This window comes from Enterococcus sp. S86.2 (assembly GCF_059834485.2).
Genome location: NZ_CM206813.1, coordinates 2,126,029 through 2,183,699 on the forward strand (window position 1 = coordinate 2,126,029; position 57,671 = coordinate 2,183,699).

The window sequence follows — 57,671 nt, forward strand, 5'->3', positions numbered from 1 at the left end:
ACCCCTACTGCTGGTAGTGCCGGGGTTGTAGCTGGGGTTTTACTGGCGGTACGTGAGCGTTTAAATTTAAGTCACAAAGAACAAGTGGACTTTCTTTTTACTGCTGGCGCATTTGGTTTAGTGATTGCCAATAACGCTTCGATTTCTGGAGCTGAAGGTGGTTGCCAGGCAGAAATCGGGTCTGCTAGTGCAATGGCCGCAGCGGCTTTAGTTTGTGCTAACGGAGGCAGTGCCCATCAAGCAGCCCAAGCAGTGGCGATTACTTTAAAAAATATGATGGGTTTAATTTGTGATCCAGTTGCTGGTTTAGTCGAGGTGCCTTGTGTGAAGCGTAATGCATTAGGTTCTTCTCAAGCTTTTATTTCCGCTGATATGGCCTTAGCCGGAATTGAAAGTGTCATCCCACCAGATGAAGTGGTAGTTGCAATGTATCAAGTCGGACGTCAAATGCCTTCTATCTTTAAAGAAACAGCAGAAGGCGGTTTAGCGATGACCCCTACGGCCCAACGATTGCAAAAAGAAATTTTTGCCAAACAAGAATAAATGAGTAACGGTTCTTCTTATAGTTAGACTAAAAAAAGCATTATGAAAGCAGACGCCTTCATAATGCTTTTTGTTAAGCCGATTCTTGTAAGTCGCGACGATTATAACCAATAAATCCAACTATAAATAAACCACAACTAATTAAGCTAATCACAACAAAACGGGTAAAATCAAAATCTGCTACAGGCAGCTGTGGCAACCATTTTAAAGCAGAAGTATTACTAAACCAATCTGGTAAATCTAAAATACCACCAAAATAACTTAGCGCAAAGGAATAACCCAGATACGCGTAAATCACTTTGCTAATTTTTGGTGCAAAGCCCAAACATAATGCCGCTAAACTAGCAAAGAACAAGACGACTGGTAATAAATTAAAACCAGCTTCAAAAAATTCTTGTATCGGCATTGTTGCATTTTCTTTCATAACGCTAACTGCTGTTGCTCCTAGACAAGCTGAACTAATGAAAATGCCAGCCACACCACTGATTATAGCTAATAAAACACTATTACCATAAAGTTTTAAACGAGAAACTTTAGTCGAAAACAACTGACTCATACGCCCACTGCTTTCTTCGGTGAATAATTTGTTTAAAATCGCAACAGGTAAAATCACCACTAACGCTACCATTACCATCATGATCGTGCCAGTAAAGGATTCAGCTAAACTTCCACCCGTATGCACAAACATTTGTTTTATTAATTCATTACCTTCCATGAAGCTTTGCATATCCTGATAAACAGAACCATAGGCTGCTCCCATCACTGCAAAACCAACAAGCCAACTGATGATCATGCCAGCATTAATACGCCAATACCAACCTGGTATAGACAAAAGTGCCCTGCTAGCATTTTTGCGCCCTTCTTTTTCTGGTAAAAAGCCTGCATTATAATCTCGTTTTCCTTCTAAATAGAAGCTAAATAATATAATGATCAGACTAAAAATCAAGCCAATTATCAGATAAGACCAATTATTCTTCGTAAATGGGTACGTAAGATACGTCCAGGAAAGAGGATTTAATTTTGATAAATCACCATTACTGATATCCGTTACAGCCCGCACCATGTACAACAGACCAATAAATCCGAGGCTGGCGCCTGTTGCACCTGCTGATGAAGGCATAATTTGTGCGAATAACAATCCAATCACAGCACCCAATATACCGGCTAATGCTACTGATGCCCCAAACAATAAGCTTCCTTTTAGATCGATACTGGTAGCATGAAATGATGCCATTAAAATACCGATAAATAATCCCAAGACAACATTAATTAGAAATGTTTCAAGTAAAACAGCTAGCGAATTGGCTTGTCGTCCGACACGAAATGAACGAATTAATTCTGTTAAACCTTGTTCTTCTTCTTTTCTAGTATGACTAATAACATGTAAAGCGGCCACTACCATAGCAAATAAACCGCAAAACAGCAGCATTTCATTGGCATACATTGCACCAATCGTATATGCTTTTGCATCAGAGACGGGTGTTGTGCCAATCATCGCAATCATGGCTGGATTTTGCATCGTGTGATACATTCCCACTAACCCTTGTCCTTTTGAAAGTTCTTCAAAGGCGGAGACAAAGCCCCCGCTAAATAACCCTAAACCCAGTAACCAAACAACAATTTTCTTCCAATCGCGTTTTAGAAATTGAAAAAATAATAAATTCCATTGTGAAAATTTCTCTGCCATTGCTGCCATCACCCTTCATAATGTCTGATAAACAAATCTTCCAGTGTCGGCGGTACAACTTCAAATTTTTCAACTTCAAATTTTGCTACCGCGGCTAAAATAGTATTTAACGCTTTATTATCGATCGCAAATTTTACTTCTGTTCCTTTTTGACTGAAATCGTAAACACCAGTAACATCAGCTAAACTTGCCACATCGCCTTTTGCAACGAGTGAAACCGTAGAACGCGTCAAATGTCGCAATTCTTGGAGTGTGCCGGTTTCTACTATTTTGCCTTCACGAATAATAACAACTTTATCTGCTAAGCGCTCTACTTCACTTAAAATATGAGAAGATAATAAAATAGATTTACCAGCATTTTTTATTTTTTCTACCTCATCTTGGAAAACAGCCTCCATTAGGGGGTCTAAACCAGATGTTGGTTCATCTAAAATATAAAGATCGGAATCAACCGACAACGCAGCAATCAACCCGACTTTTTGCCTGTTCCCTTTTGAATAGCTTTTGGCCTTCTTTCGTGGATCTAATTCAAATTTTTGAATTAATTCATCTCGCTTTTGTAAATTACCGCCTCCATGCAACTTCATAAATAAGTCGATAATTTCCCCACCGGTTAAATTTCCCCACAAGGCGACATCCCCTGGAACGTAGGATAGTCGTTTATGAATTTCGATACTATCTTGCCAAGCATCTTTGCCAAATACTTGAACATGGCCCGCATCTTTTTTTAAGATGCCCAAAATCGTTCGAATCGTTGTCGATTTCCCAGCACCATTGGGGCCAATGAATCCCACTACTTCTCCTGGAGCAACCGCAAAACTTACATCTTTTAATGCTTGAAATTTCCCAAAACTTTTTTGCAAGTTATTGATTTCAATTAACTGCGTCATTTTTAAGTCTCCCTTTTTCAAAAAAATATTTTTGAACTATTTACTTAATACGAGTTCAATATTATGCATCTCAGTTGAAAATGTCAATCAAAAACCACCTACTTTTGAACTTATTTTTAATTTGCAGTTTAAAATTATTTTACTATAATATAAGTAGTAATGGATTAAAAAGGAGGCACAAAATTGAACGGTTTTGAAAAAAGAAGTGCCCAAAAAAAGCACGCCATCTTAAAGGCAGCATCGGAAATAATGAATGGACCTGAAGGAAGCAAAGCTCTAACCATTGACAAAGTAACTGCTGCAACCAATATTTCAAAAGCTACGATTTTTAAATATTTTCAATCCAAGGATAATTTAATTAAAATGGTGTTTAAAAACTTTATGGCCGAAATGGCTTATGACGCAGAAAAAACTTTGCAAGAAAAAAGATCTTTTCCAGATACTTTTACCGCCTTAACACAGCTAAAAATCAACCGCTTAGACCATGTTAGTCAACAATTTTATCTTGATCTTATGGCTTATTATTCGCAAACAGAAGATAAAGAATTAGCTGAATTCATGAACGGCTATGCAAAAAAAAGCAATGAAACACTCCTCACCTTATTTCAACAAGGACGAAAAGAAGGATTTATTGATCCGAAGTATACCGATGAATTTCTCTTTATTTACACTGAATCAATGATCGCAGGCATTGCCGAACCAGCAATTTATACTCGTGCATTGCCTTACATTGCAGAGTGGAGCGAAGTTTTACTAAAAGGCTTAGCACCAGAAAAATAAACGAGCCAATCACGCCTTGTACGCCGTGATTGGCTCATTTATTTCCTTCACTATCTTCACTATAAAGAAGAGATAAATTTTTCAAAAGATAAATAGTGATTTGACCGCTTAGCACTGTCTGGCTCTTTCAACTAACCTGCTGTGATCATAAGGCGAAATTTCAAGAAATTTGAGCAGCAATTTCTGGCAATTCCACGCTTATTTTTCGAGCGCTGACCAAGTCCGAAAAGCTTTTCTGGTTGTCTGGCTTTGCGCACTAGCTCTCTAAGAAATAAGGCGAAATTTCAAGAAATTTGAGGAGCAATTTCTGGCAATTCCACGCTTATTTTTCGAGCGCTGACCAAGTCCGAAAAGCTTTTCTGGTTGTCTGGCTTTGAAAGTCAGCTCTTTGGCCATAAGAAGTCTGAAACTTTTTTATCGACTTCCTTATTTTCGTGCAGTTGACTATGCTGTGCGTTGGGACCATAAAAAATTTGGGTTGTCACGCTGTTGGTTTGTTTTAGTAAGGCGTTCACTGCTAGAGCACTCGTAGTTGGGACCATTTCATCATTAAACGTATTTTCATCTAACTGTCCAGCTAAAAGTAAAATTTTCGTATTTTTAGCTAAATTGGCTGCTAATTTTTGGTAATCTTGGTAACGACTAGAAACTTCAGTAGGCCCATTTTTTAATAAGTCGGCCATATCTTGATTGCTACTAGTGTCTAAAAAATCATTGAAAGGTGCACCAATCGCCACAAATTTTAAAATTTCAGGCTGTGACGGATCGTTAGGATAACTCATCATATACCGCAATCCCGAAACGCCACCCATCGAATGTCCTACCAAGTTGACCGCTTCAACCCCCATTTTTTTTAAATCAGCCAAACAATTATACAACCATTCAGATTGTGACCATTCCGTATTTTTATTATCTTGAAAGATGACTTGAATCATCGGATTATCTTTTTTACCACTCAGTGTCCCTGTTGTTGTGATTGAACCTTCTTTAGAGACGGTCATAATCAACTCTTTTTTGGCTAAGTTACTTGTTTCTAGACGTTGCAACATACCGCCAAAAGAATTTTTAGTACCGCTATAACCGTGGATAAATAGCGTGGGTACCGCACTTTTTTTAAGGATTACACTCGTCTTTGGTTTTATTTGCGCTTTAGCAGTAGGATTGACTTTTTTTTCATTTCCACCACAGCCAGCTAAAGCCAACAATAAAATAAGCACTGTGAGTATCTTCTTCATGTCTTCACTTCCTTTCGCCTAATTATACGCTACAATAACCTGCTGACGAAAATTATAGCTATTTTTAAAGAATTCTTTGCCTATCCCATTGTGCTTCTCGTCTAAAAAAAGACCCCCGTAAAAAACACGGGAGTCAGACTTTGTATTCAACTTATGCTTCAAAAGGGTGAATCGTTACTCCTTTAACAACCCGGTTAACCGTGCCAGTAGGAGACGGTGTATCTGGTGTATTCCCAACTTTAATAGAGGCTAACAGCGAAACTGTTTGGGCTACAATTAAAAATGGCAACGCTGCGTATCCGTCTGGTAATTTCACATCACTTGTTTCAAAAACAAAGTTATCACCACTAAAGTTTGATTCTGCTGCCTTTTGAGTAATTCCTAAAACAGATGGCGCAATTTTATCTGCATGCACCTCTTCTAAAATATCAACATCGTATTGACGCGTATATTCATCGTTGTTCACAAAAACAAACATAATTGTTTTATCGTTGATAAATGATTTTGGACCATGACGAAATCCCATTGAAGAATCAAAGATCGTAGCCATTTTCCCAGCAGTTAATTCCAATACTTTCAAGGAAGCTTCCCGGGTTAAACCAGATAGACTGCCAGAACCAAGATAGACGATACGTTCAAAGTCTAAATCAATAATTTTTTGTACCTCAGCTTCTCTAGCGATTGCTTCATTGCCTAAGGTCGTCATTGCATTGACGTAATCTTCTTTTTGAGTGAAGTCGTTAGTTTCATCAAAGACTAATAATGCGCTTAGCGCCATACAAGAAAAACTTCCAGTCATAGCAAAACCTTGGTCATTGGCACGAGCGGGCATCATTAATAATAAATTGTGGGCATCATCGGTAGCCGCTTTTGCCAATTGTCCTTCTGGAGCACAAGTAATGGTAATATGACGTAAATTTTTCACGAATTTATTGGCCACATCCACAGCGGCCACACTTTCTGGTGAATTTCCACTGCGGGCAAATGATACTAAAATAGTCCAATCATCTGGATGTAAATATTCAGCCGGAGAAGCCACGATATCAGTTGTCCCAATACTTTCAAAGATAAATTTACGGTTATCTCCTACTTTACTTAAATAAGGTTTTACTGTATCGCCTACATATTGAGAAGTCCCCGCACCAGTGAAAACAACGCGGATTTTACCATGTGCGGCATCTTTTACTTCTGATAAAAAATTGTTAATTCTTTTTTGATTTTCTTTATAATAAGAAAATGCTTCTTGCCATAATTTCGGTTGTTGCTTAATTTCACGGGTGGTAATTTCTGCTCCCATTTTAGTTAATTCTGCTGCTGTCAGTTGAAACATTGTAATCCTCCTTTAATTTACAAACGTGATCTTATTTGCTCTTTAATTGCCATTGTGATGTACGATTTTATAGCGAAAGTGATCCGCACGGGCAACACTATAGGTGAACTCGATTATTTCATTGGCTTGATTATAAGTTTTGCGCATTAAAGTCAACACCGGCGCCCCTTCTCTAATATCTAAAAAAGGCGCATCTTTTGGCCGTGCAATATTGGCAAATAGCTCTTCTTCGGCTACTTTGACAATCTCATTATAATCTTCGCGAAAAATATCGTATAAGGCTTTTTGATCTAAATCTTCTTTGGTTAAAGATAAAAATTTATTTAGCGGCAAATAGGTGCGTTCTAGCATTAATGGTTCGCCATCAGCACTTCTGAGACGCTTCATTTTTATTAATTTCGTTCCTAATTTGACATTAAATTTCGTAGCTAAAAATTTGTTGGCTTCGATTGTTTCAAAATCCAAAACTCTCGTTTCTGGATGTCGCCCCAAAGATTTCATTTGCTCGGTAAAACTATACATACTCTGCAAATTGAAACTGGACTCTTTTAAATCAGATACAAAGGTTCCTTTGCCGTGTTGCCGATAAATATAGCCAATTTTTTCTAACTCTTGTAATGCCAAGCGAACCGTTGTGCGACTTAAACCATACACATCTGATAATTCCCGTTCAGAAGGTAGCATCATATTGGCTTCGTATTCATTTTCAATTTTTTCTTTTAATAATTCGACTAATTGATCGTACAAAGGTTGTTTTTTTGCTCGGGTCATATGACACCTCCTCTAACTGGTTACTACCACAGTATGAGTTTATCTTCTAAGGCCTATAAAGTCAATAGCAATAGTAAATAAAACGCTTTATTTTAAAACTTGATCTAGACCACTACCTAAAAAAATACCACTTATCAACTACGGATAAGTGGTATAATCTGTCAAAGTTTTTTTAAGGCCAAATATTAGGCCAAATACCAAAGCCTGAGCCTACTAAACCAATTACCAATAGTAACAAGATACATTTCAATGGTGTCCAGCCACGTTTTGATAATAAGAAGTATAAAAGTAAAGTCATAGCTAATGGAATCATTTGTGGTAAAATACCGTCTAAGATTTTTTGAATATCAATCGTAACCGGAGTTGTTTCATTACGGTTGAAGGTTACTTCAAAATCCCCTGAAGGCAATTTAACTACGCCTAAGGCTTTTTCACCTTCAGCTGCCGCTTGCACTTCTTCTGTCAATTTACCACTGTCATCTTTTTTGAAGATATATTCATCATATTTGTGTTCTTCCCCAGCAGGGACAACTGTTGTTACAGAATGAACAGCATTTGTTTCACCGTTTGGAATTTGAACGTTTACTTTTGTAGCACCGTAAACACAGGTTAGTGAACCTACGACGAAGATACCTAAAATACTTGCTGCCCGCGTAAATTCTTTGGCATTTTCGGTTAAGACACCAATAGCATCTGTTCCTAGTTTATAAGACCAGTTCATCAAGAAGAAACGTAACGCAAATTGGGCAATATTGAAAACAAGTAAGAAAATAAATGGTGCGGCAATATTACCACTGATAGCCATGTTTGAAGTAATACCAGCAGTAATCGGTACTAAGGTAAACCAGAATAAGGCATCCCCAATCCCACCTAAAGGTCCCATCGCAGCGACACGAACGGCACGAATTGTTGGAATATCTGCTTTATTTTGTTCTAGTGATAAAACAATCCCCATAACAAAAGTTACTAAAAATGGATGGGTGTTGAAAAATTCAAGGTTGTGACTCATGGAAGCTGCCAAGTCATCTTTGTTTTTATGAATTTTTTTCAAGCCTGGTAAAATACCATATAACCAGCCACCTGCTTGCATCCGTTCATAGTTAAAAGATGCTTGTAAGAACAATGAACGCCAAACCATTTTATTTAACGTTTTCTTATCCAGTGTTTCGCCGACTGATTGATCTTGATACGTATCTGGAATATTATATGCCATCTTCGTCACCTCCGAAGTCATTTGCATTGGCTGTTGCTGTTTTGAATTTAGATTGGATTTGGTAATCCCAGAATGCTAACGCAAAACCGATAAATGCCAAGATAATCAAGGCTGGACCTGATAGACTTGGAGCTGCCATTACGATTGTTGCTAGACCAAAGCCCATAAAGTAAAAGCCCCACATATCGCGCGAAACCATAACTTTTAATAAAATTGCAAAACCGACATAACGCATCATACCGCCGGCAGCTGATAAACCTTTCATTAACCATTCAGGAATGGCACTAACGACTTGTTCACCAAAAGTTGCACCACCGATAAAGAATAAGACAACGATTAAACCAAAGATAGCACCAATTGCAGCCATCGCTAAATAGTTAATGCGGTCAATTCCTTTTGTGTTGGCTTCGTGAGCGTAGTTATCTGCAACAGACATCACTGGTGACATTGCAGAGAAAATTAAAGTAACTGCATATTGACCTAATAAAGAAAATGGAATTGCTGTTGCAACAGCTGCAGTTGGTTCTAATTTCAATGTAATCGATAAAATAGCGGCCATAATCCCACCGATAACGGCGTTAGGCGGCTGTGCTCCCCCAACGGGCATATTGCCGATGGTCATTAATTGATACGTACCACCAACGATTAAACCTGTTTGTAAATCCCCTAAAATAAGACCAATTACCATACCCGTAACAATTGGTTGATATAATGATTCCAAGAAACTGAATTGGTCAATTGCAGCGACAAACGTCACGATAAAGACCAATAAAATCTGAATGAAATTATAATCCATTCTTAAACTCCCTCCTTAAGCACACGCTTAGTTGAATAGTTTGCTACTGTCTTCTACTGCTGTAGTTGGTACGCGGCGTATTTCAAGTTCCACCCCTAAATCTTGCAATTTTTTAAAGGCTGCAACGTCTGCATCATCCACGGCTACCGTTGTCGCAACTTGGCGTTTTCCTTCTGCCATATGCATGTTTCCAATATTCAATTTTTTAATTGGCACTCCTCCTTCAACTAATTTCAAAACGTCTTCAGGATTTTCCGCAATAATGAAGATCTTTTGTTTTGGTGATGCTTTGTGGATGATATCGATCGTCTTTTGGATCGAGAAATACCGTGTTTGAACTCCAGTTGGCGCAGCCATATCCATTAATCCTTGGCGCACTTTGTCTCCTGCTACTTTATCGTTGGCTACTAAAATCAAATTAGCTCCTAAAGTACCATTCCATTGTGTTGCTACTTGTCCGTGAATTAAACGATTATCAATACGTGTTAATAAAATATTTGGTTCTGACATGAGAATTCCCCCTAAATTAAATGTTTTTTATTTAACGATTTCTGAAATTGCGTACCGAGAAACTTCAATAATAGTTCCTGACTTGACTTCAATATCCACTGTTTCTTTCTTTTGGTTAATAACTTTCACAGTGCCATAAAGCCCATTTGCAAACTTCACTTGTTGTCCTGGCGCAAGAGATTGATGTAATTTTTTGAAATGCTCTTTTTGTGACTTCATGCCACGGGCGCCAACAAAATAATAAATAATAGCAAAAGCGATTACAAAAATTAATACCACAATCGAAGCACCCAGAATACTGTTCCAAATGCTCATAATTAAATTCCTTCTTCCCCGAATTCCTCGTCTTCTTTAATAACCAGCTTGGGATGAACGACGCCGGTTTGTCCGGCTGTTATTGCTTGTTGTGTTAATTGTTCTAAGTCTGTATTGGCATAACGCAAACCAATTGTTTCAATAAGCATGGGTAAATTGGCACCTGCAATAACTTCTACTGCATCAAAATCTTGTGCTGCAATCATTGCAGTTTTAAAAGGTGAACCTCCCAATAAATCGCTAAAGATTAAAACACCTTCACAGGTTTGATCTAATTGTTTTACCGCTTGTTTCATTTTTTCTTCAAAATCATCGACATTTTGACCATCCTCAAAGGCAATTACATCAAAAAAATCTTGTTCTCCGGCAATCATTGTTAATGCCCCGTAAACACCCGGAGCAAACGAACCGTGACCAGTTAATATACAACCAATCATCTTATCCCCTCCTTGAATCTTTTGTTACTCTATCTGGTAGTAACCACAGACCAATTATAAAAGCGCTAACATTATCTGTCAAGAAAAAGTTTAACAAATAAAATAGCACGCTTAATCAGAAAAATCCTGTTTTTTTAAAGTAATTTCAACTAAAAAAGAACTAACAGCTTCACTTATTTAGAAAAGTAAAGGAAATACACAACTGGTTGTAACCTGATAATTTTTTTAATAATTAGCACAATATATCTAAAAAATTATACTTGTCTTATAAGCTTGTATTTTTCAAGATCAACAAAAAAATACCTAAGTCCAAAATGTATACTGCCAATTTACACTTTGCAGTAAGCCAGGCAAGTAGCCTGAACATTTCTTTCTTAGGTATTTTTATAAAAATGTAAGACAAGTTTATTACAACCTATTTTATAGGCTATCTACTTGTTCAAAATCTAATTCCGTACTTGTTTCGCGGCCGAACATATCAATGTTGACTTTTAGTTTTTGTTTTTCTTCATCAATTTCAGCAACTTGCCCTTCCAAACCAGCAAATGCACCTTCAATGATTTTAACTGTATCACCAACGTTGACTTCTAAATCACTAGTTCTTGTACTCATACCGATGGAGCGTAAGATATGATTGATTTCTTCTTGTAATAAAGGCGCAGGTTTACTACCAGCACCGTGTGAGCCGACAAAACCGGTAACACCAGGCGTATTCCGCACTACATACCACGATTCATCTGTCATGACCATTTCCACTAAAACATAACCTGGAAAAGTTTTATGAACGACTTCTTTTTCTTTACCGTTCTTTAGCTCTTTTTCAGTTTCTTCTGGGACGACAACGCGAAAAATAAAATCTCCCATACCCATACTTTGCGCCCGTGATTCAATGTTTGCTTTAACTTTGTTTTCATAACCAGAATACGTGTGCAGCACATACCAGTTTCTTTCAAATGATTCCATTTGTTTGGCTCCTTTTGTCTAAAATAAAAAAACCTCAGTTACCCGAAGTTTTTTCTTCTTGGCTATTATAGCATTTTTTGTATTATTCAGCTAGTTAATTTATTTTAAAATCCAGCCGAAGACACTCTTAATCACCGTGTCCATCACAAAAAACATTGCAGCAAAAATCAAAGATGTTTCAATGACAACCAATGTATCTTTGCGTAACTGAGCTTTGGTGGGCCATGTTACATTTTTCATTTCGTCTATTACACTACGTAAAAATTTCATGCCTGCTGCCTCCTATTTGGTTTCTCGATGCAATGTATATTGATTGCAATATTTACAAAATTTATTAATCTCCAAACGTTCGCCTTTTTTCCCTTCACTCACTGATTTAGTGTAGTTACGAGATCCGCAAACGGAGCAGGCTAAAGCGGCTTTTTTCGCACCCATCTTTATGGCCTCCTTCAAATTTATCACACTTTTAAAATTACCCGAGTTTCGGTTAATTTCTTCACAAAAGTACACTTTAACTTAGCATGTTTTTTTCGGACTGTCAATGAAGGTAGTCGGTTATGTCTTTTTATAGAGAATATGATATGATTAATTTGTTAAATTGGAGACAATGGAGGGTTTGTTATGTTACTTAAAACCATGGTGTATAAAAAAAGAGATTTGACTACGGTCAAAGAAACAGCAACACTGGCTGAAGCATTGGAAATTCTAGAAGATTCTGGTTTCCGCTGTGTACCGATTCTAGATGAAAGTGAAAAAATTTTCCGCGGCAACATTTATAAAATGCACATTTACCGCCACAAAGCTAACGGCGGTGATATGAATTTACCTGTTACCCATTTATTGAAAAATGCAACAAAATTTATTTATGTAAATTCTTCTTTCTTTAAAGTATTCTTTACGATTAAAGAACTTCCTTATATTGCGGTTTTAAACGAAAATAATAAATTTTATGGTATTTTGACTCATAGTTCCTTATTAAATATGTTATCCCAATCGTGGAGTATTGATCAGGGAAGTTACGTTTTAACAATTGCCTCAACAGGTAAACAAGGTGATTTAGCTGCTATTAGTAAAATCATCGCAAAATACAGTAGCATCGCCAGCTGTATTACCTTAGATATCGGTAAAGATGAATTTATTCGTCGCACATTAATTACATTACCAGCCAAAACTGACAAAGCGTTGTGCGATAAAATTATTAGTCATTTAGAAAGTAAGAATTTCAAAGTTGTTGAAGTTGAAGATCTAACTCTTTCAGAATAAAAAAATCATAGCTGATTTTTGAAAATATGCGCTAATGCCTTGGCTATTTACTGATTAAAATTAAAACAGAAGCTAAAAAAATGGACTTGGCAGAAAATTGCTAAGTCCATTTATGCTATACGTTTAAAATTGTTTATCAAAATTCACGCTATTATTTAACCAGTACATCAGTGGTGCGGAAATACTCATAATAATCAGTTCACTTAAAGCTGTAGTGAAGTACGTTGGCCAAAATGGTAAATTAGCCGTAATCATTAGCATGATAGCAATTAAGAACATACTAAAAGTGAAAAAGGCAATATTTAGACCTAATAATACTTTTTTGTCTTTGACTTTATTTTGTAAAAAGCTCGTGAGACTTAAAGCCAATAGCGTCTGCGCGCCACCAAAGAGCACATCTAAAATACCATAACCAAATAAGGCATTATAAATGACGACGCCTAAAAAGACTCCCCACAAATATTTACGATTAAAAACAACTAAATGATTCAAACTTTCTGAGACCCGAAATTGAATAGGTCCCGCAGAAAAGGGCGTAATAAGCGAAAGGGCGACATATAAAGCCGCAACAATTGCATTTACCGCCAAAACTTTAACATTACTGCTACGTTTACTCATTTGCACAAATTATTCCTTCTTTCTCCGAGTTTTGATGACGCGGGATGGTTGATGAACCGCGGGAGGTTAACTGGCTTTTTTAAGTTTTTTGATATCTTGATCCATTTTAACTACAGCAGCTATCTTTTTACTAGTTCTTTGTTTTTTACTGGCAATGAAATAAACACAAAAAAATAGACTATAAATGCTTAACGCCATAATCTGACAGCTGACAAAAAATAAATTGGCCTCTTTGGTGTAAGTTAAACCTAACAAATTTTCACAACCCCATTGTAGTAAAAATAAGACTGCTGAAAATCCAACTAAATGATAATATTTCATCGTTTTCCTCCCCTGTGGAGTATAGCAAAATTAACGCTAAAAGAAAACACGAGTTATCAGATAAAAGCGAAAAAAATTGTAACCTCTGTTGTAAACGCTTGCAAAAAGTGCTCGTATATGGTATAAAATAAGTGTAAGGGGTCATAGGAATTCCCAGTAACGTAGACGATGTAGGTTCTACAAAACGAAGAATTGTTATGAGACTTAAAAAAATTGTTAAAGGATGTGGGAATTTGAGTTACTCCTTACTAATTGAATAGGTCTAGTGAGTTTATCATTTATTAAGTGGACATCAGAACCTTAATAAAAAGGACAAAAAGGCAACAAGAAGAGTAACACGTTACAAAAAAACTCACTAGATCTTTTTTTGTGTGCTTTTTTCTTTTCCCTCCTCTATTTTTTCTGTTAAAATATGGAGCATTAAGTGTAAAAGAGGAGCAAACATTGTGAAATTCCATTACATACTCTTGATTAATCAGGTTTCAGGCAACGGCAATGGAAAGAAAACCGGTGCGATTATTCAAAATTTATTAGATGAACAAAAAATGAGTTACGAAAGTTATTATACCGAATATGCAGGTCATGAAGCTGAATTAGCCAAAGAACTTGCTAATTCTAAACTAATTGGTTGGAATGCGGAAATAAAAGCAGATTATGCAGATAAACTTTATCCTTTGCTGGTCGTAATTGGTGGTGATGGCACTTTACACCAAGTTTTAAATCAATTTTACCGGATGGACAAAGAAATTCCCGTCAGCTATATCCCGGGTGGCTCTGGCAATGACTTTGCGCGGGGAATAAACTTACCAAAAGATCCCCAAAAAGCCTTTTGGGCAATTCAGCGGGCAAAAGAGCCACAAATTATTAACACGTTGACTTATGAAGAAAAAATTCAAACGGAAACAGGGCTGGCAATTAACAATATCGGTATTGGTTTGGATGCAGCAATTGTGGCGGCTACGAATGATTCCATGACTAAAAAAACGTTAAACAAATATAATCTTGGTTCCTTTGCTTATATCGCCTCTATTGTCAAAGTTTTATTTACACAAAAGGGCTTCCCTATTTTACTTGAGGTCAACGGTGAAGAGTTTACGTTTAAAAAAGCATTTTTATGTACTACGACCAATCATCCCTATTTTGGTGGCGGCGTGGCGATTGCGCCCATGGCAAAAGCTACTGTCTCAGATATTGACTTGGTTGTAGTAGAAAGAATTTCGATGATTAAAATTTTCGGGTTGATTATTCGTCTGATTACCAACAAACTAACAACATCAAAACATTACCACCATTTTACCGGACATAAACTTAGAATTGTCTCCACTGTTCCAGAATACGGTCAAGCAGATGGTGAAGTAATGGGCTTGCGCCCTTTTGATATCACCTTTTCCACCCGGCCACAATTAATTTGGTATTATCCAGAATAAATAAAGAAGACTTCGTCAATTCCCATAGCTTTTGCAAATAAGAGCAACATATTGCTAAATTGCTACTCAAATTTAAAAATTTCTACTTATTACCACTGCACGTAGCGTATTAGTTATAACATTTTACCTGTATATTTTGACTGCAACGTATATTTCGGTGAAATTTTTACTGATAATTTACAAAAAGACTTAAATGATTTTTAGCCTTCCGAAACTAAAAATCATTTAAGTCTTTTTTTGCCTACATAAAGTCCAACGGGGTCAGTCCGTTCATACCAATTAAAGGATCTATGGCATTTTCTCGAACCAATTTTCCCGTTAATATAACGTGAACAGGGCTCACTTCTGCCGATTCATTCACTTCATTATTATTTGGTAAATGCCCAGCCTCTTTTTGGTGACTATCTTCTGTTAGTTGCACTTCTTCATAGGTAACAGCTTGCTGTTGTTTTTGTAGCTCGTTAGCCTCAGGTGTCTTTTTTTGATCCGCTTTGATTAATTCTTCGTCTGTCAAACCGACAAATGCGCTTATGCGCTCTTTTAGCGTCGTTAAACGATTGGCGGATTGATTCGTAACACACGTTTCAAAAGCCTGTGTCTCTCCAAGCAAAATTAATTTATCTTTACTTCTGGTTACGGCTGTATAAAGCAGGTTTCTTTGCAACATACGTTGATATTGGTAAACCATCGGCAAAATTACCATCTCAAACTCGCTACCTTGTGCTTTATGAATCGAACAACAATAAGATAAGGTAATTTTTTGCCAGTCATTGCGCTTATAGGTTACTTCATTGGTGTCAAATTGAATAACCAACTCGTCGACTTTATCTTCACTGTCTTTGGCGTAAATAATTCCCACGATTTGACCCATATCACCATTAAATACATTTTCTTCTGGTGAATTAACTAGCTGTAGAACTTTATCCCCAATGCGATAAACGTGCTCGTGAAAGGTTACTTCTTTTTTTGTCCCATCATTGGGGTTAAAAATTTCTTGCATCATCTTGTTTAACGCATCAATTCCAGCAGGACCACGATACATAGGGGCTAACAATTGAATATCTTGGGCGCTAAACCCTTTGGCTTTTGCCTTTTTAACAATTTGTGCAATTAAAGGTTCAATTTGTTGCGCATGACAAGGAAAAAAAGAGCGATCCGCTTGGTTTTTAGTGAAATCGGCTGGTAAGCGGCCGTTTTTAATCTCATGGGCCAATGAAATAATCGTCGAACCGTCCCCTTGGCGATAAATGTCAGTTAACTCGCGCTGGGGAATTGCTTTTATCTGCAGTAGATCATGTAATACTTGACCTGGACCGACAGAAGGTAATTGATCTTTATCACCAACAAAAATAACTTGCATATTACTCGGAATTGCTTTTAGCAAAGAATTAGCTAACCATGTGTCTAACATCGACATTTCATCAACAATTAACAACCCTCCTGCTAATTCATTGATTTCTGTCTCACCGACTTTTTCTCTACCCGTTAAACCCAGTAAGCGGTGAATCGTACCGCTAGGCAATCCTGTTGTCTCGTTCATACGCTTTGCCGCACGGCCAGTTGGTGCGGCTAAAAGAATTGGAAAAACCTCTTGTGTATAATCCAATGGCTCCAAACTTAAATCATTTAATTCAGCAAATAATTGTACGATTCCGTTAATAACCGTCGTCTTACCGGTACCAGGACCGCCAGTCAAAATAAATAATGGTGAAGCCAACGCTGCTTTAATCGCTTCAGCTTGTGATGTCCCATATTTAATCTTGAGTCGTTTTTCCAAACTGGCTAATTTTTTTTCAATCGTTTTTTCTGGGTACTTAATTTCTTTTTTGCGCTGCAACATTCGCTGAATCGACCCAGCAATTCCAATCTCGGCAAAATATAGACTGTTTTCGTAAATACGCGTAGCTTCTTGCTGAATTTTATCTTCCTCAGTTAACGCGATAATCACATCGGCTAATTGTTCGGGGTTAATTTCTACCGGACGACTTTTTTCCAGTAGGGTTAAGGTATCATCTAATAAGGTATCCGCTTTGACATACGTATCCCCACTTTGCAGCGCACTTTGAAAAACTTGATGCAAGACCGCTGCCCGCAACCGTTTGTCGCTAGTGGCCGCAATCCCTAACTGTTCGGCTAATTGATCGGCTTTTTTAAACCCGATACCTTCAATATCTTCTACCAATTGATAAGGATTTTCTGCAATAATACTTAATGCCTGTCCTCGGTACATTTGATAAATGGCAAAAGATAACTGGCTGCCAAAACCATATTGAGACAAGCCGACAACAATTTCGTCCATACCTTGGTTGGCTCGCACAATTTCTGCTATCTGCTGTCGTTTTTTTTCGTTTAACCCTTCAACTGCTTCTAACACTGAATTATCTTCAACGATTTTTTTAATTGCATCAACCCCTAGTGTATCTACAATCTTTTCTGCCGTCTTGGGTCCAATACCAGGAAATTTTTCACTAGCAAAATAGTTAATCAAACCATTTTCAGAAGTTGGTTGATCTTGGGCATAACTTTCTACTTGAAACTGTAGCCCGTATCGTGCGTGTTCAATTAGCTCACCATAAAATTGATATAAAGTATCATCGTTGATATCTCCAAAAGAACCCGTCACGACAATTTGCGGTTCACGATAAGCGGTATTGGTTTCTGCAATATCAATCAACATCACCTTATAAAAATTGCCGGGGTTTTCAAAAAAGATTGCCGCGACTGTACCGCTGACAAATTTTCGTTCTTCCATCAAAAACCGGCTCCTTTCTACAATAAGGCGTCTAAACTACTTTGATCACCTAAAAAACTGGCATCATTCCATTTTGTTAATTTGAATGGTGTTAAATTTTCCGGTTCACTGGTAGTCATAATACTTAAGCTGTTGTTCACTAAGCCACCCATTTCCCGTAATTGCCCCAACTCTTTGCCCGCTAACCACTGGATAGCAGCAGTTAGGGAAGCGCCGTGCCCCACAAATAAAAGTGGCCCTTTATTTTGCATAACAGCGTCACTTACAACTGTTTCAATCCGTGCCAGTGCTGCTTCAATTTTTTCACCGTTAAAAACACTTGGATCATACTGATCTAAAGCATAGCGTAAATTGTGTAGTTCAGTTGGATAGCGGTCTGTCATTTCATCGATTAGTTGGCCTTCTAGTTTCCCCAAACCCAGTTCTCTTAAACCAGCATTGTAAATAATTTCTGGTTGATAGTTTAGTTCAGCTAAAATTCCTTGTGCCGTTTTCATGGCACGAGGCGCTGTACTGGCATAAATTTTTTCAAAGGGGATATCTTTTAGGTGCTGACCCAATAATTTGATTTCAGCTAAACTTTCTGCAAGAAGTGGTGAATCGCCTTTGGCTCCTTGAAAGCGGCGTTCATTGTTCCACTGGGTCTTACCATGGCGGGTAAAATATAACTCCATTACAAATGCTCCTTTAGTTTAGTAGATAAAAACTAGTCTAATTTATCATTTTCATAGTGATGACGTAGTTCCAAATTAGGAAATCCTTGTTGGCGCAACGCCTCATATATTACTAATGCCGCCGTATTGGATAAATTTAACGAACGAACGTGTTCATCATTCATAGGAATACGCAAACACTTTTCTGGATTTTCCCGCATGAATGTTTCTGGTAATCCGGTCGTTTCTTTTCCAAACATTAAAAATACTTCTTCGTCGGCGGTATAATCTACTTCACTGTAAGTTTGGTTGGCAAACTTTGTAATCAAATAAAGGCGTCGCTGACCCAAGTATGCTAAAAAGGCTGCCAAATCTTTATGATATGTGATATTCACATCATGCCAATAATCTAGGCCTGCTCTTTTTAAATGTTTGTCATCGGTTGAAAATCCCAATGGTTCAATTAAATGAAGCGGTGTGTTCGTCGCCGCACAAGTACGGGCAATGTTACCTGTATTGGCTGGGATTTGTGGTTCAAATAGAACAATATGATTCAACTTCATTACTCCTTTTGATAAAAAATTCTGTGATTTTTATGAATTGTATTTAAAAGTAAATATTCTCTCCTACTATATCACTTCATAGCTACTTTTTTAAAAAAAGTGCAAAAAAAGAACGTATCGGCTCGGTGTTAATCACTGCGAGTCGCTACGTTAGTGAAGTTCTTTTCACTAACTTTTATCAGAACAGGAACCTGATAAAAACCAATGAAAAATGACTTGTTTGTAATATATCACTCTTACTTAAATAATGCAACAGTTTTAACCGAAAAAAGTCACAAAAATTTCATTTCTCTTTTCCAATTAAAACATCCAGATCGATTGTAATTTTATTTAACGGACTCTTTGCTACAATTTCTTTTTGCTCAGAAGAAACGCCCCACTCTAAGGGAGACATCTCCAATAAAGCAGCTTGATTTTCATTGGAAACATCAAATGTATACGTTATTTCATGATGATTTACTAATTTAAATTGTTCTTTAAAATGTTGAATTACTTCATGATTTTCATAATGCTGTTTCTTTTTATCCGCGGGATAAAAAGCTTGCCGTAATTCTTGTAAATAACCGCTTCTTGGGACAACTTTCACTAATGTTCCCGTCGGCTTTAAAACGCGTTTAAACTCTCTATAATTAGATGGTGTGAATAAATTTAATACACTATCAAAAACTTGTGGGGCAAAAGGCAGTCGTGTCAAATCTGCGACACACCAAAATAAGGGTTCACTTTGCTGCGTTGCCATGTAGACACCATCTTTTGCGATATCAAAGCCAATTCCCGTAATGTTTTTGCCTGCTGCTATTTTATTAAAAAAACTACCTTCGCCACAGCCTACATCTAAGACTGTCGACCTTTCCGGTATATATTCTCGAATTTTTTCCAGTAGCCCGTTATACATTCCGGCTTGAATCAGCTGACGTCTTGCGGTAAACAACCGGCGATCATAGCCGCTGCTAATATTTTTTTGTAAAAAATATAGCGTTCCTTTTTTTGAGACATCAAAGTGATGTCCCTTTTGGCAGACAAGCCCCGCTTTAACTGCCCCCATTTCACTTTGACACAAAGGACATAAAAACAATGGGTGATTTGCAGTCACAAATTGTTTGCCCCAATCAATTTTTTTTAACATTTTATTTCCTCACTTCCCCTTAAATACGGCGAAATCAGCGGTACTTTTTAGTTACTCTACTTTAACACAAGGCTGTGATAAAATACTACATGAAAGTAAGCTGTCTAACAGTTTTAATGAGATACTAAAGGAGACTATTATGATTAAAGAATTTTGTGCCGAAAATTTCACTGATATTCCACGAGCCATTCACGCAGGAGCAAAACGCATTGAACTGTGTGATAACTTAGCTGTAGGCGGAACGACACCTAGTACAGGTGTCATTGAAGAAACATTAAATTATGCCGGTGAAAAAGGTATTCCCGTTATGACCATGATCCGCCCTCGCGGTGGTGATTTTATCTACAATGATACAGAACTAAAAATCATGCATACCGACTTAATCGAAGCTAAAAAAATAGGAACAGACGGTGTGGTTTTTGGTTGTCTAACACCTAGTGGTTGGTTAGATGAAGAAGCTTTGGAACTTTTAATTGAAACCGCAGAAGGGCTACAAATTACGTTTCATATGGCCTTTGATGCCATCTTACCAAGTCGTCAGTTTGAGGCTATTGATTGGTTAGCAGACCACGGCGTTACACGCATTTTAACCCATGGCGGCCCGAGTGGTACGCCAATTTCAGCAAACATCGCTCGACTAAAAGAATTGATCGCTTATGCCAAGAACCGCTTGATTATTTTACCTGGAGCTGGAATTAACGCTGAAAATGTGGCTGAAATTGTAACTGCCTTAGGGGTCAATGAAGCTCACGGAACTAAAATTGTAAAAATAACCGATTAAAAGGAGATGCCATGAAAAAAGCAGATGCCATGTATGCTTATGCCCGTAACCATAAATTAGGCCAAAATATCACACCAATTTTCGGCGGCTGGCTCCAACGAAAACACTTTGGTTTAATTGAGGCTGCTTTAGGTAAAGATGAAGAGGTCATTGCAAGTTTCATCGGACGCCATCATCCCGAAGATAATGAAAATTTCACACCATTTGAAGGTGAAGACCGCGCAGACTTTGAAGAACGAATGCGCGCAACACAAACCGGCAAAGTGCGTTACTTTGACTGTAAAGGATTCCACGCCTATGCTATTACTGACGCTGGGCGCCTGATTTTTGCCCGCTGGGTTCCTTTTAACCACGATTATAAAAGTATTCCGTTGCATAATATCAACACCATTAATCCCAATACGCGAATTTTTTGGGGTTTTTTACGAATTGAAAGTTTTCGCGAAGTCTTTAGTATTTTTTGGACGAAAAAAACGGTCTTTGCTATTGCCAAATTGCTAGAAGATAGTAAAAGCGATATGCAAGACGGCATTATGGATGGCATCACTTCTGCCAAACGTGCCCAACAAATACAGGAAAAAGCGAAGTTGTCTAAATCCCAACTTACGACAGAAACAAATTTTGAAAAGTTGAAAGAACGTAAAAAAGCACTAGATGCTGGTTTAATTACCCCAGCAGAATATGAAGAATATAAGCAACGCTTTTTACAATAAAAACTACCGATCAAAATAATGTTGGAACAAAATATTCAGCCGCAAGAGTTAATCAGGTACTGCAAGACACAGCTCTACTGCAACAATCGCTGTGTCTTGCAGCAGTAAGAAATAATTTTTTTAAGACCAGAAACACCTTACTTGTAGCATTTTTATCACATGTCCCTACTGAATGGCTGTTACTCAAATTTTTTGTGAAGTTTCAGCTTATCACAAAAGAAGCTATTTTCAGACCACCGTTTATCGATAAAAAGGCTGTGACAAAAATCTGTCACAGCCTTTTTTATGGATTACTCATTTTATTTTTTTAATTAAGAAATGAAGTACTGCATGAAAAGACTCGCAATATTAAAATAAATTAACACACTGGTCAAATCACTCAAGGTGGTAATAAACGGGCCACTGGCCACAGCAGGATCAAAACCAAGTTTGTCCATTAACATTGGAATAAAGCTCCCCGCCAAATTAGCCACCGTAATAGCACACATCATAGCCATTCCAATTACAAAACCTAAAATTGGATTGTGTTTCCAAACCGCAACAATAATGAAAATGGTTAGACCGGTAATGAACCCGGTCACTAAACCGGTCAAAACTTCACTAATAACTGTTTTAACAAAACTACTTTCTTTGTCATCATTGATTGCGAGTCGCCGTACTGCCACAGCCAAAGATTGTGTCCCAGCATTACCAGCCGTCCCTGTAATCAAGGAGATGAAAACAGCTAAAATACTCGCTTCACTTACAAGTTTCTCATAATGAGAAATTAAAGTCGCCGTCGCCATCCCTAAAAATAGCAACGTAATCAACCAAGGGAGTCGTCTACTAGCAGCTTTGACAGGATTTTCTGAAACTTCTTCAACGTTGACACCGGCTAAACCAGAGTAGTCACTTGCAGCCTCATCGTCGATAACGTCAATAATATCATCGACTGTGACAATCCCTAATAAATGATCATCATAATCTGTAACTGGTAATGCCAAAAAGTCATAATCCCGGAAAGTTTGAGCGACATCTTCTTGATCATCTCCCACATGAACTGAGATGACCCGTTCGCTCATAATATCTTGAATCATTGTATCATCTTCATTGACGATTAAATCTCTTAAAGAAATAACCCCCACCAAATGATTCTCTTGATCTACTACGTAAATATAATAAATTGTTTCGGCTACGTCGGCTTCGTTTTTTAAAACATACATCGCCGAACGAACCGTTTGATTAGCCACAATTGAGACAAACTCTGTGGTCATAATTGAACCGGCAGTATCATCTTCGTAATGCAGCAGTTCTTTAATTTCACTTGCGTCTTCTTTGTCCATCAAGCTTAAATATTTGTTGACAGCTTTTTTATCCAAAGTATTTAATAAGTCAACGGCATTATCTGTATACATTTCAGCTAACATGGCCGCAGCATAGCCCGGACGCATTTCAGAAAGATAATCTGTCATATGTTCATCGTCTTCTTCGATTACGTCAAACATGTCTGCTAATTCTTTAGGTGACAGATAACCGTACATCCGATGGCGCTCTTGGCTGGTGAGGGACTGGTAGAACTGCCCCTGTTCGTATATGTGCATTTCTAAGAAAGGTTCTCTAAACCCTTGCATATCGTCTTCAAGCAACGCTTGTTTCAATTCAGCAAAACGTTCTTCCAGTTCTAAATTTTCATCCACTCACACTCACCACGCGTTCTTATATATTTTGGGCAACCTGTGCCATATCTTCTGGTAAAGCCAATGTAAAAGTCAATTTTTCACCACTAAAAGGATGATTAAAAGAAAGTTTGTAACAATGAAGGGCCTGCCGCATAATTCCAGCTGTCATAAGCCCACCATAGAGATCATCACCTAGTAGCGGACAAGAAATCCCACTAAAATGGACTCTGATTTGATGCGTCCGACCCGTATGAAGTTTAATATTCACTAATGCGATTTGGTCGTTTTCTTTTTGGACCCAATATTCTGTTTGTGCTTTTTGTCCTGTATCATCTACTTTACGTTTTAACAACGAGCTTAAATCTCTAGCAATCGGTAAATCAATTACTGCATGGGGTGCTAACGTTTGAATAGCGCCAGCCACCAAAGCTTGATATCTTTTTTCCACTTGCTTTTCACGTAATTGACGATCGAGTTGCGCATGGGCAAAACCATGTTTGGCAAATAACATCAGGCCAGTTGTATCACGATCCAACCGCGTAACCACGTGAATTACCTGATCTTTATAATTTTGCATTTTATAATAATTTTTCACACGATTGGCCATTGTACCATTAGGATGATATTGCGCCGGAATCGAAGCAACTCCTGCTGGTTTATTGACAATCAATAAATGTTCATCTTCATAAACAATCGCAATTGGCGTCTCATCCAAAAGCATTGTTTCGTGCTCCTTTTCATCGGGCACGACAATAGTAACCCTATCATTAGGGCGCAAAGAATACAAGACATTTTCACGTTTATCATTGACTAAAATCAAGCCCCCTTGGAATTTAATTTTCGCCAGCAAACCTTTGGAAATGCCTTGTTCTTTTAAGAAGTATTTTAACTGCTGCTCTGAGTTTTTCTGATAATGATACGTAAACTTCATAATTGCCTAATCTTCTCCAATAAAAGCGTCTTTAACCCGATGCCAAAAATCCATATGCCGAAATGAAGCAAAATGAATCCGTTCTGTGGCAATTTTATAATAGACGGCTGCAATGTGATCTTTTTGAATATCTAATTGATCGACGGTAATCATGTAATCATTACTATCTTGCAAGCGAATTTCCATCCACTCATCTGCAGCAATAACTAACGGAGATCCCAACGTTCGGAAGACGCGATTATTCAACGAAGCAATTTCTGCTAGTTGAATCGCATTAATACTGGGATGTAACACCGCTCCACCAACACTTTTATTATAAGCAGTTGAACCAGTTGGCGTTGAAATAGATAAACCATCCCCACGAAATCGTTCAAAAAGTTCCCCCTTTAAATAAACGTCTGCTACCATCGTTCGATTCCCGCGTTTGATGGTCGACTCATTTAAAGCTAAAAAGTGTTTGGCAGCTTTACCGTTTTGATATTCAATGCGGATATCTAACAGCGGATAACTAATACTTTCACCACGATTTTTTTTCAAGCTCGTAACCAACTCTGGTATTTCATAGTCACGCCAGTCCGTATAAAACCCTAAATGGCCAGTGTGAACACCAAGAAAACTGACTTTATCTAAAATATGGCTGTAACGATGAAATGCTGAAAGCAAAGTACCATCACCACCAACAGAAATGACAATCTCTGGTCGTTGTTGATCAATGACAATTTCATTTTCTGCTAAAAGTTTTCGTAATTGCCGCTCTGTTTTTTCCGATTGCAGACCATGATTTGAAACGATGGCCACTTTTAAGGTCATTATGTCTCCTCCCGATCAATTGAAGCCTGATAATAACTATCGTCTGACTTGCCTCTGCCGTGGGAAAATAGACGCTGCGCTTCTTGAATTTCTTCCCGAATCGTCGACATCTCTTCATCTAATTGATAGGCTGCTTCGGCCGCTCTTTGCAGGCGAATTTTCATCTCTTCTGGAAATGCCCCTTGATATTTATAATTCAAAGAATGCTCAATCGTCGCCCAAAAATTCATCGCCAATGTCCGGATTTGAATTTCTGCCAAAATAATTTTTTCGCCATTTACTAACTGGACAGGATATTCAATGACCAAATGGTAAGAACGATACCCGCTAGCCTTTTTATTGGTGATATAATCTCTTTCAATAATAACTTTCATATCTTTGCGGTTGCGTAGTAATTGGACAACTTGGTGAATATCTTCCACAAACTGACACATAATTCTAAGCCCCGCGATATCTGACATCTCTTCTTCCAGACGTTCCATGGGAATATGGCGAATCTGGCTTTTTGTGATGATGCTTTCCACTGGTTTAACTCGTCCAGTGACAAATTCAATCGGCACATGTTGATTTTGTTCGCGAAATTGTTTGCGAATCCCCCGCAACTTTACTTTCAATTCTGATACGGTTTGTTCATATGGTGCTAAAAATTTATCCCAATCTCGATCCATAATTATCCCTCAATTTTCTTTAATACATACAAGTTATATTTTACCACAAACCGCCTTAAATCTTTATCCCCTCAAATTGAAAAAATATTCACACAATTCAATCGTATCAATTGCGTATCTTGTCATTTTATGTCAGAATATAAATTCAATGAATTGATAGATGTGAACAAAGCTAGCACATTCGAAACAAAAAGTTCGGAATGGTTCCCCTTTAAAAGAAAATTTGTATCTTCTAAATCTTATTTTCAGAATTTTTACAATCCACTTACTGCTTTTTTATTTTCTACTTTCTTAGAGGATTGTCATTTTTTCAATGCTTTAGCTTGCAGTTTCACACCTGAACACGTAAACTAGTGAGGGATTATTATGAGCCAATCGACTGAGATCGAATTTAAAACAATGTTAAGCGCAACTGACTTCAAGCGCATTATGACGTACTATCACGTTACAGATGAGATGGTCGTAGAACAGACAAATTGTTACTTTGATACCTTTGACAATAAGTTAAAAAATGCCAATGCCGGTTTAAGAATTCGTTTACTCCCTTCTTTTGCTGAAGTGACTTTAAAAACACCACAAAAAGAAGGTCTACTAGAAACCACGGAAAAGTTGACGCTAGCAGAGGCGCAAAAATACTTAACATTACAACAAGTTCCAGCAAATGGACCGGTTGAAGAAAAATTAAAAACGTTACATGTTACATTAAAGGAATTACATATCATCAGTCAGCTAACTACTAAACGAGCTGAATTTGAAATTGACGCTGGTTTGTTGGCATTAGATGAAAGTTTCTATCTACCAGCAGGCCATGACTTTGAATTAGAGTTAGAAGTAAAAGATGCTAAATTAGGACAAGAAGCTTTCACGCAATTATTAAAGACATTGGCAGTTTCTTATATTCCAGCGGAAAATAAAATTAGTCGGAGTCTTAAAAAAAAGCAAAGCTAAAAACTATTTATTTTCATTTTTTCTACGTTTCTGCTAAGTTGAAATAGCCAGAAACGACTCAATTTGTTGGAGGAGATTTAAGTGATTGAAATTTATTTGTTTGTCAATCCATTGGGTGCTATCTGTTTAGGATCAGAAAAGCATCTTTGGAACTTTGTACAAACATCGGAGCAAAAAATCCAATTCAGGCTGATGCCTTTAGTGAATATGCAGACAATTGATGCTGTTTTAACACGTCGCGGTACACCAAAACACGACATTCATGCTAGAAATCAACTTTTTGAAAATACTTATTCAGCTGCTTTAGATGCCAAAGCACTCCAACTGCAAGGCAAAAAGAAAGCACGAGAATTTTTGATGCAAATGCAAGAAGAAGTAGCTTGTAATGGCAAAGAATATAATCATGAACTGGTCATTTCATTGGTTGAAGCTGTTGGTGGCGACGTAGAAATGTTTACAGAAGATCGACAGAGCGACTTAGTCAAAACATTATTCCAAGAAGATCAAAATACCGCTCGTGAGATGGGAATTACCACGCATCCGTCTGCAGTTGTTTACAATTATGCTTGCGAACGCGATTATGGTGTTTTATTAGAAGGCGAAGACGCCTTAGCTGATATCCCGCGCCTGTGCCAAGTCGATCAAGAAAATTATCAAATTTTTCACATTGATGGTTACTTACAGCGTAAAAATGAACGTCGCGTTACCCACGATACCAAGCATTTAAAATTAATGTAACAAAAAAAGTTGCGACAAACGTTAGGTTGACGTTTGTCCCAGCTTTTTTTATTGCTAAAAATAAACAGAGCAGACAATTGCGCAACTGTCTGCTCTGTTTTTATTTTATAATTGAGCTACTAATGTTTCCAATTCACTCAAACGTTCTTCAAACATCTTCATGGCATCTTCAATATAATCAGCTTTTGTCATATCCACACCGGCTTTTTTCATTACTTCAATTGGATAATCACTATTACCAGCCTTCAAATAATTCAAATAATGTTCCAACGCGCCCTCTTCTTTGGTTAAAATTTTCTTCGCCAAGGCAGAAGCGGCAGAAAAGCCCGTCGCATATTGATAAACATAATAGTTGTAGTAAAAATGTGGAATTCGCGCCCATTCCAATTTAATCTCTTCATCTTTTGTTACATCAGGTCCATAATATTTCGCATTTAAATCCCCGTAATAATCATTTAAATACTCACTTGTTAAAGGCGTACCTTTTGCATCCTCAGTATGGATAAAGTGCTCAAATTCAGCAAATTGCGTTTGGCGGAAAATAGTTCCCTTAAAGCCATCTAAATAGTGATTTAAAATATATGCCCGTACTTTCGGGTCTTTTTCAGTCTCTAACAAATATTCTGTCAAAATATTTTCATTGGTTGTAGAGGCGATTTCCGCTAAGAAAATAGAGTAATCTCCGTAAACAAAAGGTTGATTATTACGAGTAAAATAGCTGTGGACACTATGACCCATTTCGTGTACTAAAGTAAATAGTTGGTCTAAGGTATCATGCCAATTCATTAAAATATAAGGAGCTGTATCATAAGCACCAGAAGAATAAGCACCACTACGTTTGCCTTTATTTTCAACCACGTCAATCCAACGACTTGAAAAAGCTTGTTCTACGATTTTATTGTATTCTGGTCCCATCACATGTAAAGCTTCTTTAGCCTTTTCAACCGCTTCTTCATAAGTATAGCGAATTGGCGCTTCTCCTAAAACAGGTGTGTACATATCATACATGTGCAATTCATCAGTTGCGAGTAATTTTTTTCGCAATGCTACATAACGATGTAGTAGTGGTAAATGTTTATTCACAACTTCAACTAAGGTATCATAAACACTTTCTGGAATATGATTATTGCTTAAAGAAGCTTCTCTAGCTGACGTGTATTTTCGTGCTTTTGCTTTAAAATTATGTCCTTTGACATGAGAGCTTAACGTTTGGGCAAACGTATTACGAAATTGGCCATACACACTGTACAATCCTTTAAAAGCAGCTTCTCGCACGCTGCGATCCGTTGCTTCCATTAATTGGCCGTACACACCGTGGGACAATTGAATTTTTTCTCCATCACTGCCTTCAATCGTAGGAAACACGAGATCTGCATTATTTAACACAGAGAAAATATCATCTGCTGCATTAAAAATTTCACTTGCCCCAGCCAATAATTCTTCTTGGTCCGCCGGCAAAACATGGGCACGATTGTCGACCATTTGCGCTACATAATGGCGATAAACTGCCAATTTTGGTTCTTCTTCAAAATAAGACCAAATCTGATCATCTGACAGTGTCAAAACTTCTGGCTCAAACCAAGAAATAGCCGCACTTGCCTCTGCTAATAAACTGCTAGCTCGCGCATATAATCCTTGATAAGTGGTGTTTGCGGTATCTTGATCATTTTTTAAGTGACTGTACACATATAACGTTTCTAATTTGCGATAAATAGCCAAGCAAAACTCCAAAGCCGCTAAGAAAGCCGTAGCATTCGTTGCTAGTGTTCCTTTGTATTTATCCGCTTGTTTTAATTCTTCTTTCAAATCAGCAAAGGCTGTGTCAAAAGCTTGGTCGTCAGCAAAAATTGGAGTTAAATCCCAGGTCAGTTCTGTCGGTAAGCTTTCTCTTGTTGGTAATTGTTTTGTCGCCATAATTGAAACCTCCTGATAGTTACTTAAACGAAAAGTTATCCTCTTCGATTACTTTCTATACTATCACAACTGCCTTTTTTTGGTGGCAAAAAACTTTCTTTTTCCCGACCGGATAAGCGCTGGCATTCCAAATAGATTTCTTTTAAAATTATTTTTTGCGAAACTAAGGGAAAATCCCATTGCCATTTGAGTTGGCTTAGGTCTTTTATCCATTGTTGGCAATTGTTGTTACGCAAATATAAAAAACGCAATAACAACAGCTCATGTTCAAAGAAAAAATGATAACGACTGCTACTATAACACCAAAAAGGTAAATCCAATATATGGCTATAGCGTTGATAAAAAAAATGTTGCAAACGCAAAAAGCGCGGCTGGCGTTGGAATAAGCGTTGGCGCAAAAAACGTTTATACGCGGCATTACGCCAATAGAACTTATTACTTGTTAAAGATGAAACATGGGATGTATAGGAAGTCAAGTTCGTATTTTCTGCAACATTTTGACATTGCCACTGATACCCGCGGTTAAAATCCCAGTTGGCCAAATAATAAAGCCGAAGTTGATTTGCTGCTGTATCCAAATGCCATAAATAGGCTGTCTGTTGCCAATAACAGAAAGCTTTTTGCAACTGACTCAACTGTTGTTGCGGAATAAACCGTTGTCCTACAATCCACCAGGGTTGATAGTGAAAAGACTGATAATTTTTTGTACGGGCTTTTAAACGACTTAAGTCTAAAACAGAGCACTGAAATTCTACGGTTGTTTTATTAACTAACAGGTCTGGTCGCTGTTTTAATTGTGGCAAATAAACTTCTAATTGACTATTTTCTAGTCGTTGATGCAACCAATTTTTGCCGGCAATATGCTCATTTGTCTCACCTTCTGTCACTATTTTGCAGCAGTGTTCTCTCTGATGCGCAAAGTGTGTGCGCTGTTTTTGTCCTTGTTTTAAACAGACGGGCTTTTGACACACGGGACAATGATATTCTTCTTGTTTTTTTGCTTTTAAAGCGGCAACAAGCTCGCCTGCTTTATTTCTGGCAATTAGCATTTATCTCCCCCATAAGAACTTACGCACTATTTAGCTAGGGGCAACAAAAAAAGACCTGGAAAAATCCAGATCTTTTTTATCAAAAGTAACGACGGGTAATTCCTAAAGCATCAAGTTCCATCAAAAGCTTACCGTGTTCGGCTAGCACTTCTGGCGTTACTTGACTCAAACGAGCAAATTCACTTAAGTACGCTAAGTAATCGTCAATTTGATTTTTTAATAAGTATTCATCTGTGAAACGAATTTCCAAGAAATAAAAATGATTCAACTCATAAAGATTACTTACAATTCCTTCGCCCTCAAATTCATGGGCCAATTGAATCATTTGCTCAAAATCTATCATTTCAAAGACGTAATCGCGTTTGATATCCGTTGTTTCTTCTTCTGTCTCTTCGACTTCTTGTAATTGTTCTGCAATATGCTTTTTCAAGAAATCACTCACCTCTTCAGCACTGCCGTCAGCAATTTGTTCCAAATTATTAAATTCTTCATTCGGAATATTCTTACTGATAAATAATTCCAAACCATCACCTTTTGGCAAAACTTGGAAAGTAACAGCTTCACTGCCTTTGAATTCTTCGTTGACATCAACTTCTTCTAAAATACTATAAAAGAAGTTCTCAATTTCATTGTGGTTACCTAATAAATCTAAAAAGGTAATTCCCCGGGCAGCTAAATCTTCGCTTTTAATGAGAACACGAATTGTATTTTCGTTAATATGTTCCATTTCCATCTTAGCTACACCTCGCTTTTCTAACATTATAGCTACATTGTAACGGAACCTTATCAAATGTAAAGAAAAACCTCGTGATTTAGTAAATCTTAAAATAGTTCAAAAAAACGCTGTCTTCAAAATTTTTTTTAGAACCGCTAAAATCCACTAACGGCTTAAAATAGCGTAAAAAAAGACTGCCACAAAATATGTAGCAGTCAAAACTTTTATAATCCAGCCATTAATTGTGCATGCCGTAATTCTAATTGGCGTACTTCGCGTGGTAAGAAACGTCTGATTTCATCTTCATTAAAACCAACTTGTAGACGTTTTTCGTCGATCATAATTGGACGACGTAATAAACCAGGATTGTTTTGTACCAAATCTAGCAATTCTTTTAATGGTAATTCATCTAAATCAATATTCAATTTTTGGAAGACTTTTGACCGAGTAGAAATAATTTCTTCGGTACCATCTTCAGTCATTTGTAAAATCGCTTTTAATTCAGTGATATTCAAAGGTTCTGAAAAAATGTTGCGTTCTACAAAGGGAATTTCGTGCTCTTGCAACCACGCGCGAGCTTTTCTGCACGATGTACAGCTAGGGGAAGTATAAAGTGTCAACAACGTGTATCACTCCTTTTTTATTATATAAGTAATCTCTTTGTGACATCACTTATAATTTCATCTGAGTTTATTATACCTAATTGAAAAAAAAAATACTACCCTTTTCTCAAAAAAAGTTTTAAAAAATTAAAGTTATCTTAATGACACATTCCTAACTTACACACGTTTTCATCGATTTTCACGTTAGAAAGATTAGAATTATCAAATTTAAATGCCATTTACTTGCTTATATATAGCACAGTTTAAAAATGAAAAAAACACTGTAACACAAACAGAAAATTTGTTATATAATTTCTGTAATTTCGTTTTTTAAATTTTGTTGCATTCACAACAATAAAATTGTCTAGACAAATTTATCGGCATTTATCGCCCTTTTTATCCCTGTTTTTTGCAAATACCTAAAAAAAAGATAGTCTCAAATAGAAATCGCGTTATTTTCTTTCTTTTTTTTAGCGGTAATCTGTAATAAATTACTAACAAAAAATCAGTAGTGAGATTGTGAAAATATCATTTGAAAAAAAAGTTTTTTTAATTATTCTTTGAAAAAATCTCTTTTTCAGAAAATTCAGAAACAAAATGATATTGCCCTTTAAATAATTTTTTTTGTCTTATTTCTTTTAAATTAACTTAATTTTTGAGTATTTAGCATTAACTAAAATGACCTTCGTTTTTTTATAATTCCTTCCTTTGTGATTATCACAATTGTTTTTTAAGTAAAAAGAACTGTAATATAATTTTGCCTATTATCAAAAGGTTTGTTCTTAATTAGGTAAAGAAAACCTTTATAAATCAACTTTTTACTCTTTAAAACTGCTATCCTTTTCGTTAGAATGAATCAGGATATTATGAAATTTGCAGAAAATTTGAAGGGAATGGCCTTTTTTGATTAACGCAATTGTTTTTGACGTCGATGACACAATTTATGACCAACAGCAACCTTTTCGCAACGCTGTCCACCGTATTATTCCTTTAGTAACAGATAACGACATGCACGACCTTTACATTCGTTTTCGTTTTCATAGCGACGAAACATTTTGCAAAGTTGCCAAAGGGGAATGGACATTAACGTATATGCGTAACTTACGCATCATGGAGTCTTTAAAGGATTTGGACTATCCACAAATCACAGAGGCCACAGCTTTAGAATTTCAAAAAATTTATGAAGAAGAGTTGGACAATATCGTCATGCACGATGCTGTTTTTGAAACATTAAACTTTTTAAAGGCCCAAAATATTCCAATCAGTATTATCACAAACGGCCCGACTGACCACCAATACAAAAAAGTTATCCAACTAAATCTTTTAAACTGGGTTAAAGAAGATAACGTCATTATTTCACAGGCAACAGGTTTTCAAAAACCTGATCGCGAAATTTTCCAGCTCGCTGAAAAAGAGTTTAATCTTACTGCAGAAAATACATTATATGTCGGAGATAGTTTTGAAAATGATGTTGTTGGCGCTAAAAGCGCTGGCTGGAAATCTTTATGGTTTAATCACCGTAACCGTCAAATTCCAGCTGGAGAGCAAGCAGTTCAAGATATTGAACTGACTTCATTTGCGCAACTAACCCCAACAATTAAGGCAATTTTCGCTGAGTAATCAGCGCTATAAAAAGCAGTTCAAACTCCTTTTACTTTCACATATTAAGCTAAGATTTCAAGAAAGTTCACCTACCTATCATGATGCTTAGTTTGAAAAACTAGTCATGGATAAACTTATCATAAAGCGATTCAGCTTGGTAAAAAATTGATCCTTTTCCCTATTATAAAAAAGGCAGTAAGACTACTTTTTAGTGGTCCTACTGCCTTTTTATTTTACCTGTCGTTCATTTATTCTCCCGCACTTAAAATCATGCGAATATCTGCTTCTGTCAGTTGTTGGAGTTGTGTTTCATTGCCCTGGATAACTTTTTGGAACAATTCCCGTTTGTCTTGTTGCAAGGCATTCATCCGCTCTTCAATAGTTCCTTCTGCAATCATGCGCCACACTTCAACTACTTTTTCTTGACCAATCCGATGAGCGCGCCCGGCCGCTTGTTCTTCTACAGCCGGATTCCACCATAAGTCGTAAAGGATCACCGTATCTGCTCCGGTCAAGTTCAAGCCAGTTCCACCAGCCTTTAGAGAAATCAAAAAGACATCCTTCTCCCCTTTGTTAAAAGCATCTACCATTTCAATCCGATTTTTTGGTGGTGTACTACCCCGCAAATAAAAACTATCATAACCTAATTTAGCTAACTCTTCTTCAATAATTGTCAGCATACCGGTAAATTGCGAGAACAATAAAACCCGCCGGCCATTTTCTTGAGCCGCTTGAATTAGATCTTTTACTTGCTCCAATTTACCCGACGTTCCGGTATAATCGTCAATGAATAATTTCGGATCACAACAAATTTGCCGCAAGCGCGTTAGGCCGGCCAAAATACTGATTCGATTTTTCTTAAAGGCAGCCGCATCCATTTGACTGATTTCTTCGCGCATTTGCCGTAAATATGCCAAATAAATTTTCTTTTGATCTTCGGTTAAGGCACTGTAATAATTGGTTTCCAATTTTTCTGGTAAGTCTTTTAAGACGGTGGCTTTATCCCGTCGTAAAACAAAAGGCTTAATCATTTGGGCAATTTGTTCGGCTGATAATTGGCGATAACGTTGCTGACTTGGGAAAAAGCCTGGCATAATCATTTCAAATAACGACCACAATTCTTCTAAATTATTTTCAATTGGGGTCCCACTCAAAGCAAACCGATTCGGAATAACTAAAGAGCGTAAGGCTTTTGCTGTTTTTGTAGCCGCGTTTTTCACCATTTGAGCTTCATCTAGGATTAATTGGTCTAAAGTTAATTCTTGATAAAGGGCAATATCTTGACGCAAACTAGCGTAAGAGGTGATGTAAATATCCACCGGTTGACTTAAACACTGCATCCGCTCATGCTTATTGCCACCCACCACCACTGCTTTCAAACTTGGGGCAAATTTCTTTAACTCCGCTAACCAGTTGAAAGTTAAACTAGCCGGTGCCACAATCAACGTTGTCCTACTAGCTTTTTCTTGCTTTTCTGATAAAAGATAAGCAATGGTCTGTAATGTTTTCCCTAAACCCATTTCATCGGCCAAAATTCCGCCAAATTGGTAATGAGACAACATTTTTAACCAACGAAAACCCGTTACTTGATAAGGGCGTAAGTCCGCATTTAAACCTTCAGGCAAAGCCACAGGATAGTTTTCAGGATGCGTTAAATCTTTGGCCATTTGGGTAAAGTTATCACTAAACGCGACATTCGCTGTTTTTAGCTGCTCTTGTAAAACCAAACCTTGGTTTAACGGCATTTTTATGACGCCGTCTTGACTATTTGTTTGTCGCAATTTTTGTAAAATCGCGCTGGTTTCTTGAAATTCTGGTGTTTCCAGTGACAATATCTGCCCATTAGTTAGCGTGTAAAAAGCATCTTGATTTAATAAGCTTTGCAAAATATTATCAATTTCTTTTTCACCAATACCTGAGATATCAAAGTGAACATCTAACCAAGAACCATCACTGTCCACTTTAACTTCTGGTTCAATCTTATGGGCATCCAAATACAATTCTCGCAATTTTTTACCCAGCTTAACTGTACCTAGTTGTTGTAAAGTTGGCAGTTCCCGCGTGAAAAAATAATACAGTCCACTGCCAGTCGGCAAATCTTTACTAAAGCCGGTATCATTTTCCACGTAGCCTTGTTGTTGCAACAAATGACGTGCACGATCTTCTTTTTGGTAATCCCTTAGTACCTCGGGCTGATTTTCTTCAACAACATTATGCGTAGCATCGCTGGAGAAGATCGCATTGCCATATGCAAATTGCAATTCAACTGCAACCTGACCTTTTTTCTTGCGCAAGATAAAACTGATTGCTAAATCTTCATCGCTAATATAGCGATAAACTTCTTTTGCAATTGTAACATTCCCGATTTGACGCAATAATGGTAAGACTTGCTTAAATAAAACCGATAATTCCTTTTTGGCATAAGGAATTTCTTTTTTTTCTATTCTTTTTAATAACTGATCCAACGTTAAATAAATTTCTTGTTGGCAACTAGACAATGGGTGAATTTGTTCATCGATTACGCCCCAATGATAATAGTTAAATACTTGATCGTAGTCTTTTTCAATTTCTAAAATGAATTGGTCTTCAACTTTTTTGACGGTAAATTCTAGTGGTAATGTAACGTCAGAAAAGACAATTGGATTTAGTTTCTTTTCATCGTAGGAAAATGTTCCGCCTAAATTTCCTAGCATCGTTAATAATTTTTGGCCCCAACCAATTGGAACCAATAAGTATTTTTTGTCTAATTTGCCATTGACTAAAATTCCAGTTTGCCCCATTAATTGTTGTGTCTGTGCCATTCCCCACAAAACATCTAATGCTTCATTAACGTCTGGGCTAAAAGCAGCTGGTTCAATTAGAAAACTATGCTGTTTATTAATGAGGATTTTTTTATGCTCTGAATAGGCTTGGAGAAATTTATAAATATTTTTTACAATATAATTGCGGGCAACACCCCGCTGGCCAACCTTTAAACTAATCCCAAAAACTGCCAATTCTTTATGATAAGGATTCGTCTCAATTGCTTCTATATTAAACTGTAAACGTAACGGTACTGCCGGCCCTTCTGCTACTGGTAATTTTAATTTGGCAAAACCGTTGGTAAACATTTCTGCTGTTGAAAATTTACTTTTGACTGGAACTTCCATACTGCTCATAAAACGCGTCTTGCCTTGTTGACGCAAAAATAATTCGACTGCCACTGTATGTTTACAATAATGGTGTTCTTCCCAGTAAGGGCACTGACAATAATCTTCTTCTTTGGCAGTAGCATCTAAATCCACCAAATATTCTTCACTACCTAATACAACAGCATGCCAAACTTTATTGGCCGGATCCGGCGTTACTGATAGTACTCTTCCTTCATTGAGGTATGTACGCCCTCGTTCAATCACTTTTTCAGGAATACTCCACTTCACCCAAATCTCTCCCATCTAATATTTGCAAACAGCATAAGCTGTTATTTGTTAAGCTAATTTCACTGCAATCTTACTTTGACCGGCACCATTGGTTTTAACATTTATCTGCCTTACAATCTTTTCTTTTAAGGCTGGTACGTGACTAATAATCCCAATTAACCTTCCTTGTGTTTCGAGTGTACTTAAAGCTTCTAACGCCATTTCCAACGCTTCTTCATCTAGCGAACCAAAACCTTCATCAATAAACAAAGCATCAAGAGCAATGCCACCGGTCTTATTTTGAATGACATCGGCTAAAGATAATGCCAAAGCTAAAGCCGCAATAAAGCTTTCACCACCTGATAATGTTTGAACGCGTCTCACTTGCCCTGCATTGTCATCATATATATCGATATCTAGTCCCTTTTGACCACGACCACCATCGGATTTTTCCGCTAAACTAAATTGATAACGACCATTAGTCAGCTGCTCTAAGCGAACATTGGCTAATGTTAAAATTTCAGCTAAATAAGCTTGTAAAACATAGCGTTCTAAACTAGTTTTATACGTATTTTTCCCGCTCAATACTTGACTTAACTGTTCTATTTCTGCCAATTTAGCCAAAGATTTTTCGTGGGAAGCAAGCAATGTTTTTAACTTTGCCACTAATTGCTCGTTATCTTTTTGCTGTTCTTTTAAAAGTAAAAGCCGTTGTTGGCTTTCACGCAATTGTACTTGCGCGTTTTCATAAGAAACCGCCATTTGGGCAATTTGCGGCATTTCTTGTTCTTTCAAATGTTCTTGTAGCTTTTGTTTTTGCTCTTTTATTAACAATAGCTTATTTTCGTACGTTTTTATTGCTTCTGATACCTCATGTAGTTTTTTTTCGTCTACAAATTGCTCTAGCAGCTGCTTTTTAGAAAGTTCTCGTGGAGAAGACGCTAAGCTTGTTGTAAGTTGTGCGTCTAATTTTTCCACTTCTAGTTGCGCCTCGTGATGATAATCTGATAACTCTTTAATTTGTGCGTAATAGCTTTTGGCCGCGGCTTTTAAATTTTCACCTGTGGTTTGATCTTTTTGCAATTGTGCATTTAGTTTTTTGATTTCGGTTGTGAAAATTTCAATCTGATGACGTAAAACAGGTGCGTCACTTTTACCAACTTGACCTTGTAAACTTTCAACTTCTCCTTTAAGTCGTTCTAGTTGATTAACTTCTTTTTGGTAGCGACTTGTCAAAGTTTGGCGTTCTTCATTTTTCTCGGCCAATTTCACTGCTATTTCAGCTTGTGTTTCACTTGCCTTTTGAATCTCATTGCCTAGTTGTTCTTGTTGCGCAAAAAAACGCGTGATTGCTGTAAATACATCCTCTTTTTCTCCTATTGTCTGTAACAGGGTAAAATCACGAGTAATCTGCTCTTTTAAGTCGGTCATTTCTGCTTGGGTTTTGAGGATTAGCTTTTGAAATTTATCTGCTTCTTGTGTCAATTGTTCTTGTTTTGTATAGTTGCGGGCAAGCGTCTCAGCTAAATCTGCTCTTTTTTCTTCAGCTGCATTTAATAAAGCTTCACTTTCTGTAACCGTCTTTAAAGTCAAATCATGCTGGGCTACCATAGGATGCTCAGTTGCCCCACAAACTGGACAGGCCTCCCCAGAAACTAGATCTAAACTTAATCGGGCAATCATGGCTTTTGCGTAATTGCTTTTTTGCAAACGGTAGTTTTCTTCTGCGTCCTTTAGCTCTGCTTGCAAGTTACGAATCGTAACTTGCAACTTTGTCATTGCATTTTTGGTCAACTGTAACTCTTTGTTTTGAGAAGTTTTTGTTTCAATTAATTTTTCATAATCACGGACTGTTTGCTGTATTTTTGTTAAGGCAGTCATTGTTTTTTGCCACTGGCTGCTTTTTTTTGTGAGCTGTTCTTGCTGACTAAGACTTAGCTGTAAAGTAGCAATAGCTTGATTCAGTATTGTCAGCTCAGCTTGCGTTTTTTCACTAGTAATTTTTTTTGTGGCAAGTATTTGTCGTTGTTGTTCCAATAGTTGGGCTTGGGGAAGTTTCACTTCTAAATTGTGAAGCGACTTTTGCGCTGCCTCTAACTGTGATATCCACGCTGCTACAGTCTTTCTTTGCTCTTGCCAGATTTCCAGTGCTTTCGCATTTTTTTGCGATTCTTTTTTTGCGATGGCTAATTTATCAGCTTGAAGATTGACTTTACTTGCAGCCAATTTAACAGAATTGATCAGCGGCAAGTGTTGTTGGAGCCACAAGAGCCAATTTTGCTCATCTTTTTTTTGTGTTATCACCGTTTTTTCTAAAGCTAGTTTGCTTTCTTCTTCCAAAACTTTTTTTAGTTCATCAAAGCTGCGTTTTAACTCTTCTGCTTGATAGTACTGTTTTTCGGCCGTGTTTTTTTTTGCAGTTAAGTTTGCAACCACTTCGGTTTGGTCGGCGACCTCCTTGACTAATTCTTCTAAATCACCTTGCCAAGCAGTTAGGGTTTCAGTCAAGGTCGAAAAAACAGCAGCAGTTTTAAACCATTTAAAACTATCGACTAAAGCTGCGGCTTGTGTTTGTTTTTCTGCAATACTTTGATTTTTAGCGGCTGCTTGTTCTTTTAACCAAGTTTGCAAATTTTGGTAAATTTCTGTGTCAAACAAGCGTCGTAAAACTTGTTCTTTATCTGTGCTTGAAGCAACGAGAAAATTACGAAATTCACCTTGTGGTAACATGATGATTTTGAAAAACTGGTCTGCGGTTAAGTGTAGTAGTTGATAAAGTTCATAATCGACATTTTTAGTGTATTGTTTTTTTTCGTTTCCTAGTTCGTCATAAATAGTCAGCGTTGTTTTGCCGGCTCTTATGGTGGTACCCGTCCCCCGCTTTTTAGCTACCTCTTGTTCGGGGCGTCGCATCACTTCGTAAAGTAAGCCGCCGTGGCTAAAAGAAAACGTCACTTCCGTTTCTTCTGTCGGCTGCGCAAAAAGGGAACGCATTTCTTTACCACTACGCAATTTACCAGAGGTTTGACCGAATAAAGCAAAGGTCATTCCATCAAAAATTGTTGTTTTTCCAGCACCGGTTTTCCCGCTGACCAAAAACAAGCCCTGGTCTAAAAAAGCCCCAAATTCAACGGTTTCATCCAGATATGGACCAAAATTTTTCATGCGTAAAGTACGTGGCTGCATCGCGGTGGTTTCCTCCTTGTTAAAACAACTTTCATATATATCTAATGAATTGTCCCTAATCTTCTTTGGTTAATTTTTCTACTGCTTGTAACCCTTTTGCTAACCATTTTTCTTGGTTGGCAGTTAAATCTTCGTTGGTCATTTCAGCAAAAAAATCGCTAACGACTTTTTTCGGCGTATCTGCTCTTTTTTTTAGTTGGGTCAGTTGCGCTTTACTTTCAAGCGGATTTACTCGCTCAATCCCCAAGAGTCTGGGGTAGATTACGCGTAATTGATTCATCAAGTTAGGGATAACCCCACGGTCAGTTAATTGAATGTGTAAAAAATCTTCTCTTGCAATTTTTTGATAAAAAGCTGGTGTCAATAATTCTTCATAACTGGCCACAAGCCTTTGTATGTCATGTAACGGAGACAAAGGATAAAATGTGCGGGATAAGTCGCTGGTATCAACGATATAAACACCTTTTGTTTGCTTTTCTTCTGAAATCGCATATTTTAACGGTGCACCACTGTATTGTACTGTCAAATGATTAAGAGCAGAATGATTATGCAAGTGACCCAAGGCAACATAATCAAAATCCTGCAACAAATCTACCGGTACACTATCCAAACCGCCTACCATGATTTTTGTTTCAGAATCACTTTTACTGCTACCAGCTGCAAAAAAATGCGCAACTAATACGTGGCGCATATTTGGCTTAAAGTGGCGCTTCATTTCGGCTATTACGCTTTTGATAGCCTCGGCTAAAGTTTTAATGCCATCGTCTTGAAAGTAAACGCGCGCATTAAAGGGCTCAAAGTATGGCAAAAGAAAAAATTGTGTATCTGCTAGTTCCACCGGTTCAAAAGCTTGCGCCAACTCTGTATGTAAATAAAAATCGGTATGACTAAACCAAGGCGTCCCAAAATTTAGGCGTTCATGACTATCATGGTTACCAGATATGGCCAACAGCGGTAATTTATTTTGCAAGTTAAACGCGATAATTTTTTCATTAAATAAATTGACAGCATCTACTGCTGGTACCGCCCGATCATACAAATCTCCAGCCACTACCACTGCATCAACTTTTTCTGCTAAAGCCAACGATAAAATTTGGTCAATGGCGGCACTTTGTTCTTCTAAGAGATCAAAACCGTTTAATTTTTTGCCAATATGCCAATCTGCCGTGTGTAAAAAACGCAATTTGTACTCCAACCTTTCTAAAAAAGCATCTTCAGACCATTATAACACTTTCAACCCCTTTTCAAAAAGTCACGGCTACTGCTTGTAAAAATGCCTAAAAAAAAGACTTTATCAACAACATCACTTTATTTATGAACAATTAAAATCTCCGTGCAAACTTTAAAAATGAGATAATTCCTTCATTTTTGACTATAAAAAAACCAGCGTAAAATACGCTGGTAAAAAAATTATTTAACAATATATTTAAAATTAGGATCAATGGCGCGATCCAATTGATCAAAGGCTGTTTGAATGCGCGTTTCCACCACCGCCATGCCTTCTTTATCAATTTTTTTCACATCGCTAATATCAATGGGTTCACCAAAACGCATGGTAACTTTTTTTCGTTTTAGCAAATCTTTAAAGGTCAATGGTCCTTGGTAAACACAAGGCACAATCTTAACTTTAGCCATTTTAGCAATGAGTGCCATGCCCCCTTTTAGCTCAGTGGCATGCCGGGTACCACTAGGGAACATAATTAAACTTAGATCAGTATTTTTTAACAACTTTACTGGAGTTTTAATGGCAGAAGGACCCGGTTTTTTGCGGTCAACTGGAAAAGCATTGGCGTGAATTAAAATGAAACGCAAAATAGGATTTTTGAATAATTCTTCCTTCGCCATAAAACTGAATTTTTTCGGTCTCGCGCCGACTGCCATGTACAATGGGTCCCACCAAGTCCTATGAGGTGCAACTAAAATATAATTTTCATTCTGTGGTAATGCAATCTTATTTTGAAATTCAGAATTACCGTTTAGTACAAATAGTAAAAAGCGGACAATGCCCCGCATCATGGTAAAAAACATCTGATCTTCCTCTCTATTTCTCTCATTATCTGCAAGTTGCGTTTTTAATGGGTAAGGAGTAATCCTTCTATTTTGCCCTTACACAAATTATTTCAAATACAACACGGTCTAAGTATGCAAAAAAAAGTATCTTTTGACAAGCTTTTTTTACCAACAGTTGCACCACTTTATCAGTCGAGTATAATACGAGTAGAGATTTTCAATTAAAAAAAATTGCAGGTGTAAATCGTGTTAAATAAAAATGAACGTATTGATGCTTTATACGCAGAAGGAATTAAGATCATTCAAAGTAAAGATGTCTTTTCTTTTTCCATCGATGCCGTCTTACTGGCAAACTTTCCCAATATTCCCAAGCGAGGTAAAATTGTTGATCTCTGTGCTGGCAACGGGGCGGTTGGTCTTTTTGTCAGTCATAAAACAAATGCCAAAATTGATCAAATCGAAATTCAACCCCGCTTAGCGGATATGGCACAACGCAGTATCGCTTTAAACCATTTGGAAGAACAGCTAAAAGTCTATGAACTAAATTTAAAAGATAGCTTATCGGTTATAAAAAAAGATTCGGTAGAACTGGTCTTGTGCAACCCCCCTTATTTTAAAAACCTAGCGACAAATGAAAAAAATCCTAATCCCCATTTGGCCATTGCCCGCCATGAAATCCACGCGACACTAGAAGACGTCATTGACGTCTCCAGCCAAATGCTAAAGATGAATGGACGCTTGGCTTTAGTCCATCGACCTGATCGTTTTTTAGAAATTTTAGAATTGATGCAGGCCTATCGCATCGCGCCAAAGCGCGTTCAATTTGTCTACCCTAAAGCCAATAAAGATGCAAATATTGTTTTAGTTGAAGGAATAAAAAATGGTAAAAAAGACGGATTTAAAATTTTGCCACCACTAACCGTATATTCCAAAACAAATGAATATACCCCAGCTATTAAGGCGATGCTTTATGGCCAATAAGCATTATTTTTATGTTCTCTTATGCCGAGATAATACTTTTTATGCCGGCTATACGACAGATTTGACCCGCCGCTTAAAAGAACATAATGACGGCGTTGGTGCCAAGTATACCCGGCTAAAAAAAAGACGACCACTACAAATGGTGCATGCAGAAGTCTTTTTTGATCGCAGTAGTGCAACTAAAGCTGAAGCTGCCTTTAAAAAGTTAAGCCGACTACAAAAAGAAGCCTATTTAAAAGCCCATCAAAAGCAAAATCAACTTTAACTAAATCGTCTAAAAAAGGGTTCTCTTTTTGCTGGAGGACCCTTTTATGGTACCATCAAAAATGAAAGCGGCAACAAAAAGGAGGATAACTATGAAAAAGGTCGGTTTGATATTCGTTGGTTTGGCGTTAGTGATTTCTTTTTCGTCCAGCACTTTAGCAGCAACAACAAACACGAGTATGCAAGAAGAAGTAACAGAAACAATCACTAGCACCACAAAAGAGACAAGTCCCTCGTTACATAATGAACCTATCGCAACAACAGACAGAAAAGATGAAGCACAACTGCAAAAAAAGAACACCGCCCCTGCGTTTTATACAACAGCCAGTGAAAAGAAATACTTTACCATTACAACGCCAAATGATAACTTTTGGACAGATTTCACAGCAACACCAGCAGGAATAACAAAAAATTATTTCCAGCAGACTTTCCAAATTTTAAGTAAAATCACCACTTTTGATGATAAAGTCTATTACAAATTGCAAGGTCAAACCATATTTTATGTCTTAGCTACTAGCGGTGTCCTAAGTGATAGTCCACTGGGATTGCCTCAACCTAAAATTCAGTATCTCACCTTCAAAAATGCCACAACATATTGGGGAGATAACACCTTACAAAATGGACAGTCAACCAATCCTTTGACACTGAAAACTTGGCAAAGTCGCAATACTTACCTTCATGCCGACGGTGAGAAATATTTTGATTTATATTCAAATAAAGGAAATTTCGTTGGCTTCATTAAAGCCAGTAGTACCAATATCACCTCAATTGCAGGAACTGCGATTAAACAGCAAAAATATGTAACCTTAACCGCTACAAATTATCCTTTTTTGCAATCTTGGATTCAGAGCACCCCACAAACGACTAAAAAATATTATCAGCAGTCCTTTTTAGTAAAAGAGTTATACCACCATTTTGACGGCAATGATTATTACAGCCTTTACCAACTTAAAGGCGGCAAGCAAGTACGAGTCGGATTTACCAATGTCAAAGCAACCACAACTGCCCCCGGTGGACAAGGAGTTTACCAAAAATTAGGCAAATACGTTACCATTACCAATAAAAATTATCAAATTCATCAAAATTTCAACTGGAAATATCGCAATAAAACTAGAAATCTTTACGGCAAAACATTTTTGGCTCGCGGTCTTTATCGCCATGTTAATGGCGCAACTTATTACACACTTTATAATCAAAAAGGCAACTGGATTGGCTATTTAAATAGTGCCGCCACAAAAATAGCAGCCGGTCCTCAAGGCATTTATCAAAAGTGGGGTAAGAGCGTTGTTTTAACCAACAAAAATCAACCATTATGGCAAAATTTTAAATGGCAAAAGAAAAATACAAGTCAAAAGCTAATGGGCAGTCTGTATGTTGCTAAAGGCTACTACGAGCACGCAAATGGAGCTCGCTATTTAAGTCTTTATACCCAATCTGGCAAATGGCAAGGATACATTAATGCTGGTGCCACAAAACAAGCAACTTCCAAAGCCCAAAAATTAAAACAGGTGCAACAATTACTCAATCGTAAATATAAAAATAAAAATTTAGGCATTTATGTGATGAGTTTAACCGACGGTAGCGTGGCCCAAATAAATGGAAATAAAAATTTTCATGCGGCCAGCACCGGCAAATTACCGGCTTTGTATTATACGCAAAAGCAAATCAATGCCAAAAAGTTAAATCCTTATAAAAAATATCGTTACACCGATGCGATCAATAAAATGTCTTTATCTTATATGCGGGGCGGAGCTGGCATTTTACAATCCAAACGTTTTGGTAACTATTATTCTTTAGATACAATTATGAACTGGACTTGTAAGTATTCAGATAATCAAGGTGCTAATTTCTTAGGCTATTATGGAGCTGATAAATATAGTCAAAAAATGAAAAACGAAATTAGTAGTATCATCGGCCGCAAATGGACGCGTTTTAGTGTGATTAATGCCAAAGAAAATACGCGTCTTTTAAAAGCTATATATTTTGAAGGAGGCAAGGTGCTGACTTATCTTTCCCATACAACCTATGATAGTCAGCGTTTGCCAAAATATTTGCCAGTGCGGGTGGCTCATAAAATTGGTGATCTCGGCGGCTATGCTCACGATTGTGGCATTGTCTATACAAAAGAACCTTATGTTATTAGTGTAATGACACAAGGTACCGGCTATGAGATTATCTCGCGTATTTCAAAAGATGTCTATCAAATCATGAAATAGAAAATACCCAAAGGACTTTAGCAAAGACAAAATACCGTCTTTTACCTAAATATCCTTTGGGTATTTTATTGTCCCAAACTTCCTACGAAAACCCCCAGAAAGCTTAAAAATAAGCCGCCACCATAAGAAATAGCAAAATAGCGATAAAAAAGTTTAGGTTTTGCCTGCCACAAAGTTAATAATTCAAAATTAAAGGTAGAAAAAGTCGTGTATCCGCCCATCATACCAGTTCCCAAAAACAAATATGCGGCATCACTTAAATGCAAGCCAGAAAATACTCCTAAGATAAAAGCACCTGTTAAATTAATAATTTGGGTCGCCCACGGATACGGATGGGGTCGCTTTTCAAAAAAACGATTAATAAAAAAGCGTGCCATAGCACCTAACGCAGCTCCCAAACCAACCAGTAGCATATTCATTTTAAGTCCTCCTTATGAGGCTTTGGGCGCCATACTTTTTCTCCTAGATAGGCCATTAAAATTCCACCAAAAATGGATACAGTTAAATAAAGTCCCGCCAATAAAACGTTTGTTTCAAAAAGTTTTACCGTATCTAAAGCAAAGGAAGAAAATGTTGTAAAGGCACCAAAAAAGCCAGTACCCACGCCTAAAATTAACCGGCCATTGACATCTTGATCGGCCATAATGTGTTTTACTAACCAGCTAAACAAAAAACAGCCCAATAAATTGGCCACCAAGGTTCCTAGCGGAAAGCCATTGACTGCGGGTAAACTTAAACCCAATAAATAGCGTGCATTGCCACCAAAAAACGCAAAGAAAGCTACAATTATGTAATCCACTCAAATGCCCCCTCTTCAAAAAAAGTTTTGCTATTAAAAAAGTAGCACAAAAAAACCAAGAGTAAAAGTTGCACCTCTTGGTTTTCATTTCAATTATTTTGCACGTTTGATATACGTACCTTCAGCCGTGTTAATTTCTAAGCTTTCACCGGCTTCAATAAAATCTGGTACGTTAACAACTAAGCCTGTTTCCATTGTTGCCGGTTTACCAGAGCCAGTTACAGTTGCACCTTTAATTGAAGGCTGTGTTTCTGTAACAACTAAGACAACAGTTGTTGGTAATTGCACCCCAATTACTTCAGAACCGAAGAATTGAATTTTAACTTCCATATTTTCCAACAAGTATTTCATTTCTTCTGCAATTGTTTCAACTGGAATTTCATATTGTTCATATGTTTCCAAATCCATGAAGAAGGCTGTATCATCCATTGTATATAAATATTGCACAGGTTTTGTATCGATGTGTGCTTTTTCAAATTTTTCATCAGGACGTAAAGTTGTGTCATATGTCGCACCAGTTCGAACATCGCGAAGTTTCATTCGCATTACCGTGTTTCCTTTACCTGGTTTATGATGACTCGCATCTAAAACTTTGATCAATTTACCGTCTTGGACAAATGTCATCCCTGCCCGTAAGTCGCTTGCTGCAATCATTGTCTAAATCCTTCTTTCTTGTTATAAAATTCTTTTTCATTGTAGCAAACAAGACGCGTTTATGCTAGTTTTAGCCAAAATTCTCATTTAGCCTCTTTTTATTTTCTAACGTAGTTGGGATCGTATTCGTCTGTTTCGATATAAATATAGGCTTTTTTATCTGGCAGACTTTGACGAATTTGGCGCTCGATCTCATTTACAACCCTATAACTATGGGCTTCTGCTTCATCAACGATGTCAATTTTTGCGGCAATCATAATTTCTGTTGGCCCCAAATGCACAGTCTTAATATCAATCAGACGTTTTACTTCTGTGCGCGAAAAGGCTGCTTTAATCTTTTTCAAATCACTAGCAGTAACGCTTTCGCCAATAATTAGACTATAAAATTCCCGTGCTAGAAAAATTGCAGCGAACATTAACAATAGACCGATTAATAACCCGCTTAAAGCATCAAATAGTGCATTGCCGGTTACCATGGTTAAAATAGTTCCCAATAAAGCTATTACTAAACCAATCACTGCACAAAAATCTTCGGTAAAAATAATTAAAATTTCGCTGTGACGGCTTTCTCTTAAAAAGCGAAATAACGGTAACTTCTCTTCATTCAATTCCTTAATTTCTTTAAAGGCAATGCGTAGTGAACTCCCTTCTACTGCCATCCCAAAAATTAAAATGATAATCACAAGCCATTGGTTACCAACTTCGTGAGCCGGATGAAAAAGCTTTTCCATTGCTTCCATCACACCTAAAGCACCACCACCAAAGAAAAGCATCATCGCTACAATGGTACTAAAAAAATACTTTGCTCGCCCCTCACCAAACTGATGCAACTGGCTGACCGGACGTGCCGCCCACTTATCCCCGATTAGCAATAGCGCTTGATTGCTACAATCGACGACACTATGAATACTCTCGTTTAACATTGCGGCACTCCCGCTTAACAAGTAGCCGACAAATTTACTAATCGCCACTAATATATTGGCGACTAAAGCAGCAATTACGGCCATCATCCCTTGATTTGTTTCTTTTTCCATTTTTCTCATTCCTTTTTTTAATTAATTGAAGTCTCTTCTTTATTATAAAGAAACTAGCAATTTAGCAAAAACAATAGCGCTTTTAAAACAAAATATTCTACAAATACTCGCAATTTTTCTACAATAGTTTTAGGAAGTGATTAAATGGAAACTTTAACTAGCAGTTTTATTTTGCCAAAAACAGCAAAACTCGATGACAACCAGCAAAATGTAGTCCGCAAAATTTTAGATTTTAGTGCAACAAATATTCCTTGCGACAAAACAGCTGTCTTTGTTTTAAGTGGTGAGGCTGGCGCGGGAAAAAGTATTGTTTTAGCCAGCGCCTTTGAAAAGCTGCAAAAACTAAGTCGGCAACCTAACACCGCCTTTAGCGGTTTTGACAATAAATTATTGGTCAATCACAACGAAATGTTGAAGATCTATAAAGAATTAGCCCAGCAATCTACTTATTTATACAAAAAAGATTTCATGAAACCAACACCTTTTATTAACCACTATCAAAAGGAGCATAAAAAAGCTGAGATTATCATGATTGATGAGGGGCATCTCTTATTGAGTAAGTCAGATCCATTTAATAAATTTCAACAGACAAATCAATTAGTCGAAATTATGAAATTAGCCAAGGTCGTTATTTTAGTTTTTGATTTTGCACAAGTAATAAAATTGAAAAGCTATTGGCAACCTAACTGGTTAAAAAGTCTATTAAAGGACTACCCTACCCAATATTATTACTTAGATCAGCAATATCGGCTCCAGGATGCCAAAGTGACAGACTGGATTAATGCCTTTGTAAAGGGGCATTTAGTCCCAAAACCAACAACAAAAAACTTTGAGTTAGAATTTTTTGCCGATGGGCTGTCTCTTTACGAGAAAATCAAAACTAAAAATCAGCAATTTGGCCTATCCCGATTACTAGCTACTACTGATTTCCCCTTCACTGTCTTGGATGATAAAAAATGGTTTGTAACCGCCGGAAATTTGAAACTTCCCTGGGACAAACTTAATTTTACCGATCGCCCTTGGGCAGAACGCCCCGAAACTATTAATGAAGTCGGCTCGATTTACACGATCCAAGGCTTTGATTTAAATTATGCCGGAGTCATCTTAGGACCGAGCGTAAAATATGATGAAGCAGAGGAAAAAATTTACATTGACAGTAATCTTTACGAAGATCATGAAGCCTTTAAAACCAGAACAGATGTTGCTTCATTAGCAAAAGCAAAAAATGAGATTGTCGCAAACAGCATCAATATTTTATTCAAACGCGGAAAATTTGGTTTATATATTTATGCTACCGATGCTACTCTCAGAAAACATTTACTTGCATTAAAGAACACGAAAATATAAAACTGGCACTTACTGAGATATTTTCAAGCTAAATTTTAAAATGATTTAGTTTGTCATACCTGATACGGTCAAAAATGATAGCAAATAAACCAGACAGCATTTGATAAACAGGAATAATAAATGGACCTTTTGTTTCAAAATTGCGCGCCAAAATAATAATACTCCACCATATTTATTTCATTAAATTTAGCAAGTAAAAAAAAGAATATTGATAGCACAAAAAAAGCGAGCCGACCTTAGTGGGGCTCGCTTTTTTGCTAGATTATAAATTATCAGCTATTTGATTGCTCCACGAATAACAAAGCATCGTAAGGAGCAAATGTCATTTCTTTTGTTAATTTTTTAGGGGCGGTTTTGTCGTTTGCAATATAGGACTGCCAATTTTTCTGCCAGATTTTTTTGGGCAACGTTAGTTTTCTAGTTTTTTGGCTGATATTGGTAATAATTAAAAACTGCTTTTCCCCTTTTCTTAAATATGCAAAAATATCAGGGTCATTTTGAGCCAATAATTCAAAGGTCCCAGTTGCAAAAGTCTCCTCTTGTCTACGTATTTGAATCAATTGCCGATAAAAATTCAAGACCGAGTCAGGATCTTCTTTTTCAGCTGCAACATTGATTTTGACATAATTGGGGTTGACTTTCAGCCAAGGTGTACCTGTAGTAAAGCCAGCGTTTTTGCTATCATCCCATTGCATTGGGGTACGAGCATGATCACGACTCCAAGAAGTGGCAAGCTGCAATGCTTCTGCTTCACTTTTATTTTCAGCTAGCAGCCGATGATAAAAAGAAAGGGTATCTTTGGCATCCACTTCTGAAATTGTTTGAAATGGATAGTTTGTTGCGCCTAATTCTTGCCCTTGATAAATAAAAGGCGTTCCACGTAATAATAAATACATCATGGCTAAAGCTTTCGCTGATTTCTTGGTTTCGTTGCCTAAAATTGTGTTAAAGCGTGGATTATCATGATTTTCAAGATATAGGGCATTCCAACCTTTTTTACCTAAATCTTTTTGCCAACGGGCGATAACTTTTTTAAAGCCTAATAAATCAATCCGTTCGCTTCCCGCAACTCCTTTTCGAACATTATGTTCCAATTCAAAAATCATATCCAAATACCCTTCTGAATCTGTCCAATTAACCGCTTTTTTACTGGAAACGCCACTGGCTTCTCCTACTGTCATCACATTGTATTCATTAAAAATTTGTTGTAAATCCTTCATATAATTGTCAATACCAGCTACATTCATGAAAGGCGCCCAGGGATTATCTTTAATTTTAAAATTCCAAGGTTCCTTTTGGATATGGCTGATGGCATCTAATCGAAATCCATCAATTCCCAGTTCTAACCACCAGCGAATCATTTGGTAAATTTCAGTACGCACAGCTTCATTTTTCCAATTTAAATCCGGTTGTTCTGGCGCAAATACGTGAAAATAAGCCTGACCACTTGGTTCATCGACCGTCCAAGTTGAACCGCCAAAAAAACTCTGCCAATTATTCGGCAAGTTAGCGGGCGTAGCATTCTGCCAGTGATAATAATTACGGTACGGATTTTCTTTACCTTTTCTTGCTTCCACAAACCAAGGGTGCTGATCGCTGGTGTGGTTGACTACTAAATCCAAAATAATTTTCAGATTTTCTTTGTGGCACGCCTCTAAAAGTTCCTTAAACTGTGCCATATCACCATATTCGGCTGCGATGTCTTTATAATCAGAAATATCATAGCCATTATCTACATTGGGAGATTTGTACATGGGATTTAACCAAATAAAATCAACTCCCAGTTCCTTAAGATAGGGAATTTTGGCAATAATTCCTTTAATATCCCCAATGCCATCCCCATTACTATCATAAAAACTACGGGGATAAATTTGATACCCCACTGCATTTTGCCACCAATTGGTCATGATTTCACCACTTCCACGACAAAAGCATCCCAAGGCATAAGTACAACTTTTTCTAATTGACTTGGCGTAGGACCGTTGGATAAAATCAGTTCCTTAATTGCACCGTCGTAATGAAATTCATTTGCTTCACTAGCAAAGTTTGTCACAACAAGCCACGTTTTTTCTTTGAAGCTTCGTGTATAGGCAAAAACTTCAGGAGCTGTTTTTAATAGGTGAAAATCCCCCCATACCACTAACGGGTTGTCTTTTCTCAATTGAATCAATTTTTGATACGTATAAAAAAGTGAATCTTTATCTGCTAATGCTTGGGTGACGTTTATTTTAGGATAATTCTCATTTACCGCAAGCCACGGTGTACCGGTCGTAAAACCAGCGTGTTGACTATCGTCCCATTGCATGGGTGTTCTGGCATTATCTCTTCCTTTAACATTGATGGCATTTATAATTTCAGCTGGTTTATATCCTTGAGCGAGTCGTTCATGATACATGTTAATACTTTCAATATCGTCAACTTCTTCAATGGCACTAACCAAATGATTGGTCATGCCAATTTCTTCTCCTTGATAAATATATGGCGTCCCTTTTAGTAAGTGTAATAAAATCGCTAACAATTTACCGCTTTTAACACGATAATTTTTTTCGTCTCCCCAACGGGAAATAATGCGGGGTAAATCATGGTTGTTCCAAAATAGTGAGTTCCATCCTTCATCACCTAGTTCTGTCTGCCATTTGGCAAAAACTTCCTTCAATTGCGCCACTGCAAGGGGACGTAAATCCCATTTGCTTTTTTGGGGCTGTTCATCTAATGCGACATGTTCAAATTGAAAGACCATGCTTAACTCTTGGCGTTTAGGATTTGAGTATAATTTGGCAATTTCAGGTGTTGCTCCCCACGTTTCGCCGACGGTTAACAAATCGTGTTTACCAAAAGTTGCTTTGTTCATCTCTTGTAAATAGTCATGGAGTTTGGCACCATTGCCGGTAATCATCTTTTCTGGCACTTTGCCGATCAAATCAATGACATCCATACGAAAACCGCCAATTCCTTTTTCAATCCAAAAATTCATCATATCATAAACTGCCTGCCGCACTTTTTCATTGGCCCAATTTAAATCAGGTTGTTTTTTGGAGAATAAATGCAAGTAATACTGCCCACTTGCTTCATCAAATTCCCAAGCGCTGCCAGAAAATGTCGATCCCAATTCATTGGGCGCGCTGCCATCTGCTTTAGGATCGGCCCACACATAATAATCGCGGTAGGTATTTTCCTTGCCTTTTTTGGCTTCAAGAAACCATTGATGCTCATCAGAAGTATGATTGACTACTAAGTCCATCACAATTTTGATGGAACGCTTTTTAGCTTCAGTAATTAGCCGCTCCATATCCTCCATTGTGCCAAATTCGGCCATAATCGCTTCATAATCTGAAATATCGTAGCCATTATCATCATTGGGAGAGGCATAGACTGGGGATAACCAAATCGCACCAATTCCCAGTTTTTTTAAATAATCTAATTTTTCAATAATACCGCCAATATCGCCAATTCCATCACCATTGCTGTCTTTAAAACTGCGGGGATAAATTTGGTATACAACAACTTCTTGCCACCAGTGTTTTTCCATTTTTTTCACTCTTTCTAATCCTCTTTTGTAATGACAAAACCTTTAGGAGCTAATTTCAGATCGGCAGTAAAGCCATTAGCCAAAATAATTTCCCCTTTAATAGTTAGAGAGTTCGCATTTTCACCCAAATTGAAGTAGCCGATAATTTTTTTATCTGCTAATTTGCGTTGAAGTACAATTTGCTGTTTAGCTAGATCAACATTTTCCCAAATCATTTGACCTTCTGATAGTATTTTTGCAAAGTCACGGCGAAATTTGACCAGTTTTTTGAAAAAGGCAAACATATCCAAGTCCTGATCTTCTTCTTGCCAAACCATACATTTACGACAATCTGGATCCATTTCTCCTGTCATGGCAAATTCATCGCCGTAATAAATACATGGTACTCCGGGTTGTAAATAAGTAAAAGCCTCTACTTGTTTCATTAAGTCTTTATCGTTTTTTGCCTCCGTTAAAATTCGCGGTGTATCGTGGGAATCTAAGACATTAAATTGCACTTGGTTGGTTTGTTGGCGATAAAGCATTAATTGCCGATTAATTTCCGATACCATTTTTTCTAACGTGATGTCTTTTTTAACAAAAGCACCGGAAATAGCATCTGTATATGCGTAGTTCATTACAGCGGTAAATTCATCACCATTAAGCCAACTTTGAGAAGAGTGCCAAATTTCACCTAAAATATAGAAATCATCTTTGGCTGCATCACACACTTGCCGAAATTCCCGCCAAAAAGTGTGATCGACTTCATTGGCGACATCCAAACGCCAAGCATCAATATCAAATTCTTTAATCCAATACGCTGCAATCTCCAAAAGATATTTTTTTACTTCTGGATTTGCTGTATTTAATTTTGGCATATGGGGAGTAAAAGCAAAAACATCATAGGTAATATCATAGGCATCTTCAAAATCTTTTCCTTCTTTATAGCTAGCTGGAAATTCATTAATGTGAAACCAATCAGCATATTTTGAAGCGGCACCATTTTGCAAAACATCTTGCCATTGTGGTGAAGTATCTCCCATATGATTAAAGACTGCATCTAACATTATTTTGATGCCCCGTTTATGACATTCCGCTACTAATTTTTTAAATAATTTTTTATCGCCAAAGTCTGGATCAATTTCAAAGTAATCGATCGTATCGTATTTGTGATTGGAATGGGCTTTAAAAATCGGACAAAAATAGAGACCGTTAATCCCAAGTTCGGTGAAATGGTCTAAGTGATCTAAAACGCCTTGTAAGTCGCCACCAAAGAAATCTTGACGATCAGGATCTTTTGAGCCCCACGGCAGCGTTCCCTTTGGATCATTACTTTTATCCCCGTTGGCAAATCGCTCTGGAAAAATTTGATACCATACTGTATTTTTTACCCACGCTGGTGCTTTAAAGCGATCAACTTCATGAAAATACGGCATTCTAAAATAGTTATTCGGCATCTTTAGGTATTCTTTTTCAGCTGGAAAACAGCCATGATCGCCATAAAAAATTTCACTATCATCTAAACCGACAACTTTAAAGCCATAAGCCATGCGCTTATATGGTTCACTCGTTGCTACCACCCAATAATCATGCAATTCAGTCGTTAAATATTTTTCCATTACTAATGGTTTTTGATACCACTTTTCTGCTTCTAAAGTATAGGTATCCCCATGAAGAAGTTCTACTTTTTTCACATCATTTTTGGCTGTTTTTAAGCGAATGTGCATGAGATCTTTTTGATATAAATAGGCAAACTCGCTATCTGGACGGTGATTAATTGCTGCTGTATTCATCAAATCGCACCCTTCTTTTTTGATTACTCACGATATTTTTCATGAGAAAAAGTTCATTTCGGCTTCATTATGACATATTAAAATTTGAATTTCAATGAAATTACCGCAAACGATTGCATTTATATTTTTTTGCTTCTTTGCAAGTGTTACTAAAATGACCGATTCTTATTTTCGTTCGCAAAATTAGTATATATCGTCAATTGTTTTCGTTATATACGTAAAACTTTTATGGAACTTTCAATTTGTATCTCGTGTTTTAAAAAAGCAAAAAAAATATTTCAAATAAATTGCTTGACTATTTCCGCAATCGGTTGCATAATACATTTTGTAAGCGAAATCATTTAAATAATTTTTGGGAGGAACAAGAAATGAAATCAAATTGGAAAAAGTTATTGATGGGTGGCGTAGTTTTAAGTTTATCTGCTATGACATTAGCAGCTTGTGGTTCAAGTGATTCAAAAGATGACAGCGCAGATAACTCATCCGCAAAATCTGAAGAAGTAAAAGGTGATTTAAAAGTATGGATTGATACTGAACATATTCCAGCTATTAAAGAAGCTGTTGCTGATTTCCAAAAAGAATATCCCGATGTAAAAGTAACCATTAAAGCCGGTCAATCTGCTGACGCTAAAGCAGATGTTTCAAAAGACCCAGAAAAAGCTGCTGATGTTTTCATGATGCCCCACGATCAAATTGGTCAAATGGCAGAAGCTGGTCTTTTGTATCCCGTTGGTAAAAAACAAGCAGAAGAAATTAAAGAAAATAATACCGAAGCAGCTGTTAACGGTGTTACTTGGAAAGATAAAATTTACGGCTACCCTTATGGTGTTGAATCACAAGTTCTTTACTATAACAAAGCAAAATTATCTGCAGATGATGTAAAAACTTGGGCAACGTTAACCCAAAAAGGTAAAATTGGGACAAACTTTGCTGAAGCAGGTGCCAACTACATCTTTGGTCCATTATTCATGAGTAACGGCAATGTTTTATATGGTGAAAATGGTGAAGACTTAAAAGGAACAAACTTCAATGATGAACAAGGTGTACAAGTTCTTGACTGGATCGCCAAACAAAAAGATAATGCCGGTGTCGTTCAAGCCAACGCATCTGCCTTATCAAACTTACAATCTGGTAAAACAGATGCTTTCCTTTCTGGTCCATGGTCTAAAAATGATGTGAAAAAAGCATTGGGTGATAACATGGCTGTTGCAGCTTACCCTACCATTGATTTTGGCAATGGTCCAAAACAAATGAAAGCTTTTTTAGGTGTTAAAGTTTACGGTGTTAACCAACAAACAAAAGCACCACTAGCAGCCATGGCATTAGCAAACTACTTAAGTGGTAAAGAAACACAACAAAAAGAATTCGAAGTAAACGGCGTAATTCCTGCTAACAAAGAATTACAAGAAGATAGCAAAGTTAAAGAAGACGCTGTCGCAAAAGCAGTTATGGAAATGGCTGACCCAGAACATTCTGTTGTAATGCCCAAATTACCAGAAATGGTTTCATTCTGGCCACCAATGGACGCTTTGATTAACGACACTTACAAAGGCAAAATCGCCGCTAGTGACTACCAAGCAAAATTGGATAAATTTGTTGCTGATACATCTAAATCAGCAGAATAAATCGTTATTAGTTTGACGCAAGTGTAAAATTTAAGGCCGATCAAAAAATCCCTGCAGATTTTTTCGCTCGGCCTTTTTAGTTAAGAAAGCTTGGCAATGCAGCTAGCTTTCAAACACAACTGGGAGTTTTGTTCAATTCTCCTTATTCAAAATTCCTCTTTTAAATACAAGCAGGAAAAACGAAAGTTAGGTGAAGACCACATGTTCAAAAAGAAAAACTATGAAACCCACATCACCTTTAGAGAGCTTTTTAAAAAAGGTGATTTGCCCACTAAATTATCTTTTTTCATTATGGGTGCTGCTAACCTGGCAAACAAACAAATTCCAAAAGGTCTTTTGTTTTTAGCCAGTGAAATTGGCTTTATTTATTGGCTTGTAACCAATGGTGCTCACGCCTTAGCGATGCTTCAAACCTTAGGCACAAAAAAACAAGGTTTGGTTTATAACGAAGATTTAGGAATTGAACTTTTACAAAAAGGCGATAATTCCATGTTGATTTTACTATTTGGGATTGCGGCTATTTTAGTCTGTGTTTTATTAATTATTTTATATGTTATCAACTTAAAAAGTGCACGTCACCTTTTTGAATTAAAACTATCTGGCGATAAAATTCCTTCAACTACTCAAGACTTACGCAGCTTATTAAACGAACGTTTCCATGTTACGTTAATGTCTGTCCCATTAATCGGTGTCTTGTTCTTTACCGTTTTACCGCTTTTATACATGATTTCCATCGCCTTTACGAACTACGATCATAATCACTTACCACCAAAAAGCTTATTTACTTGGGTTGGATTACAAAATTTTGGTAATGTCATTAGCGGTGATATGGCCGGAACCTTCTTCCCCGTCTTAGGCTGGACCTTAATTTGGGCCATCTTTGCAACTGTAACCAATTTCTTTTTTGGTATTATCTTAGCCTTATTAATTAACGCAAAAGGCATTAAATACAAAAAAATGTGGCGAACACTTTTTGTTATTACAATGGCTGTGCCGCAATTTGTCTCTTTACTTGTCATGCGTAATTTACTAAATGATGCGGGACCAATTAATGCCATCTTACAAAATTTAGGTTGGATTTCTAGCTCGATTCCTTTTTTAACAGATCCAATTTTAGCAAAAATTACCGTTATTGTTGTCAATATGTGGATCGGGATTCCAGTCACGATGTTAATTTCAACTGGGATTATCCAAAACTTGCCAACTGATCAAATTGAAGCTGCTGAAATTGATGGGGCGAATAAATTCCAAATTTTCCGTAACATCACTTTCCCACAAATCCTATTTGTCATGACACCAGCTTTAATCCAACAATTTATCGGCAATATCAATAACTTCAACGTTATCTATCTATTAACCCAAGGTGGTCCAACCAACTCTGACTTTTACGGCGCTGGTTCCACTGACCTTTTAGTTACTTGGCTTTATAACTTGACTGTCAATACGATGGACTATAATTTAGCCTCTGTTATCGGTATTTTGATCTTCATCTTATCAGCAGTCTTTAGTTTAATGGCCTACACGCGTACAAATT

At 37.2% G+C, this 57,671-nt stretch carries 53 protein-coding genes (2 of these 53 only partly in view); 15 read left to right on the top strand and 38 right to left on the bottom strand.

The window, feature by feature from the left end:
* Nucleotides 1-543, top strand: partial view of an L-serine ammonia-lyase, iron-sulfur-dependent, subunit alpha gene (gene sdaAA, locus AC6R0T_RS10075; protein ID WP_206902438.1) — the 3' portion only. The gene continues 330 nt to the left of window position 1, outside the view; the window shows 543 of its 873 coding nt (coding positions 331-873); the start codon falls outside the window, past its left edge; its stop codon occupies nucleotides 541-543.
* Between the two features lie 73 nt (nucleotides 544-616).
* Here sdaAA and AC6R0T_RS10080 read toward each other — a convergent pair whose 3' ends face one another.
* Both AC6R0T_RS10080 and AC6R0T_RS10085 read right to left on the bottom strand, forming a co-directional pair.
* Entirely contained in the window at nucleotides 617-2,230 is a 1,614-nt protein-coding gene (locus AC6R0T_RS10080) for an ABC transporter permease (protein WP_303754571.1), read from the bottom strand.
* A gap of 8 nt (nucleotides 2,231-2,238) precedes the next feature.
* A complete protein-coding gene (locus AC6R0T_RS10085) occupies nucleotides 2,239-3,120 on the bottom strand; it encodes an ABC transporter ATP-binding protein (RefSeq protein ID WP_282462190.1) in 882 nt (293 codons plus the stop codon).
* 183 nt (nucleotides 3,121-3,303) lie between these two features.
* Here AC6R0T_RS10085 and AC6R0T_RS10090 point away from each other — a divergent pair, with 183 nt between their 5' ends.
* Nucleotides 3,304-3,900: a TetR/AcrR family transcriptional regulator gene (locus tag AC6R0T_RS10090; protein ID WP_303754570.1), complete on the top strand. Its 597-nt coding sequence runs from the start codon at nucleotides 3,304-3,306 to the stop codon at nucleotides 3,898-3,900.
* A gap of 380 nt (nucleotides 3,901-4,280) precedes the next feature.
* Here the strand turns inward: AC6R0T_RS10090 and AC6R0T_RS10095 are convergent, their stop codons facing one another.
* From AC6R0T_RS10095 to rpmG, 11 genes are all read right to left on the bottom strand, one after another.
* Nucleotides 4,281-5,135, bottom strand: coding sequence for an alpha/beta fold hydrolase (locus AC6R0T_RS10095; RefSeq protein WP_303754569.1), 855 nt, complete (start codon nucleotides 5,133-5,135; stop codon nucleotides 4,281-4,283).
* 151 nt (nucleotides 5,136-5,286) lie between these two features.
* The gene (locus tag AC6R0T_RS10100; protein ID WP_303754568.1) at nucleotides 5,287-6,465 is read right to left on the bottom strand and encodes an SIS domain-containing protein; all 1,179 of its coding nucleotides are present in this window, start codon (nucleotides 6,463-6,465) and stop codon (nucleotides 5,287-5,289) included.
* A gap of 42 nt (nucleotides 6,466-6,507) precedes the next feature.
* A complete protein-coding gene (locus AC6R0T_RS10105) occupies nucleotides 6,508-7,236 on the bottom strand; it encodes a GntR family transcriptional regulator (protein ID WP_206902432.1) in 729 nt (242 codons plus the stop codon).
* Nucleotides 7,237-7,408: 172 nt separating this feature from the next.
* Nucleotides 7,409-8,449 (bottom strand): PTS system mannose/fructose/sorbose family transporter subunit IID, encoded by a 1,041-nt coding sequence (locus tag AC6R0T_RS10110; RefSeq protein WP_206902431.1) that lies wholly within the window; start codon nucleotides 8,447-8,449, stop codon nucleotides 7,409-7,411.
* Complete coding sequence (locus tag AC6R0T_RS10115) at nucleotides 8,439-9,245, bottom strand: PTS mannose/fructose/sorbose/N-acetylgalactosamine transporter subunit IIC (protein ID WP_206902430.1); 807 nt, start codon at nucleotides 9,243-9,245, stop codon at nucleotides 8,439-8,441. The genes AC6R0T_RS10110 and AC6R0T_RS10115 overlap by 11 nt, the downstream gene beginning before the upstream one ends.
* A gap of 27 nt (nucleotides 9,246-9,272) precedes the next feature.
* Nucleotides 9,273-9,755, bottom strand: a complete 483-nt coding sequence (gene agaV, locus AC6R0T_RS10120) for a PTS N-acetylgalactosamine transporter subunit IIB (protein ID WP_206902429.1) — start codon at nucleotides 9,753-9,755, stop codon at nucleotides 9,273-9,275.
* A 27-nt stretch (nucleotides 9,756-9,782) separates the two neighbouring features.
* Entirely contained in the window at nucleotides 9,783-10,070 is a 288-nt protein-coding gene (gene yajC / locus AC6R0T_RS10125; protein ID WP_206902428.1) for a preprotein translocase subunit YajC, read from the bottom strand.
* Between the two features lie 2 nt (nucleotides 10,071-10,072).
* Nucleotides 10,073-10,507, bottom strand: a complete 435-nt coding sequence (locus AC6R0T_RS10130) for a PTS sugar transporter subunit IIA (protein ID WP_206902427.1) — start codon at nucleotides 10,505-10,507, stop codon at nucleotides 10,073-10,075.
* A gap of 420 nt (nucleotides 10,508-10,927) precedes the next feature.
* Complete coding sequence (nusG, locus tag AC6R0T_RS10135) at nucleotides 10,928-11,470, bottom strand: transcription termination/antitermination protein NusG (RefSeq protein WP_173103550.1); 543 nt, start codon at nucleotides 11,468-11,470, stop codon at nucleotides 10,928-10,930.
* 99 nt (nucleotides 11,471-11,569) lie between these two features.
* A complete protein-coding gene (secE, locus tag AC6R0T_RS10140; protein WP_206902426.1) occupies nucleotides 11,570-11,740 on the bottom strand; it encodes a preprotein translocase subunit SecE in 171 nt (56 codons plus the stop codon).
* A gap of 12 nt (nucleotides 11,741-11,752) precedes the next feature.
* Complete coding sequence (gene rpmG / locus AC6R0T_RS10145; protein WP_016171295.1) at nucleotides 11,753-11,905, bottom strand: 50S ribosomal protein L33; 153 nt, start codon at nucleotides 11,903-11,905, stop codon at nucleotides 11,753-11,755.
* Between the two features lie 186 nt (nucleotides 11,906-12,091).
* On the opposite strand from rpmG, the gene cbpA reads away from it, so the two are divergent.
* The gene (gene cbpA, locus AC6R0T_RS10150; protein ID WP_303754567.1) at nucleotides 12,092-12,733 is read left to right on the top strand and encodes a cyclic di-AMP binding protein CbpA; all 642 of its coding nucleotides are present in this window, start codon (nucleotides 12,092-12,094) and stop codon (nucleotides 12,731-12,733) included.
* A gap of 123 nt (nucleotides 12,734-12,856) precedes the next feature.
* On the opposite strand, the gene AC6R0T_RS10155 is transcribed toward cbpA, so the two are convergent.
* A complete protein-coding gene (locus AC6R0T_RS10155; protein WP_396139697.1) occupies nucleotides 12,857-13,357 on the bottom strand; it encodes a QueT transporter family protein in 501 nt (166 codons plus the stop codon).
* A gap of 60 nt (nucleotides 13,358-13,417) precedes the next feature.
* Nucleotides 13,418-13,672, bottom strand: a complete 255-nt coding sequence (locus AC6R0T_RS10160) for a hypothetical protein (protein WP_206902424.1) — start codon at nucleotides 13,670-13,672, stop codon at nucleotides 13,418-13,420.
* A gap of 446 nt (nucleotides 13,673-14,118) precedes the next feature.
* Here AC6R0T_RS10160 and AC6R0T_RS10165 point away from each other — a divergent pair, with 446 nt between their 5' ends.
* Nucleotides 14,119-15,099 carry a diacylglycerol/lipid kinase family protein gene (locus AC6R0T_RS10165; protein ID WP_282462185.1) on the top strand — a complete coding sequence of 327 codons (981 nt, stop codon included), beginning with the start codon at nucleotides 14,119-14,121 and terminating at the stop codon, nucleotides 15,097-15,099.
* Between the two features lie 241 nt (nucleotides 15,100-15,340).
* On the opposite strand, the gene recD2 is transcribed toward AC6R0T_RS10165, so the two are convergent.
* From recD2 to AC6R0T_RS10185, 4 genes are all read right to left on the bottom strand, one after another.
* Nucleotides 15,341-17,851, bottom strand: coding sequence for an SF1B family DNA helicase RecD2 (gene recD2, locus AC6R0T_RS10170; protein ID WP_526159328.1), 2,511 nt, complete (start codon nucleotides 17,849-17,851; stop codon nucleotides 15,341-15,343).
* Between the two features lie 17 nt (nucleotides 17,852-17,868).
* Entirely contained in the window at nucleotides 17,869-18,525 is a 657-nt protein-coding gene (locus tag AC6R0T_RS10175; protein ID WP_303754565.1) for a histidine phosphatase family protein, read from the bottom strand.
* Between the two features lie 32 nt (nucleotides 18,526-18,557).
* On the bottom strand, nucleotides 18,558-19,067 hold the full coding sequence (gene trmL / locus AC6R0T_RS10180) for a tRNA (uridine(34)/cytosine(34)/5-carboxymethylaminomethyluridine(34)-2'-O)-methyltransferase TrmL (RefSeq protein WP_206904555.1): 510 nt from the start codon (nucleotides 19,065-19,067) through the stop codon (nucleotides 18,558-18,560).
* A gap of 283 nt (nucleotides 19,068-19,350) precedes the next feature.
* Complete coding sequence (locus tag AC6R0T_RS10185; RefSeq protein ID WP_303754564.1) at nucleotides 19,351-20,193, bottom strand: methyltransferase domain-containing protein; 843 nt, start codon at nucleotides 20,191-20,193, stop codon at nucleotides 19,351-19,353.
* A gap of 139 nt (nucleotides 20,194-20,332) precedes the next feature.
* Here AC6R0T_RS10185 and AC6R0T_RS10190 point away from each other — a divergent pair, with 139 nt between their 5' ends.
* Both AC6R0T_RS10190 and AC6R0T_RS10195 read left to right on the top strand, forming a co-directional pair.
* Nucleotides 20,333-20,974 carry a copper homeostasis protein CutC gene (locus AC6R0T_RS10190; protein ID WP_282462181.1) on the top strand — a complete coding sequence of 214 codons (642 nt, stop codon included), beginning with the start codon at nucleotides 20,333-20,335 and terminating at the stop codon, nucleotides 20,972-20,974.
* A gap of 11 nt (nucleotides 20,975-20,985) precedes the next feature.
* Nucleotides 20,986-21,687: a hypothetical protein gene (locus tag AC6R0T_RS10195; RefSeq protein ID WP_282462180.1), complete on the top strand. Its 702-nt coding sequence runs from the start codon at nucleotides 20,986-20,988 to the stop codon at nucleotides 21,685-21,687.
* A 311-nt stretch (nucleotides 21,688-21,998) separates the two neighbouring features.
* On the opposite strand, the gene mgtE is transcribed toward AC6R0T_RS10195, so the two are convergent.
* From mgtE to yjbM, 4 genes are read right to left on the bottom strand one after another with little or no spacing between them, the layout of a single operon-like run.
* The gene (gene mgtE, locus AC6R0T_RS10200) at nucleotides 21,999-23,363 is read right to left on the bottom strand and encodes a magnesium transporter (RefSeq protein WP_282462179.1); all 1,365 of its coding nucleotides are present in this window, start codon (nucleotides 23,361-23,363) and stop codon (nucleotides 21,999-22,001) included.
* A gap of 19 nt (nucleotides 23,364-23,382) precedes the next feature.
* Complete coding sequence (locus AC6R0T_RS10205; RefSeq protein WP_303754563.1) at nucleotides 23,383-24,276, bottom strand: RluA family pseudouridine synthase; 894 nt, start codon at nucleotides 24,274-24,276, stop codon at nucleotides 23,383-23,385.
* A gap of 6 nt (nucleotides 24,277-24,282) precedes the next feature.
* A complete protein-coding gene (locus AC6R0T_RS10210; RefSeq protein WP_206904541.1) occupies nucleotides 24,283-25,086 on the bottom strand; it encodes an NAD kinase in 804 nt (267 codons plus the stop codon).
* Nucleotides 25,086-25,754, bottom strand: coding sequence for a GTP diphosphokinase (gene yjbM, locus AC6R0T_RS10215; RefSeq protein WP_071864506.1), 669 nt, complete (start codon nucleotides 25,752-25,754; stop codon nucleotides 25,086-25,088). The genes AC6R0T_RS10210 and yjbM overlap by 1 nt, the downstream gene beginning before the upstream one ends.
* Nucleotides 25,755-26,120: 366 nt before the next feature.
* On the opposite strand from yjbM, the gene AC6R0T_RS10220 reads away from it, so the two are divergent.
* Nucleotides 26,121-26,702, top strand: coding sequence for a CYTH domain-containing protein (locus tag AC6R0T_RS10220; RefSeq protein WP_303754562.1), 582 nt, complete (start codon nucleotides 26,121-26,123; stop codon nucleotides 26,700-26,702).
* Nucleotides 26,703-26,783: 81 nt separating this feature from the next.
* Complete coding sequence (locus AC6R0T_RS10225) at nucleotides 26,784-27,440, top strand: DsbA family protein (protein WP_206904529.1); 657 nt, start codon at nucleotides 26,784-26,786, stop codon at nucleotides 27,438-27,440.
* Between the two features lie 105 nt (nucleotides 27,441-27,545).
* Here AC6R0T_RS10225 and pepF read toward each other — a convergent pair whose 3' ends face one another.
* The 4 genes from pepF to spxA all read right to left on the bottom strand — a co-directional run bounded on the left by pepF (nucleotide 27,546) and on the right by spxA (nucleotide 31,741).
* Nucleotides 27,546-29,357, bottom strand: a complete 1,812-nt coding sequence (gene pepF / locus AC6R0T_RS10230; RefSeq protein ID WP_303754757.1) for an oligoendopeptidase F — start codon at nucleotides 29,355-29,357, stop codon at nucleotides 27,546-27,548.
* A gap of 32 nt (nucleotides 29,358-29,389) precedes the next feature.
* Nucleotides 29,390-30,403: a competence protein CoiA gene (locus AC6R0T_RS10235; RefSeq protein WP_303754561.1), complete on the bottom strand. Its 1,014-nt coding sequence runs from the start codon at nucleotides 30,401-30,403 to the stop codon at nucleotides 29,390-29,392.
* Nucleotides 30,404-30,482: 79 nt separating this feature from the next.
* Nucleotides 30,483-31,136 (bottom strand): adaptor protein MecA, encoded by a 654-nt coding sequence (locus AC6R0T_RS10240; RefSeq protein ID WP_206904572.1) that lies wholly within the window; start codon nucleotides 31,134-31,136, stop codon nucleotides 30,483-30,485.
* A 206-nt stretch (nucleotides 31,137-31,342) separates the two neighbouring features.
* The gene (gene spxA / locus AC6R0T_RS10245; protein ID WP_173103569.1) at nucleotides 31,343-31,741 is read right to left on the bottom strand and encodes a transcriptional regulator SpxA; all 399 of its coding nucleotides are present in this window, start codon (nucleotides 31,739-31,741) and stop codon (nucleotides 31,343-31,345) included.
* Between the two features lie 882 nt (nucleotides 31,742-32,623).
* Between spxA and AC6R0T_RS10250 the strand changes: the two genes are divergently transcribed.
* Nucleotides 32,624-33,340 carry an HAD family hydrolase gene (locus AC6R0T_RS10250; protein WP_206904520.1) on the top strand — a complete coding sequence of 239 codons (717 nt, stop codon included), beginning with the start codon at nucleotides 32,624-32,626 and terminating at the stop codon, nucleotides 33,338-33,340.
* A gap of 230 nt (nucleotides 33,341-33,570) precedes the next feature.
* Here the strand turns inward: AC6R0T_RS10250 and AC6R0T_RS10255 are convergent, their stop codons facing one another.
* The 4 genes from AC6R0T_RS10255 to AC6R0T_RS10270 form a co-directional block, all read right to left on the bottom strand.
* A complete protein-coding gene (locus AC6R0T_RS10255; protein WP_303754560.1) occupies nucleotides 33,571-36,741 on the bottom strand; it encodes an SNF2 helicase associated domain-containing protein in 3,171 nt (1,056 codons plus the stop codon).
* A 48-nt stretch (nucleotides 36,742-36,789) separates the two neighbouring features.
* Complete coding sequence (locus AC6R0T_RS10260) at nucleotides 36,790-39,906, bottom strand: SbcC/MukB-like Walker B domain-containing protein (protein ID WP_303754559.1); 3,117 nt, start codon at nucleotides 39,904-39,906, stop codon at nucleotides 36,790-36,792.
* A 55-nt stretch (nucleotides 39,907-39,961) separates the two neighbouring features.
* A complete protein-coding gene (locus AC6R0T_RS10265; protein ID WP_303754558.1) occupies nucleotides 39,962-41,089 on the bottom strand; it encodes an exonuclease SbcCD subunit D in 1,128 nt (375 codons plus the stop codon).
* Nucleotides 41,090-41,316: 227 nt separating this feature from the next.
* Nucleotides 41,317-41,934 carry a lysophospholipid acyltransferase family protein gene (locus AC6R0T_RS10270; protein WP_206904511.1) on the bottom strand — a complete coding sequence of 206 codons (618 nt, stop codon included), beginning with the start codon at nucleotides 41,932-41,934 and terminating at the stop codon, nucleotides 41,317-41,319.
* A gap of 228 nt (nucleotides 41,935-42,162) precedes the next feature.
* Here AC6R0T_RS10270 and AC6R0T_RS10275 point away from each other — a divergent pair, with 228 nt between their 5' ends.
* The 3 genes from AC6R0T_RS10275 (at nucleotide 42,163) to AC6R0T_RS10285 (ending at nucleotide 45,377) form a co-directional block, all read left to right on the top strand.
* Nucleotides 42,163-42,897: a tRNA1(Val) (adenine(37)-N6)-methyltransferase gene (locus AC6R0T_RS10275; protein ID WP_206904509.1), complete on the top strand. Its 735-nt coding sequence runs from the start codon at nucleotides 42,163-42,165 to the stop codon at nucleotides 42,895-42,897.
* Nucleotides 42,887-43,162: a GIY-YIG nuclease family protein gene (locus AC6R0T_RS10280; RefSeq protein ID WP_303754557.1), complete on the top strand. Its 276-nt coding sequence runs from the start codon at nucleotides 42,887-42,889 to the stop codon at nucleotides 43,160-43,162. The genes AC6R0T_RS10275 and AC6R0T_RS10280 overlap by 11 nt, the downstream gene beginning before the upstream one ends.
* 91 nt (nucleotides 43,163-43,253) lie before the next feature.
* Nucleotides 43,254-45,377 carry a serine hydrolase gene (locus AC6R0T_RS10285; RefSeq protein WP_303754556.1) on the top strand — a complete coding sequence of 708 codons (2,124 nt, stop codon included), beginning with the start codon at nucleotides 43,254-43,256 and terminating at the stop codon, nucleotides 45,375-45,377.
* Nucleotides 45,378-45,442: 65 nt separating this feature from the next.
* Here the strand turns inward: AC6R0T_RS10285 and AC6R0T_RS10290 are convergent, their stop codons facing one another.
* From AC6R0T_RS10290 to AC6R0T_RS10305, 4 genes are all read right to left on the bottom strand, one after another.
* Nucleotides 45,443-45,796, bottom strand: coding sequence for a fluoride efflux transporter FluC (locus AC6R0T_RS10290; protein WP_206904501.1), 354 nt, complete (start codon nucleotides 45,794-45,796; stop codon nucleotides 45,443-45,445).
* Nucleotides 45,793-46,176 (bottom strand): fluoride efflux transporter FluC, encoded by a 384-nt coding sequence (locus tag AC6R0T_RS10295; RefSeq protein ID WP_303754555.1) that lies wholly within the window; start codon nucleotides 46,174-46,176, stop codon nucleotides 45,793-45,795. Before AC6R0T_RS10295 ends, AC6R0T_RS10290 begins: the two co-directional genes overlap by 4 nt.
* Nucleotides 46,177-46,269: 93 nt before the next feature.
* Nucleotides 46,270-46,830, bottom strand: a complete 561-nt coding sequence (gene efp / locus AC6R0T_RS10300; protein ID WP_206904491.1) for an elongation factor P — start codon at nucleotides 46,828-46,830, stop codon at nucleotides 46,270-46,272.
* Nucleotides 46,831-46,928: 98 nt separating this feature from the next.
* A complete protein-coding gene (locus tag AC6R0T_RS10305) occupies nucleotides 46,929-47,864 on the bottom strand; it encodes a cation diffusion facilitator family transporter (RefSeq protein WP_303754554.1) in 936 nt (311 codons plus the stop codon).
* Between the two features lie 144 nt (nucleotides 47,865-48,008).
* On the opposite strand from AC6R0T_RS10305, the gene AC6R0T_RS10310 reads away from it, so the two are divergent.
* Nucleotides 48,009-49,211 carry a DUF2075 domain-containing protein gene (locus AC6R0T_RS10310; protein ID WP_303754553.1) on the top strand — a complete coding sequence of 401 codons (1,203 nt, stop codon included), beginning with the start codon at nucleotides 48,009-48,011 and terminating at the stop codon, nucleotides 49,209-49,211.
* A 272-nt stretch (nucleotides 49,212-49,483) separates the two neighbouring features.
* Here the strand turns inward: AC6R0T_RS10310 and AC6R0T_RS10315 are convergent, their stop codons facing one another.
* Genes AC6R0T_RS10315 through AC6R0T_RS10325 form a run of 3 tightly spaced genes read right to left on the bottom strand, consistent with a single transcriptional unit; the run spans nucleotide 49,484 to nucleotide 54,512 of the window.
* Entirely contained in the window at nucleotides 49,484-51,118 is a 1,635-nt protein-coding gene (locus AC6R0T_RS10315; RefSeq protein ID WP_282462167.1) for a glycoside hydrolase family 13 protein, read from the bottom strand.
* Nucleotides 51,115-52,740, bottom strand: a complete 1,626-nt coding sequence (locus AC6R0T_RS10320; RefSeq protein WP_303754552.1) for a glycoside hydrolase family 13 protein — start codon at nucleotides 52,738-52,740, stop codon at nucleotides 51,115-51,117. The genes AC6R0T_RS10315 and AC6R0T_RS10320 overlap by 4 nt, the downstream gene beginning before the upstream one ends.
* 14 nt (nucleotides 52,741-52,754) lie before the next feature.
* The gene (locus tag AC6R0T_RS10325; protein WP_206904485.1) at nucleotides 52,755-54,512 is read right to left on the bottom strand and encodes a glycoside hydrolase family 13 protein; all 1,758 of its coding nucleotides are present in this window, start codon (nucleotides 54,510-54,512) and stop codon (nucleotides 52,755-52,757) included.
* A 368-nt stretch (nucleotides 54,513-54,880) separates the two neighbouring features.
* On the opposite strand from AC6R0T_RS10325, the gene AC6R0T_RS10330 reads away from it, so the two are divergent.
* Both AC6R0T_RS10330 and AC6R0T_RS10335 read left to right on the top strand, forming a co-directional pair.
* Nucleotides 54,881-56,137: an extracellular solute-binding protein gene (locus tag AC6R0T_RS10330; RefSeq protein ID WP_206904483.1), complete on the top strand. Its 1,257-nt coding sequence runs from the start codon at nucleotides 54,881-54,883 to the stop codon at nucleotides 56,135-56,137.
* 201 nt (nucleotides 56,138-56,338) lie between these two features.
* Nucleotides 56,339-57,671, top strand: the 5' portion of a protein-coding gene (locus AC6R0T_RS10335) for a carbohydrate ABC transporter permease (protein WP_206904482.1). Its footprint extends 17 nt past the window's final position; the window shows 1,333 of its 1,350 coding nt (coding positions 1-1,333); the start codon lies at nucleotides 56,339-56,341; its stop codon lies beyond the right edge, outside the window.

Excerpts from the sequence above, each read along its gene's own strand:
- AC6R0T_RS10330 (WP_206904483.1), top strand. The coding sequence starts at position 54,881 with ATGAAATCAAATTGGAAAAAGTTATTGATGGGTGGCGTAGTTTTAAGT.
- AC6R0T_RS10260 (WP_303754559.1), bottom strand. The coding sequence starts at position 39,906 with ATGCAGCCACGTACTTTACGCATGAAAAATTTTGGTCCATATCTGGAT.
- agaV (WP_206902429.1), bottom strand. The coding sequence starts at position 9,755 with ATGTCAGAACCAAATATTTTATTAACACGTATTGATAATCGTTTAATT.
- AC6R0T_RS10305 (WP_303754554.1), bottom strand. The coding sequence starts at position 47,864 with ATGGAAAAAGAAACAAATCAAGGGATGATGGCCGTAATTGCTGCTTTA.
- efp (WP_206904491.1), bottom strand. The coding sequence starts at position 46,830 with ATGATTGCAGCAAGCGACTTACGGGCAGGGATGACATTTGTCCAAGAC.
- AC6R0T_RS10195 (WP_282462180.1), top strand. The coding sequence starts at position 20,986 with ATGAAAAAAGCAGATGCCATGTATGCTTATGCCCGTAACCATAAATTA.
- AC6R0T_RS10280 (WP_303754557.1), top strand. The coding sequence starts at position 42,887 with ATGGCCAATAAGCATTATTTTTATGTTCTCTTATGCCGAGATAATACT.
- AC6R0T_RS10115 (WP_206902430.1), bottom strand. The coding sequence starts at position 9,245 with ATGGATTATAATTTCATTCAGATTTTATTGGTCTTTATCGTGACGTTT.
- yajC (WP_206902428.1), bottom strand. The coding sequence starts at position 10,070 with ATGAGCATTTGGAACAGTATTCTGGGTGCTTCGATTGTGGTATTAATT.
- AC6R0T_RS10100 (WP_303754568.1), bottom strand. The coding sequence starts at position 6,465 with ATGTTTCAACTGACAGCAGCAGAATTAACTAAAATGGGAGCAGAAATT.
- AC6R0T_RS10270 (WP_206904511.1), bottom strand. The coding sequence starts at position 41,934 with ATGTTTTTTACCATGATGCGGGGCATTGTCCGCTTTTTACTATTTGTA.
- AC6R0T_RS10310 (WP_303754553.1), top strand. The coding sequence starts at position 48,009 with ATGGAAACTTTAACTAGCAGTTTTATTTTGCCAAAAACAGCAAAACTC.
- AC6R0T_RS10205 (WP_303754563.1), bottom strand. The coding sequence starts at position 24,276 with ATGAAGTTTACGTATCATTATCAGAAAAACTCAGAGCAGCAGTTAAAA.
- AC6R0T_RS10190 (WP_282462181.1), top strand. The coding sequence starts at position 20,333 with ATGATTAAAGAATTTTGTGCCGAAAATTTCACTGATATTCCACGAGCC.
- AC6R0T_RS10105 (WP_206902432.1), bottom strand. The coding sequence starts at position 7,236 with ATGACCCGAGCAAAAAAACAACCTTTGTACGATCAATTAGTCGAATTA.
- AC6R0T_RS10085 (WP_282462190.1), bottom strand. The coding sequence starts at position 3,120 with ATGACGCAGTTAATTGAAATCAATAACTTGCAAAAAAGTTTTGGGAAA.
- AC6R0T_RS10315 (WP_282462167.1), bottom strand. The coding sequence starts at position 51,118 with ATGACCAATTGGTGGCAAAATGCAGTGGGGTATCAAATTTATCCCCGT.
- AC6R0T_RS10185 (WP_303754564.1), bottom strand. The coding sequence starts at position 20,193 with ATGTTAAAAAAAATTGATTGGGGCAAACAATTTGTGACTGCAAATCAC.
- AC6R0T_RS10240 (WP_206904572.1), bottom strand. The coding sequence starts at position 31,136 with ATGGAAATGGAACATATTAACGAAAATACAATTCGTGTTCTCATTAAA.
- AC6R0T_RS10160 (WP_206902424.1), bottom strand. The coding sequence starts at position 13,672 with ATGAAATATTATCATTTAGTTGGATTTTCAGCAGTCTTATTTTTACTA.
- yjbM (WP_071864506.1), bottom strand. The coding sequence starts at position 25,754 with ATGGATCGAGATTGGGATAAATTTTTAGCACCATATGAACAAACCGTA.
- secE (WP_206902426.1), bottom strand. The coding sequence starts at position 11,740 with ATGAAATTTTTACGTAGTGTAATAGACGAAATGAAAAATGTAACATGG.
- AC6R0T_RS10095 (WP_303754569.1), bottom strand. The coding sequence starts at position 5,135 with ATGAAGAAGATACTCACAGTGCTTATTTTATTGTTGGCTTTAGCTGGC.
- AC6R0T_RS10285 (WP_303754556.1), top strand. The coding sequence starts at position 43,254 with ATGAAAAAGGTCGGTTTGATATTCGTTGGTTTGGCGTTAGTGATTTCT.
- AC6R0T_RS10210 (WP_206904541.1), bottom strand. The coding sequence starts at position 25,086 with ATGACCTTAAAAGTGGCCATCGTTTCAAATCATGGTCTGCAATCGGAA.
- AC6R0T_RS10325 (WP_206904485.1), bottom strand. The coding sequence starts at position 54,512 with ATGAATACAGCAGCAATTAATCACCGTCCAGATAGCGAGTTTGCCTAT.
- AC6R0T_RS10220 (WP_303754562.1), top strand. The coding sequence starts at position 26,121 with ATGAGCCAATCGACTGAGATCGAATTTAAAACAATGTTAAGCGCAACT.
- AC6R0T_RS10130 (WP_206902427.1), bottom strand. The coding sequence starts at position 10,507 with ATGATTGGTTGTATATTAACTGGTCACGGTTCGTTTGCTCCGGGTGTT.
- recD2 (WP_526159328.1), bottom strand. The coding sequence starts at position 17,851 with ATGGAAGAACGAAAATTTGTCAGCGGTACAGTCGCGGCAATCTTTTTT.
- cbpA (WP_303754567.1), top strand. The coding sequence starts at position 12,092 with ATGTTACTTAAAACCATGGTGTATAAAAAAAGAGATTTGACTACGGTC.
- rpmG (WP_016171295.1), bottom strand. The coding sequence starts at position 11,905 with ATGGGTGCGAAAAAAGCCGCTTTAGCCTGCTCCGTTTGCGGATCTCGT.
- AC6R0T_RS10320 (WP_303754552.1), bottom strand. The coding sequence starts at position 52,740 with ATGGAAAAACACTGGTGGCAAGAAGTTGTTGTATACCAAATTTATCCC.
- AC6R0T_RS10235 (WP_303754561.1), bottom strand. The coding sequence starts at position 30,403 with ATGCTAATTGCCAGAAATAAAGCAGGCGAGCTTGTTGCCGCTTTAAAA.
- AC6R0T_RS10080 (WP_303754571.1), bottom strand. The coding sequence starts at position 2,230 with ATGGCAGAGAAATTTTCACAATGGAATTTATTATTTTTTCAATTTCTA.
- AC6R0T_RS10175 (WP_303754565.1), bottom strand. The coding sequence starts at position 18,525 with ATGGAGTTATATTTTACCCGCCATGGTAAGACCCAGTGGAACAATGAA.
- AC6R0T_RS10110 (WP_206902431.1), bottom strand. The coding sequence starts at position 8,449 with ATGGCATATAATATTCCAGATACGTATCAAGATCAATCAGTCGGCGAA.
- trmL (WP_206904555.1), bottom strand. The coding sequence starts at position 19,067 with ATGAAGTTGAATCATATTGTTCTATTTGAACCACAAATCCCAGCCAAT.
- nusG (WP_173103550.1), bottom strand. The coding sequence starts at position 11,470 with ATGGAATCATTTGAAAGAAACTGGTATGTGCTGCACACGTATTCTGGT.
- AC6R0T_RS10290 (WP_206904501.1), bottom strand. The coding sequence starts at position 45,796 with ATGAATATGCTACTGGTTGGTTTGGGAGCTGCGTTAGGTGCTATGGCA.